Source organism: Arthrobacter glycogeni, assembly GCF_054510815.1.
On the sequence record NZ_JBTNDV010000013.1, the window covers coordinates 55,916 to 113,586 of the forward strand.

At 65.0% G+C, this 57,671-nt stretch carries 50 protein-coding genes, 1 tRNA gene and 1 pseudogene (2 of these 52 running past the window's edge); 32 read left to right on the forward strand and 20 right to left on the reverse strand.

Annotation, left to right across the window (positions count from 1 at the left end; genetic code table 11):
• Positions 1–817, reverse strand: the 5' portion of a protein-coding gene (locus ACX80G_RS13855) for an ABC transporter permease (RefSeq protein ID WP_459308279.1). The gene continues 188 nt to the left of window position 1, outside the view; only the first 817 of its 1,005 coding nucleotides appear in the window; its start codon is at positions 815–817; the stop codon falls past the left edge of the window.
• An 86-nt stretch (positions 818–903) separates the two neighbouring features.
• On the reverse strand, positions 904–2,541 hold the full coding sequence (locus ACX80G_RS13860) for an ABC transporter substrate-binding protein (protein ID WP_459308281.1): 1,638 nt from the start codon (positions 2,539–2,541) through the stop codon (positions 904–906).
• 282 nt (positions 2,542–2,823) lie between these two features.
• On the opposite strand from ACX80G_RS13860, the gene ACX80G_RS13865 reads away from it, so the two are divergent.
• Entirely contained in the window at positions 2,824–3,837 is a 1,014-nt protein-coding gene (locus tag ACX80G_RS13865) for a DUF2332 domain-containing protein (protein WP_459308282.1), read from the forward strand.
• Positions 3,838–3,841: 4 nt separating this feature from the next.
• On the opposite strand, the gene ACX80G_RS13870 is transcribed toward ACX80G_RS13865, so the two are convergent.
• Positions 3,842–5,026, reverse strand: a complete 1,185-nt coding sequence (locus ACX80G_RS13870) for a MarP family serine protease (protein WP_459308284.1) — start codon at positions 5,024–5,026, stop codon at positions 3,842–3,844.
• 246 nt (positions 5,027–5,272) lie between these two features.
• Between ACX80G_RS13870 and ACX80G_RS13875 the strand changes: the two genes are divergently transcribed.
• Entirely contained in the window at positions 5,273–5,950 is a 678-nt protein-coding gene (locus tag ACX80G_RS13875; RefSeq protein WP_019483148.1) for a Crp/Fnr family transcriptional regulator, read from the forward strand.
• Positions 5,951–6,055: 105 nt separating this feature from the next.
• Here ACX80G_RS13875 and ACX80G_RS13880 read toward each other — a convergent pair whose 3' ends face one another.
• Genes ACX80G_RS13880 through sp36 form a run of 3 tightly spaced genes read right to left on the reverse strand, consistent with a single transcriptional unit; the run spans position 6,056 to position 7,622 of the window.
• A complete protein-coding gene (locus ACX80G_RS13880) occupies positions 6,056–6,976 on the reverse strand; it encodes an NUDIX hydrolase (protein ID WP_459308285.1) in 921 nt (306 codons plus the stop codon).
• Between the two features lie 5 nt (positions 6,977–6,981).
• Positions 6,982–7,464, reverse strand: coding sequence for a RidA family protein (locus tag ACX80G_RS13885; RefSeq protein ID WP_459308287.1), 483 nt, complete (start codon positions 7,462–7,464; stop codon positions 6,982–6,984).
• Positions 7,461–7,622 carry a Sp36 family protein gene (gene sp36 / locus ACX80G_RS13890; RefSeq protein WP_019483144.1) on the reverse strand — a complete coding sequence of 54 codons (162 nt, stop codon included), beginning with the start codon at positions 7,620–7,622 and terminating at the stop codon, positions 7,461–7,463. Before sp36 ends, ACX80G_RS13885 begins: the two co-directional genes overlap by 4 nt.
• 36 nt (positions 7,623–7,658) lie before the next feature.
• Here sp36 and ACX80G_RS13895 point away from each other — a divergent pair, with 36 nt between their 5' ends.
• The 5 genes from ACX80G_RS13895 to ACX80G_RS13915 all read left to right on the forward strand — a co-directional run bounded on the left by ACX80G_RS13895 (position 7,659) and on the right by ACX80G_RS13915 (position 14,831).
• Positions 7,659–9,956, forward strand: a complete 2,298-nt coding sequence (locus ACX80G_RS13895; RefSeq protein WP_459308289.1) for a transglycosylase domain-containing protein — start codon at positions 7,659–7,661, stop codon at positions 9,954–9,956.
• A 2-nt stretch (positions 9,957–9,958) separates the two neighbouring features.
• On the forward strand, positions 9,959–10,909 hold the full coding sequence (locus ACX80G_RS13900; RefSeq protein WP_459308290.1) for a metallophosphoesterase: 951 nt from the start codon (positions 9,959–9,961) through the stop codon (positions 10,907–10,909).
• A 106-nt stretch (positions 10,910–11,015) separates the two neighbouring features.
• Positions 11,016–12,842, forward strand: a complete 1,827-nt coding sequence (locus ACX80G_RS13905; protein WP_459308292.1) for an ABC transporter ATP-binding protein — start codon at positions 11,016–11,018, stop codon at positions 12,840–12,842.
• A complete protein-coding gene (locus ACX80G_RS13910; RefSeq protein ID WP_459308294.1) occupies positions 12,839–14,689 on the forward strand; it encodes an ABC transporter ATP-binding protein in 1,851 nt (616 codons plus the stop codon). The genes ACX80G_RS13905 and ACX80G_RS13910 overlap by 4 nt, the downstream gene beginning before the upstream one ends.
• A 65-nt stretch (positions 14,690–14,754) precedes the next feature.
• Positions 14,755–14,831: transfer RNA gene (locus ACX80G_RS13915), tRNA-Pro, on the forward strand.
• Positions 14,832–15,291: 460 nt separating this feature from the next.
• On the opposite strand, the gene ACX80G_RS13920 is transcribed toward ACX80G_RS13915, so the two are convergent.
• Together ACX80G_RS13920 and purD are read right to left on the reverse strand one after the other, a co-directional pair.
• Positions 15,292–16,173, reverse strand: coding sequence for a phosphoribosylaminoimidazolesuccinocarboxamide synthase (locus ACX80G_RS13920; protein ID WP_459308295.1), 882 nt, complete (start codon positions 16,171–16,173; stop codon positions 15,292–15,294).
• A gap of 2 nt (positions 16,174–16,175) precedes the next feature.
• Entirely contained in the window at positions 16,176–17,507 is a 1,332-nt protein-coding gene (purD, locus tag ACX80G_RS13925; protein WP_459308296.1) for a phosphoribosylamine--glycine ligase, read from the reverse strand.
• Positions 17,508–17,610: 103 nt separating this feature from the next.
• Here purD and ACX80G_RS13930 point away from each other — a divergent pair, with 103 nt between their 5' ends.
• The 7 genes from ACX80G_RS13930 (at position 17,611) to purM (ending at position 25,288) form a co-directional block, all read left to right on the forward strand.
• Positions 17,611–19,230: a molybdopterin-dependent oxidoreductase gene (locus tag ACX80G_RS13930; RefSeq protein WP_459308298.1), complete on the forward strand. Its 1,620-nt coding sequence runs from the start codon at positions 17,611–17,613 to the stop codon at positions 19,228–19,230.
• Between the two features lie 97 nt (positions 19,231–19,327).
• On the forward strand, positions 19,328–20,332 hold the full coding sequence (locus ACX80G_RS13935) for an asparaginase (RefSeq protein WP_459308300.1): 1,005 nt from the start codon (positions 19,328–19,330) through the stop codon (positions 20,330–20,332).
• A 5-nt stretch (positions 20,333–20,337) separates the two neighbouring features.
• Positions 20,338–20,715, forward strand: coding sequence for a sterol carrier family protein (locus tag ACX80G_RS13940; RefSeq protein WP_459308302.1), 378 nt, complete (start codon positions 20,338–20,340; stop codon positions 20,713–20,715).
• A complete protein-coding gene (locus ACX80G_RS13945) occupies positions 20,712–22,151 on the forward strand; it encodes a DUF2079 domain-containing protein (protein ID WP_459308303.1) in 1,440 nt (479 codons plus the stop codon). The genes ACX80G_RS13940 and ACX80G_RS13945 overlap by 4 nt, the downstream gene beginning before the upstream one ends.
• A 19-nt stretch (positions 22,152–22,170) precedes the next feature.
• On the forward strand, positions 22,171–22,566 hold the full coding sequence (locus ACX80G_RS13950; protein WP_459308305.1) for a hypothetical protein: 396 nt from the start codon (positions 22,171–22,173) through the stop codon (positions 22,564–22,566).
• Positions 22,567–22,607: 41 nt separating this feature from the next.
• On the forward strand, positions 22,608–24,167 hold the full coding sequence (gene purF, locus ACX80G_RS13955) for an amidophosphoribosyltransferase (RefSeq protein WP_459308307.1): 1,560 nt from the start codon (positions 22,608–22,610) through the stop codon (positions 24,165–24,167).
• Positions 24,164–25,288 carry a phosphoribosylformylglycinamidine cyclo-ligase gene (purM, locus tag ACX80G_RS13960; RefSeq protein ID WP_459308309.1) on the forward strand — a complete coding sequence of 375 codons (1,125 nt, stop codon included), beginning with the start codon at positions 24,164–24,166 and terminating at the stop codon, positions 25,286–25,288. Before purF ends, purM begins: the two co-directional genes overlap by 4 nt.
• Positions 25,289–25,395: 107 nt before the next feature.
• On the opposite strand, the gene ACX80G_RS13965 is transcribed toward purM, so the two are convergent.
• A complete protein-coding gene (locus ACX80G_RS13965; protein WP_459308311.1) occupies positions 25,396–25,635 on the reverse strand; it encodes a DUF3073 domain-containing protein in 240 nt (79 codons plus the stop codon).
• Between the two features lie 287 nt (positions 25,636–25,922).
• Here ACX80G_RS13965 and ACX80G_RS13970 point away from each other — a divergent pair, with 287 nt between their 5' ends.
• Positions 25,923–27,011: a hypothetical protein gene (locus ACX80G_RS13970; RefSeq protein WP_459308313.1), complete on the forward strand. Its 1,089-nt coding sequence runs from the start codon at positions 25,923–25,925 to the stop codon at positions 27,009–27,011.
• On the opposite strand, the gene clpB is transcribed toward ACX80G_RS13970, so the two are convergent.
• From clpB to ACX80G_RS13990, 4 genes are all read right to left on the reverse strand, one after another.
• Complete coding sequence (gene clpB / locus ACX80G_RS13975; RefSeq protein WP_459308314.1) at positions 27,008–29,605, reverse strand: ATP-dependent chaperone ClpB; 2,598 nt, start codon at positions 29,603–29,605, stop codon at positions 27,008–27,010. The two genes, ACX80G_RS13970 and clpB, sit on opposite strands and share 4 nt — an antisense overlap.
• A gap of 149 nt (positions 29,606–29,754) precedes the next feature.
• A complete protein-coding gene (locus tag ACX80G_RS13980) occupies positions 29,755–30,753 on the reverse strand; it encodes an aldo/keto reductase (RefSeq protein ID WP_459308316.1) in 999 nt (332 codons plus the stop codon).
• Between the two features lie 57 nt (positions 30,754–30,810).
• Complete coding sequence (locus ACX80G_RS13985; RefSeq protein WP_459308318.1) at positions 30,811–31,728, reverse strand: GGDEF domain-containing response regulator; 918 nt, start codon at positions 31,726–31,728, stop codon at positions 30,811–30,813.
• Positions 31,725–35,135, reverse strand: coding sequence for a hybrid sensor histidine kinase/response regulator (locus tag ACX80G_RS13990; protein ID WP_459308320.1), 3,411 nt, complete (start codon positions 35,133–35,135; stop codon positions 31,725–31,727). Before ACX80G_RS13990 ends, ACX80G_RS13985 begins: the two co-directional genes overlap by 4 nt.
• A 154-nt stretch (positions 35,136–35,289) precedes the next feature.
• On the opposite strand from ACX80G_RS13990, the gene ACX80G_RS13995 reads away from it, so the two are divergent.
• From ACX80G_RS13995 to lepB, 7 genes are all read left to right on the forward strand, one after another.
• Positions 35,290–37,236 (forward strand): penicillin-binding transpeptidase domain-containing protein, encoded by a 1,947-nt coding sequence (locus ACX80G_RS13995; RefSeq protein ID WP_459308321.1) that lies wholly within the window; start codon positions 35,290–35,292, stop codon positions 37,234–37,236.
• A gap of 42 nt (positions 37,237–37,278) precedes the next feature.
• Complete coding sequence (locus ACX80G_RS14000; protein ID WP_459308323.1) at positions 37,279–37,827, forward strand: hypothetical protein; 549 nt, start codon at positions 37,279–37,281, stop codon at positions 37,825–37,827.
• Between the two features lie 97 nt (positions 37,828–37,924).
• Complete coding sequence (locus ACX80G_RS14005) at positions 37,925–38,893, forward strand: AfsR/SARP family transcriptional regulator (RefSeq protein ID WP_459308325.1); 969 nt, start codon at positions 37,925–37,927, stop codon at positions 38,891–38,893.
• Between the two features lie 190 nt (positions 38,894–39,083).
• Entirely contained in the window at positions 39,084–39,773 is a 690-nt protein-coding gene (locus tag ACX80G_RS14010) for a response regulator transcription factor (RefSeq protein WP_459308327.1), read from the forward strand.
• Positions 39,766–41,106, forward strand: a complete 1,341-nt coding sequence (locus ACX80G_RS14015; protein ID WP_459308328.1) for a sensor histidine kinase — start codon at positions 39,766–39,768, stop codon at positions 41,104–41,106. The genes ACX80G_RS14010 and ACX80G_RS14015 overlap by 8 nt, the downstream gene beginning before the upstream one ends.
• A gap of 246 nt (positions 41,107–41,352) precedes the next feature.
• On the forward strand, positions 41,353–42,783 hold the full coding sequence (locus tag ACX80G_RS14020; RefSeq protein WP_459308329.1) for a multicopper oxidase family protein: 1,431 nt from the start codon (positions 41,353–41,355) through the stop codon (positions 42,781–42,783).
• Positions 42,771–43,259 carry a signal peptidase I gene (lepB, locus tag ACX80G_RS14025; RefSeq protein WP_459308331.1) on the forward strand — a complete coding sequence of 163 codons (489 nt, stop codon included), beginning with the start codon at positions 42,771–42,773 and terminating at the stop codon, positions 43,257–43,259. The genes ACX80G_RS14020 and lepB overlap by 13 nt, the downstream gene beginning before the upstream one ends.
• Here the strand turns inward: lepB and ACX80G_RS14030 are convergent.
• Positions 43,256–43,657, reverse strand: a complete 402-nt coding sequence (locus tag ACX80G_RS14030) for a YccF domain-containing protein (RefSeq protein ID WP_459308333.1) — start codon at positions 43,655–43,657, stop codon at positions 43,256–43,258. The two genes, lepB and ACX80G_RS14030, sit on opposite strands and share 4 nt — an antisense overlap.
• 120 nt (positions 43,658–43,777) lie before the next feature.
• On the opposite strand from ACX80G_RS14030, the gene ACX80G_RS14035 reads away from it, so the two are divergent.
• Positions 43,778–45,202 (forward strand): amino acid permease, encoded by a 1,425-nt coding sequence (locus ACX80G_RS14035; protein ID WP_459308335.1) that lies wholly within the window; start codon positions 43,778–43,780, stop codon positions 45,200–45,202.
• A 168-nt stretch (positions 45,203–45,370) separates the two neighbouring features.
• Here the strand turns inward: ACX80G_RS14035 and ACX80G_RS14040 are convergent, their stop codons facing one another.
• On the reverse strand, positions 45,371–47,053 hold the full coding sequence (locus ACX80G_RS14040) for a DEAD/DEAH box helicase (protein ID WP_459308336.1): 1,683 nt from the start codon (positions 47,051–47,053) through the stop codon (positions 45,371–45,373).
• A 304-nt stretch (positions 47,054–47,357) separates the two neighbouring features.
• Here ACX80G_RS14040 and ACX80G_RS14045 point away from each other — a divergent pair, with 304 nt between their 5' ends.
• The 9 genes and pseudogenes from ACX80G_RS14045 (at position 47,358) to ACX80G_RS14085 (ending at position 54,696) form a co-directional block, all read left to right on the forward strand.
• On the forward strand, positions 47,358–48,605 hold the full coding sequence (locus ACX80G_RS14045) for a M20 metallopeptidase family protein (RefSeq protein ID WP_459308337.1): 1,248 nt from the start codon (positions 47,358–47,360) through the stop codon (positions 48,603–48,605).
• A 218-nt stretch (positions 48,606–48,823) separates the two neighbouring features.
• Positions 48,824–49,600 (forward strand): type 1 glutamine amidotransferase domain-containing protein, encoded by a 777-nt coding sequence (locus ACX80G_RS14050; protein WP_459308339.1) that lies wholly within the window; start codon positions 48,824–48,826, stop codon positions 49,598–49,600.
• A gap of 144 nt (positions 49,601–49,744) precedes the next feature.
• Complete coding sequence (trmB, locus tag ACX80G_RS14055; protein ID WP_459308341.1) at positions 49,745–50,629, forward strand: tRNA (guanosine(46)-N7)-methyltransferase TrmB; 885 nt, start codon at positions 49,745–49,747, stop codon at positions 50,627–50,629.
• A gap of 171 nt (positions 50,630–50,800) precedes the next feature.
• Entirely contained in the window at positions 50,801–51,952 is a 1,152-nt protein-coding gene (locus ACX80G_RS14060; RefSeq protein WP_459308364.1) for an MFS transporter, read from the forward strand.
• Positions 51,953–52,027: 75 nt separating this feature from the next.
• A complete protein-coding gene (locus tag ACX80G_RS14065; protein WP_459308342.1) occupies positions 52,028–52,678 on the forward strand; it encodes a hypothetical protein in 651 nt (216 codons plus the stop codon).
• Positions 52,671–52,967 (forward strand): transcriptional regulator, encoded by a 297-nt coding sequence (locus ACX80G_RS14070; protein WP_459308343.1) that lies wholly within the window; start codon positions 52,671–52,673, stop codon positions 52,965–52,967. Before ACX80G_RS14065 ends, ACX80G_RS14070 begins: the two co-directional genes overlap by 8 nt.
• A 151-nt stretch (positions 52,968–53,118) precedes the next feature.
• Positions 53,119–53,511, forward strand: a pseudogene (locus ACX80G_RS14075) (ATP-binding cassette domain-containing protein); the annotation flags it as partial.
• Between the two features lie 229 nt (positions 53,512–53,740).
• Entirely contained in the window at positions 53,741–53,929 is a 189-nt protein-coding gene (locus ACX80G_RS14080) for a hypothetical protein (protein WP_459308345.1), read from the forward strand.
• Positions 53,926–54,696: an ABC transporter permease gene (locus ACX80G_RS14085; protein WP_459308346.1), complete on the forward strand. Its 771-nt coding sequence runs from the start codon at positions 53,926–53,928 to the stop codon at positions 54,694–54,696. Before ACX80G_RS14080 ends, ACX80G_RS14085 begins: the two co-directional genes overlap by 4 nt.
• Positions 54,697–54,760: 64 nt before the next feature.
• Here the strand turns inward: ACX80G_RS14085 and ACX80G_RS14090 are convergent, their stop codons facing one another.
• The 5 genes from ACX80G_RS14090 to ACX80G_RS14110 form a co-directional block, all read right to left on the reverse strand.
• Positions 54,761–55,441: an SDR family NAD(P)-dependent oxidoreductase gene (locus ACX80G_RS14090; protein WP_459308348.1), complete on the reverse strand. Its 681-nt coding sequence runs from the start codon at positions 55,439–55,441 to the stop codon at positions 54,761–54,763.
• Between the two features lie 60 nt (positions 55,442–55,501).
• Entirely contained in the window at positions 55,502–56,185 is a 684-nt protein-coding gene (locus ACX80G_RS14095) for a PspA/IM30 family protein (RefSeq protein WP_459308349.1), read from the reverse strand.
• 20 nt (positions 56,186–56,205) lie between these two features.
• On the reverse strand, positions 56,206–56,805 hold the full coding sequence (locus ACX80G_RS14100; protein WP_459308351.1) for a hypothetical protein: 600 nt from the start codon (positions 56,803–56,805) through the stop codon (positions 56,206–56,208).
• Between the two features lie 62 nt (positions 56,806–56,867).
• Complete coding sequence (locus tag ACX80G_RS14105; protein ID WP_459308353.1) at positions 56,868–57,281, reverse strand: heat shock protein transcriptional repressor HspR; 414 nt, start codon at positions 57,279–57,281, stop codon at positions 56,868–56,870.
• 29 nt (positions 57,282–57,310) lie between these two features.
• On the reverse strand, positions 57,311–57,671 hold the 3' portion of the coding sequence (locus ACX80G_RS14110) for a DnaJ C-terminal domain-containing protein (RefSeq protein ID WP_459308354.1). It continues 641 nt past the right edge of the window; 361 of the gene's 1,002 nt are visible here — the last part of the coding sequence; the start codon falls outside the window, past its right edge; it ends in the stop codon at positions 57,311–57,313.

Genomic DNA, 57,671 nt, shown 5'->3' on the forward strand with positions numbered 1-57,671 from the left:
CGGAAATCAGCAGGCCCAGTTGCAGGCCGATGGTGGTCACCACAGGAAGCATGGCATTGCGGAGAATGAAACGGTTCCTGATGGTCTTTTCGAGCAGGCCTTTCGCACGGGCGGTGCGGACATAGTCGGCGTTCTGCACCTCAAGGACCGATGCACGGGTGATCCGCACGATGATGGCCAGCGGAATGGTGCCCAACGCAATGCCCGGCAGGATCAGATGCTGGAAAGCATCCCAGGCGGCATCCCACTCGCCCGTGAGCATTCCGTCCAGGACATAGAAGTCGGTGACGTGCGTGGCATTCATTCGAGGATTCTGTCGGCCGTCTGGGGGCAGGATGGGCCACTGGATGGCGAAGATGTATTTCAGGATGAAGGCCAGGAAGAACACGGGAATGGTGATCCCGAGCAGACTGAGCACCACTGAGCTGTGGTCGACGAAACGCCCGTAGTGGCGGGCTGCGAGGTAGCCCAAGGGGATCCCAATCCCGATCGCGAAAATCAGGGCAACGACGGTCAGCTCGATCGTTGCAGGGAACCGGGTGGCGAACTCCTCCAGCACCGGGCGACCGGTGATGATGGAGATGCCGAAGTCGCCCTGCAGGAGCTTGCCCATGTAGGTGAAGTACTGGGTGATGATCGGCTCATTGAAGCCATACAGCTCATTCACCCTTTCCACCGCTTCCGGTGTGGCACGCTCGCCCAGCAGCGCTGTTGCCGGCCCACCGGGAAGATTACGCACCCACAGGAACAACAGGATCGACAAGCCGATCAGGGTGGGTACCAGCAGCGCGAGGCGCTTACCTATGACGCGTAACACGAGGTCCTTTCAGAAACGGGTCAAACACTGTCCAACGGCAGGAGAGCCGGGCCCGAGAGGACCCGGCTCTCCTGCCGTTGAAAATGTTACTCGCTGAGTTCGATCATGGAGAAGACCTCGTCGTTGACGGGGCTCGCCGGGTAGGACGTGACCCGCGGCGCGAAGGCCAGGGACGGCGCCGGGTGAGCCAACGGGATCGCCGGGTTGAACTCGGCGATCTGTTCGTTGATCTTCTCGTACGCTGCCGTCTGCTCTTCACGATCGGTCATGCCGCGGGCATCGCTCAGGGCGGTGAACAGCTCGGGGTTGTCGAAACCGAACTCAAGCTTCTCCTGGCCGAAGAACACGCCGATGAAGTTGTCAGTGTCGTTGTAGTCGCCGGTCCAGCCCAGCAGGTGGATCCCGTGGTCGGCGGTTCCCTGAATCTTGTCGAGGTAATCGGGGGTCCACACATCGGGGGCCGGTGTTGCAGTGATGCCAACCGCGCTCAGCTGATCGGTCAGGTTGGTGAAGACCTGCTCAGGAGTGGGCATGTAAGGCCGTGAAACACCCGTCGGGTAGTTGAACTGGACCTCGAAGCCGTCGGGGTAGCCCGCTTCTGCAAGCAGTTCCTTGGCGCGTTCGGGATCGTAGTCGTAGGTGGTGACCTCGTCGTTGTACCCGTCAACCACGTCAGGGATGAACTGGGTGGCGAGCTGCGTTCCTTCAGGAAGCGTCTGGTCGATCAAGGCCTGCTTGTCGATGGCATGGTGGATGGCCTGCCGAACGAGGGGATCGCTAAGCTCTTCGACCTCGTGGTTCAGACCCAGATACAGGATGGTGAACGGGTCACGAGGGACGATCATGAAGCCTTCGTCCTCGAGCGTCGGGGTGTCTGCTGGAGAGACCAGGTCGAACCCGTCAACCGTCCCGGCCTGCAGGGCTTGGGTGCGCGCCTGTGGGTCGCTGATCATGCGGAAGATGATGGTCTCCACCTGACCTTGCTCTCCCCAGTAGTCCTCGTAGGTGGACAGCTGGAGCTGCTCGCCGACGTCCCAGGAGTCAAACTTGAACGGTCCGGTTCCGACGGGGTTCCCCTCGGCGTACGCGCTCAGGGCGGGCGCTTCGGCGGAGCCGCCGATGTCATCGGCAGCGAACTCTTCGAGCGCCGTCGGGCTCTGCATGGCGAAGGCTGGCAGCGACAGGGCAGGAATGAACCCGGCGAAGGGCTGCGCGAGGGTCACAGTTGCTTCAAGGTCACCGTTCACCTCGCACGACTCGTAGACGGCAGCGTCCGGCGAGTCGGCGAAGCCGCGGAACAGGTTGTTGTAGTAGTAGGACACTGAGGGCGCCTGTGCCACTCCAGTCCAGTTGTACCAGCGCTCGAAGTTGAAGCAGACCGCTTCGGCGTTGAACTCGGTGCCGTCGTGGAACGTAACACCCTCCTTCAGCGCGAAGGTGGTCGACAGGCCGTCCTCGGAGGTTTCCCAGGACTCGGCGAGGAGCGGAGCGGGATCAGCGGTGCCTGCCTCCACACCGACCAATCCTTCAAACATCTGGCGACTGACCCGGAAGGTCTCGCCGTCACTGGCAAATGCAGGGTCGAGGGATGCCGGGTCCGAGGAGGCAGCAAAAACGAAGGTCGAATCGACTGTCGCTTCACCGCCGTCGGCAGTGCCTTCGTCCCGCTGGCTTTCGACGCAGCCGGAAAGCAACAGCGCACCGATTGCCAATCCAGCCGTCATCACAGCGGCCCGCTTCTTTGCGGGGCGTGAGCTGCGCGACCGTGTGGCGCTTACTTGCATGTTGAGCTCCTCATGTACGAGTGGTGAGGCAGTGCACGTGACGTGATGCCCTGACGGCGACGCAGAGCGTAGCAATCTGTGGAATGAGCCTAACCCGGAGTATGGGCTGTAATGGGATTTACATCACAGAGGAGATTACGATTTGATCACGCGTCCATCGCTCGCACGCCCCCGGCCGGGAGAGATTCGGAGCGGTTGACCCGGCGAATCGGAAGGAACAGCATGCCCGAAAAGCTCGACACCGCAGCCTGGTACCGGCGGTTCGCTCTCATCGAGACCCGCGGATATTCGGCCACCTACGACGCGTGGTGCACCGGGATCAGCGAGGATTCAGAACTACTCGCTCTGCTGAACGATCTGCCCGCCGCGAAACGTCAACCCAACCTGCTGCTGGGCGCTGCACGGTTCGAGGGCGTCCAACCGGGGCCATACCCGGACTTTCGAGCGTTCGTCCTGGAACATTGGCCGCAGGTGCGCGGGACGATGCTCGCCCGGAGCACCCAGACCAACGAGGCGGGCCGGTGCGCGGTGCTTCTGCCGCTACTTGCTCGGATCGCCGCGGGCTCCGGCGACGAAAACATGCCGCTGGCTTTGGTCGAGGTGGGCGCCTCCGCCGGTTTGTGCCTGTACCCGGACCGGTACGGGTACTCGTACGACGGGGGCCCGGTCCTGTCCGCGGCCGACGTTCCGGACGCGCTGGTCATGGAGTGTGCCACGCGTGGCGGCCCCCCGCTACCCGACCGGGTACCCCGCGTGGGTTTTCGGGCGGGCCTTGACCTGAATCCGCTCGATGTGGCAAACGACGACGACGTCGCCTGGCTGGAGGCGCTCGTCTGGCCGGAGCACACCCGCCGGCTGGACCGGCTGCGTGCCGCCGTGACCGTGGCCCGCCGCGAACCGCCGCTGCTGGTCGAGGGGGATCTGACCGTCGATCTTGAGAAGTTGGTGCATCGGGCGCCTACCGACGCCACCGTCGTGGTCTTTCACAGCGCTGTCCTCGCCTACGTGGACGAGGCGGGGCGGAGTGCTTTTCGGGACACCATGCGGCGGCTCACAGCGGACCGGGACCGGCCCCTGCACTGGCTGTCCAACGAAGGGTATGGGGTGCTGCCCGGCGTCGAGGGGGCGCTGCAGAAAGATGACGCCGAGGTGGACCGCCTGTTTGTTCTGGCCCACAACGGGCAGGCGGTGGCCCGGACGGGCGGCCACGGGCAGGCCCTCGACTGGCTAAGCTGATCCGTTAGCGGCGGTTGCACTGTCCCGCCGACACGGTGTCGGCGAAGGCGCCCGCTTGTTCGGCGATCGGCCGCAGCTCGGCCAGGGTGAGGGCATAGCCGACCGGTGCGTCCTGAGTGGATTTAGCGAAGATGACTCCTGCCACCCTGCCCTGCAGGTCCAGTAACGGTCCGCCAGAGTTTCCCTGCTGGACATTCGCCGCGAGGCTGTAGACGTTCACCGGCGACGGGTCGGCCCCGTAGATGTTCGAGACCAGGACGTCGCTGCGATTCTGGATGCTTGCTGGCTGGATCTGGAAGGGTCCACCCGCCGGGTAGCCGGCGAACGCCGCGGTGTCCCCACGGGCCAGGTCCTCACCGAGTGGCAGGGCGGCGCGGTCCAAGCCGTCAACGGCGAGAACAGCAATGTCCCGTACAGCGTCGAAGTGCACAATCCGGCCGGGCAGGGCTCCCCCATCGGGTATCTCCACCACCGGTTCGTTGACTCCCGCGACCACATGCGCGTTGGTCACCACCCGGCCCGGAGCGATGATGAAGCCGGAGCCGGTCTGGTTCTGGCCACATTGGAAAGCCGTGCCAGCGATCCGCAGCACCGATGCGGAGGCTGCGGCCAGCTCCGGGGTGTCGACGGCCGCGTCGGGGACCGGCATCGGGGCCGCCGGGGCGACGCTTTCGAGAATGGTGGGGATTCCGTCGTCGACGGCGATGGTTCGCAGCTGTGCCATCCACGTGCGCACCTGCGACGGCGTGAGGTTGTCAATCCCCCTGATCACCTGGGACGAGGCGATGGATTGGGAGAGGAAGGGCATACCGAGGGTGCCAATACTGAAGGCCAGCATGGACATCACCAGTGCGGCGACCACCAGATTGACGGCACCTCCCAGCAGCCGGTCCACCATCCGGATCGGTCGGAAGTCGAGGGCGCGGCGGATTCCTCCTCCGAGCCGCGAGCCGAGGGCCTGGCCGACCACCACCAGCACCAGTGCGGTGAGGATGATCGCGGGAAGCCGCCAGGCGTCGTCGGGCACCCATTCGCTGACCAGTGGGATGGCGAAGAAGGCCGCTACGGCTCCGGCGACGAAGCCTGCGATTCCGCCGAGCGTCACCAGGAACCCGTTGCGGAGGCCGGCAACGAGATATCCGACCAGTGCCAGCACCAGCAGAATGTCCAAGATGGTGAAGTCCGGCACGTGCGCTCTCCCTGATCGTCAGGAGGCACTTCGCCTCCCTTACCTGTGTGAGTGTATCCGGCGGTACTGACAATCTGCTGAGCGCTCAGGGCACTCCGTTGCGCCGTGTTCAGTGCCATACCAGGGAGTTTGGGTCTGATCGATGGGCAATTCGGCTATTCCGACGGCGAACATGCGTGTAGCAGGTGTCACAACTTCGTTATGTACGGCAAGATGGGACGAGCCGACAATTTATCAGGAGAATTCATGGACATCGAGGTACTGCGCCGAGCGCCGCTCTTCGCTTCACTGGGCGACGACGTTTTCGCCGCACTCACCGACGAGCTGACCGAAGTGGACCTCTCCCGCGGGGCCTCAGTCTTCCGCGAGGGCGATCAGGGCGACCAGCTGTATTTCATCGTGTCAGGGAAGATCAAGCTGGGCCGCACCGCCCAGGACGGTCGCGAGAACCTACTGGCGATCCTCGGCCCAGGTGAGCTGTTCGGCGAGATGGCCCTCTTCGATCCCAGCCCGCGCACCGCGACGGCCACCGCTGTTTCCGAGACGCGTCTTGCCGGCTTGAAGAATGAGAACCTTCGGACACTGCTGGAAACGCGTCCCGAGGTCTCCGCGCAGCTGCTGCAGGCCCTGGCCCGCCGGCTGCGCCGTACCAACGAATCACTGGCCGACTTGGTGTTCTCGGACGTTCCGGGCCGTGTGGCGAAGGCCCTGTTGGATCTGGCTGACCGGTTCGGTCGTCCGGCCACTGATGGCATCCTGGTGGCCCACGAGCTGACGCAGGAGGAGCTCGCCCAGTTGGTCGGCGCCTCCCGCGAAACCGTCAACAAGGCGCTAGCTGAGTTCGTGCAGCGGGGGTGGCTGCGCCTTGAGGCGCGCGCCGTCGTCATCCTGGACATCCAGCGTCTGCGTCAGCGCAGCCGCTAAACCTTTTGCGCACCCGTGGCGGGTAGTTGCCATGGTGTTGTCGAAGCTGCACTAATGTTTCAGTTCGATCCCCGCCGCGGCAGGCATGGCTGAATGTGGAGGGGGTCAGCGGCCGCGCTGGCCGGACCCGCCCTCGGTGGCTACGGAGCAGGCGACCTCAAGCATCGGGTCGGCTTCCTCGGAGGGTGTAACGAGGTGCGGGTAATAGACTTTCATGGGTCGCTTGTGCGTCAGATAGGCGACGCAGCCCTTGGACGACCCGATCTTCTCCAACATCAGTTCGACGGCGGGAACCGCGATCTCGTCCAGCGTGCGACCCACGGAATTGGGCTGGCCCACTTCGTCGCCCAGCGCTGTGGTCTCGGCACGCGCCACCTCCCGGGCAGCGCACCGCCATTCACCCCAGATTCCCTTACTTCCAAGCACTGATGCTTCCTGGCTGGTCGGCTGCGCGGCAGCGAAATAGTGGGTGTCAAACCGTCGGTGGGCGTAATCCGGGCTGAGCCAGTGAGCCAGCGGCTTCAACAGGTCTGTGCGGATCCCCAGTCCCCGGCGCGTCAGGATCTCCGAAAAGGATCGTTCCTGAGTGGCGATGTCCTCACGGGCCTTCATCCATTCAGGATTCCGGCTGCCGTCGACGAGGGATGCGGCGTCCGGCCCTGCCAGCAGCACCCCTGTTTCTTCGAACAACTCGCGGATGGCTCCGACCACATGGCGCCGCGCCGCGAACACGTCGTCAATGCCCATCGCCTTGGCCCATTGGGCGGGCGCGGGACCGAACCAGGCGACGTCGTCGTCGTCGGACTCCTCAATGCTGCCGCCCGGAAACGCGACGATCCCCAGCGGGGATTCGCCACGCCGGTACGACAGATAGGTTTCGGTGCCGGCGGGGGCGTCACGGATCAACACAACCGACGACGCCGAGCGCGGCTTGACCGGCGTACGCTCGCCGTGTTCGACCCAGCTTCGCGCTGCGTCAAGCTGATCTTCGGGAACTGGGAAAAGTCGGTTACTAATATGGCCCACAGGAATCAGACAAACTCCGCGATAATTTCGACTTCCACCGGCGCATCCCGGGGAAGAACTGCGACGCCGACGGCGGACCGTGCGTGCGCACCGGCGTCGCCGAGTACTTGCCCCAGGAGGTCGGACGCTCCGTTGATGACCTGGGGCTGGCCGGTGAAGCTCGGGTCGGACGCGACGAAGCCTACGACCTTGACAACCCGGCTAATCCGGTCGAGATCCCCAATCTGGGATTTGATAGCCGCCAGGGCGTTGACCGCGCAGATCGCCGCATACTCTTTGGCGGCCTCCGGTGTCACCTCAGCGCCGACCTTGCCCAAAGCTGGGAGTTCACCGTTAATAAGGGGGAGTTGCCCGGCAGTGAAAACGTAGCTACCACTAACCACCGCGGGTACGTACGAAGCCAGGGGCTGCGCAACATCCGGAAGGGTGATTCCAAGCTCCAGCAGCCGCTGTTCCACAGCTGATGTTGGGTTGTCGGTGCTGGTCACGACTGGTTCTTCTCTCGTTTCAAGTAGGCGACGAGGCCCTTGCCGTCCGGTCCGGGAACTACCTGCACCAGCTCCCAGCCGTCCTCGCCCCACTGATCCAGAATCTGCTTCGTGGCGTGGATGATGAGCGGAATTGTGGAGTACTCCCATTTGGTCATGGTTCACAGACTAGCGCGTGCTTGTAAACTGGAGTAATGGCTGCTCGTAAATCACCGATCTTTGACACAGCAACCACCCTGGGGAAGATGATTGCGTTTCTCGGAATCAGTGCTTTGAGCGGGGTGCTTGCTGCGGGTCTTTTGGTCCCCATCGCTGCGGCGGCGGGTACCGGAGCTTCCGCATCGATCCAGTTCTTCGAGGAACTGCCGGCGGAACTGGAGCGCGGGGCACTGGCCCAGCCGTCGAGGATCCTCGCCTCTGATGGGTCGCTCATCGCGACTCTTTACGAAGAGAACCGTCAGCCGGTCACCCTCGACCAGATATCCCCCAACATGGTAAACGCGCTCCTCGCGATTGAGGACGCCCGGTTCTACGAGCACGGCGGCGTTGACCTGCAGGGCATCATGAGCGCGATAGTGAGCAACGTCAGCAGCGACGTCACCCGCGGCGCCTCGACCATCACCCAGCAGTACGTCAACAACGTTCTCATCGATGCCAGCCTGCAGAACGGCGACGAATCTGTCACCTTCAGCGGCGGAAAAACCATCGGCGACAAGCTCCGCGAAGCCAAACTGGCCATCGCCGTGGAGAAAGAGTTGAGCAAGGACGAGATCCTTGAGGGCTACCTCAACATAGTGCCGTTTACCGGCACTACCTTCGGAGTGCAGGCAGCGTCGAGATATTTCTTCAACGTTGAAGCCGCGGATTTGAACATCCAACAGGCTGCTCTCCTCGCAGGAGTGGTAAATGGACCCACCTATTACAGCCCCGAGCTCAACCCGGAGCGCTCGCTGGAACGTCGCAACCTGGTGCTCAACGCCATGTTGTCCAATGACCACATCACCCAGGAAGAGTACGACGCCGCCGTCGTCACCGATTTGGGCCTGGCTATCACTCCTACGCTGAGCGGTTGTGTTGGCGCCGAGCAGGCACCGTACTTCTGTGACTACGTCACCCACCTGGTCCTGAACGATCCGGCGTACGGTGAAACCCTTGAGGCGCGTCAGGACACCCTCTACCGCGCAGGCCTCACCATTACGACGACGCTGGACCCGGCAGCGCAGACAGCCGCACAGACGGCCATCTCCGAAACCGCCGCCCGCGATACGACCGACCCCTCGGTTGGCCACTCGATGGTCAGCATCGAGCCGGGCACCGGAGACATCCTGGTGATGGCTCAGAACACCAGGTATATGCCGGGTACCGAGCCAGGCGATTCAGTGCTGAATTTCAACGTTGACGTTTATCAGGGTGGAGACCCCGCTATGCCCCTCGGCGGGGTCGGCGGGTTCCAGCCTGGATCGACGTTCAAACCATTCGCTGTGGGAGGTTGGCTTGAGGATGGTAGGGCTTTGAATACAGTGGTGAATGGCAGCAAAAAAGAGTACCCAGTAGGAGACCGGTGGGAGGCCAGCTGCCTCCAGAATGGTTACTGGGAGAATCCCGGACCTGAGCCCTACGAGCCGCAGAACTACGGGGACATCAACTACGGCAACTACTCGGTTCTTGAGGGGCTGGCGCAGTCCTATAACACCGTCACTATGGAGACGGCCGACCAGATCGACCTTTGCATGCCGTTCCAGATCGCATCCGATCTCGGTGTCCATGACGGCAAGAGCGCGGAGGGTGAGTACACGCCGCTTCAGGTATTACCCTCGGCGTTGATTGGTGGCGGCAGCGAGGTGTCCCCAATGTCCATGGCGACGGCTTACGCCGCCTTGGGAGCCGAGGGTCTGACCTGTGAGCCGCGGGCTCTTACCGAAGTGGTTGCTGTCGACGGCACCAGCTTCCCCGTCCCGGAACAGAAATGTGTGCAGGCGATTCCCAAGGAATTGGCACGAGGAATCAACTACGCCACCGAAGCCGTGATGGACCGTGGATCGGGTCAGCTCCTCGAATTCGGCGACGTACCGATGGCGGGAAAAACGGGAACCAATGATGATCGGTCACAAACCTGGTTCATGGGCTACAACTCAGGTATGGCCACGGCGAGTTGGCTCGGAAACTGGAAAGCCAACAGCGTTTCGCTCTCTGACTTGCGCATTGGCGGGCAGATTTATGAGGAGATTGACGGCGCGTTCGTCGCGGCGCCATCCTGGGAACGCTTCATGCAGCAGATCCCTGGCCTCTACCCGGCCGAGCCGTTCGCCGACCCTCCGCAGCGCATGCTCAACGCGCAACGCCCCAGCACCACGACACGGCCCGGCAACGGTGACCGGGCCACACGTCCGGGAACCGGCAACCAGGGTGATCCTGGAAACAGCGGCCCGCCAGCCGATGCACCACCGGGAAACAATCCCGATAATCCAGACAATAACGAAGACGAAGGCTGATCTTGGGTTCATCGAAGCTGCTCGACGCCACGACAATCGCGTTGGGTGGTACCGCAGCGGTAGCCGTCGCCGGACTCGGCTACGCCTCCCTCGTGGAACGCAACCTGTTCCGGCTGCGCGAGGAGACCCTGGCGATCCTCCCGCCGGGCAGCCGTCCGCTGAGAGTTCTGCACCTCTCCGACATTCACATGGCGCCTCGGCAGACCGCCAAGACGCAGTGGTTGAAGGGCCTGGCCCGGCTCAAACCTGACCTCGTAATCAACACGGGCGACAACCTGAGCCACCGCAAAGGTGTTGAACCGCTGCTCGAGGCCCTCGGCCCGTTGCTGCAGGTTCCCGGCGTGTTTGTGCCCGGATCCAACGACTACTACGCCCCGGTGCTGAACAACCCGCTGCGGTATTTCGCCGGCCCGTCGAAGCCTCGGTCCGGGCATGAACCGAAAGCCCTGCCATGGGCGGAGATGTTCAGGGGCTTCGGGAACGCGGGGTGGATTGACCTCGCCAACCGTTCCCAGTCGGTAGCCGTGGGAAATCTGCGGCTCGACTTCACCGGCGTGGATGACCCCCATATCAACCGCGACTCCTACGCCGGCTACCCCGCCGGCAGCAGCACCTCCCCCGACGCGCGGCACCTGAAGATCGCCGTCGCACATGCCCCCTACCAGCGGGTGCTGGATTACTTCACCGCTGGCGGCGCACATCTCATCCTTGCCGGCCACACCCATGGCGGTCAGGTCTGCATCCCGGGCTACGGGGCCTTGGTCAGCAACTGCGACCTTCCCACCTGGCGGGCCCGCGGTGTCACCAACTGGAACCATGAGGGCCGCAGTATCCCGCTGAACGTGTCGGCAGGAATCGGCACATCGCGGTTCGCGCCGGTCCGTTTCGCCTGCCGCCCCGAGGCAGTGTTGCTCACCCTCACCGTGAGGGAAGTTCCGCCGGCTCAGTCGTAGCGTGCGGCCACCCGGGACAAGGGTACAGCTCTGACATAGGATAGTTGCTACGGGACACGAAAAGCCCGTTCCCGGTAGATCCGCCTCTCAGTGTCAAGACGGAAGCATGCAGACTCAAACCACCCTGTGGGAATCGCTCGGCCGACTGTACCCGCACCTTAAGCCCATCCTGCCGCGGCTGATGCTGGGTCTCACCTGCGCGCTGGGCGCCAGCCTGATGGCGCTGGCCATCCCGCAGGTATTCCGGGTGCTGATCAACGATGCCCTCGCCGTTGGAGGTGCGACGTCGACCGTCTGGATCGCCGCCGGGGTAGTCCTCCTGCTGGGCATTCTTGAAGCGACCTTCGTTGCGTTGCGCCGTCAGTTCGTCATCGCACCGGCGACGACTGTCGAAACCAGGATGCGGACCTCCTTCTACCGTCACCTGCAGGACCTGACGGTCGCCTTCCACGACCGCTGGGGCAGCGGCCAGCTCCTCTCCCGTGCCATGTCTGACCTGAACCTGATGCGCCGGTGGATGGCGTTCGGGTTGATCATGCTGGTGGTGACGTCGCTGACCGTAGTGATCGGCGTCGTCGTCATGTTCCTGACCTCCTGGGTGCTGGCCCTGATCTTCCTTGCCGCGGCGCTGCCGATCATGATCTATGGCTTCAGGTTCCGCACCTCCTATAGCAAGGTGTCCCGGAAGAGCCAGGACCAGGCCGGCGATCTCGCCACCACCGTCGAGGAGTCGGTGCACGGCATCAGGGTCCTCAAGGCCTTCGGTCGCAGCCGCGAGGCCCTGGAGGGCTTCAACCTGCAGGCCGAGGAGCTCCGGCAGACGGAAATCTACAAGGCCCGCTCGCTGGCCAACTTCTCCCTGATCGTCACCCTGCTGCCTGAACTGGCGTTGGGTGCTTCACTGGTGGTCGGCGTGTTGTTTGCCGCCAACGGTGACCTGTCCATTGGCGCTCTGGTGGCTTTCTTCGCCACCGCGGCAGTGGTCGCCACCCCGGTCGAGTTCATCGGTCCGCTGCTGGCCATGACCTTCACCGCCAAGACCGCCATCGACCGGCACTACGAGGTCATGGAGTCCGTCAACACCATCACCGATCCCGAGGAGCCGGTCCGCCTGACCGACCCCCGCGGCGAGGTCACCTTCACCGATGTGCATTTCCGCTACCCCGACGCCGAGGACGGCACCGCCGATGTGCTAAACGGCATCAATCTCACCCTGCGGGCGGGTGAGACGATGGCGCTGGTCGGCGTCACCGGGAGCGGCAAGAGCACCCTCCTGGAGCTGGTCCCGCGCCTCTATGAGGTGACCGGCGGCTCCATCAGGATCGACGGCACGGATCTGCGCAGTATCGCCATCGACGACCTGCGCACCCACGTCTCGGTCGCCTTCGAGGACACCACCCTGTTCTCCAGCTCGGTCCGTGAGAACGTCCTGATGGGCGCCGAGCCGCGGGATGACCACCACGCCGAGAACATTCTGGAGGAGGCGCTCGACGTCGCCCAGGCGCACTTCGCGTATTCCCTGCCCGAAGGCGTCGACACCCTGATCGGTGAGGAGGGCCTGAGTCTGTCCGGCGGCCAACGCCAGCGGATCGCCCTGGCCCGGTCCATCGCCGCCAAACCACGGGTACTGGTCCTCGACGACCCGCTCTCGGCGCTCGACGTGCGCACCGAGGAGCTCGTCGAGAAAGGCCTGCGGCAGGTCCTCGATCACACCACCACGCTGATCGTCGCCCACCGGCCCTCGACCGTCGCACTCGCCGACCGGGTGGCGCTGCTCGAGGACGGCCGAATCACCGACGTCGGCACCCACACCGAGCTACTGGCCCGCAACACCCACTACCGGTACGTGATCGCGAGCCTCAACGACGAGCCAACCGATCTTGACACCGAACTTGAGGACCTGAAGAACGACGACGAGGGGGCACTCGCGTGAGCACATCACCACAGCCAAACAACGGGAAGGCACCCGCCGGGGGGACGTCGTCGGGCGTCGCCAACGAGGACGACGTCCTCCTCTCCAAGGCCCAGAACAAGTCGGTGCGGTCCCGCTCTTTCCGGCTCCTGGGGTCTCTCATCCAGCCCAACCGGCGGCAGTTCAGCTGGACTATCTCCCTGGTGGTTGGCTCCCAGGCCGCCCGCGTGGCTGGCCCTGCCGTCATCGCGTTCGGCATCGACAACGCCCTTCCGTCACTGCTCGACGGCGACCCGACCTACCTTTGGCTCGCCGGCCTCACCTACCTGATCGCCGCCGTGCTGACGGCCACCCTGACCGCGGGCTACGTCCGGGCGACGGCACTGCTCAGTCAGGCGATGCTCCTGGATCTGCGGCTCCGCGTCTTCCGGCACACCCAGCGGCTGAGCCTCGAGTTCCACGAAAAGTACACGTCGGGGCGCATCATTTCCCGGCAGACCTCCGACCTGGAGGCGCTGCGCGAACTCCTGGACTCCGGGGTCAGTTCCCTCGCGTCCGGCGTCATGTACATGCTGTTCACCGCTATCACCATCTTCATCCTCGACTGGCGGACCGGTCTGCTGATCCTCGTCGCCGCGGTGCCGATGTTCCTGCTGGCCCGCTGGTACCAGAAGCACTCACAGATCGCGTTCCGCTCCTCACGGGTGGTGTCGGCGCGGTTGATCGTCCACTTCATCGAGACCATGACCGGGATCCGCGCGGTCAAGGCCTTCCGCCGCGAGGAAGTCAACGCCGCCAAATACGACGAGCTGGCCGAGGACTACCGCCAGGTCACCGTCCGGTCGATCAACCTCAACGGCATCTTCCAGCCGGGCCTGGTGCTGATCGGCAACGTGACCGTTGCCGTGGTGCTGCTGGTGGGCGGGTTCCGGGTGCTGGATGGCTCGCTGGCCGTCGGCGCCCTGCTCGCCCTTCTGCTGTACAGCAAGCGGTTCTTCCAACCGGTGGACCAGATGGCCATGTTCTACAACTCGTTCCAGTCGGCGTCGGCGGCGCTGGAGAAGGTGTCCGGTCTCCTCGAGGAGGTGCCAACCGTCCGCCCTCCCCGGAACCCGGTGCCGCTGAAGGATCCCCGCGGGGAGATCAGGTTCGACGGCGTGGAGTTCCGTTACGGCGACGGCCCGGTCATCCTGCCCACCATGGACCTGCACATCCCAGCCGGCCAGACCATTGCGCTGGTGGGTCAGACCGGCGCCGGCAAGTCGACCTTGGCGAAGATCATCGCCCGGTTCTACGACGTCTCGGCCGGCGGCATCACGCTCGACGGTATCGATATCCGGGAGGTCGAGCCCCGCGACCTGCGGCGCGCCGTCGTGATGGTGACACAGGAGGCGTTCCTGTTCAGCGGCAGCGTGGCGGACAACATTGCGCTCGGGAAGCCGGAAGCCACCCGGGAGGAGATCGAGGCGGCGGCCCGCTCGGTGGGTGCTGACGCGTTCATCAGGTCCCTGCCCGACGGTTACGACACCGACGTGAACAAGCGTGGCGGCCGGGTCTCCTCGGGGCAGCGCCAGCTGATCAGCTTTGCCCGCGCATTTCTGGCCAACCCCGCGGTGCTGATCCTGGACGAGGCCACCTCGTCGCTGGACATCCCCAGCGAACGGCTGGTGCAGGAGGGGCTGCAGAAGCTGCTCGGCAACCGCACCGCCCTGATCATCGCCCACCGCCTATCCACCGTGTCGATCGCCGACCGGGTGCTCGTGGTTCACGACGGCGAGGTGGTGGAGGACGGTACCCCGGCGGAGTTGATCGGCGGCGACGGCCGGTTCGCGACCCTGCACGCGGCCTGGCAGGAGACGCTGGTTTAGCTTTACATCCCCGGGTGCTCAGGTAGTCTGTTGCTGGAGCGGCCAATTTTGACGGTCGCCAGCTTCGGGGTGTGGCGCAGCTTGGTAGCGCGCGTCGTTCGGGACGACGAGGTCGCAGGTTCAATTCCTGTCACCCCGACCATTGTGAAAACGCCTCATGGCTCAGAAAGGCCAACCACGGGGATTTTTCATGCCCACGGCTTCCCACCCCCGCGCACGATCACTGGGAAGGCGAGTCAATCCCACTGATGGAGGCCCATCAGCGGGAGCCGCGGTGTCCGCCCGACACAAATGCCCACTCAAGCCCGCAGGTAGCTGAGCTTCAGCGGCTATGCCCACCCACAAGGCCCGCCTGGTGAGCAGGAGTGCACAAATACGGGTTCCCCGGCACCGCTTCCCATCCATCAGAGGCGGTTAGCGGGAAGGTCTAGACAATCCCAGCGGTCAAGGTCCAGCAGTGGGATCGCGTGAAGCCGATCCCGCTCACCTGCCCACGATGGGCAGTCAGAGAGTGGGCATAGACCCACATGCCCACTGGCACGGCGCCCTCAGTGAGCAGGAGTACACGAAATCAGGTGATGGGTGAGCGAAACGGGGTGGAACTAGGCGAAAGTGAGGCCGGTCAGCCGCTCGTAGGCCTCGATGTACCGGCCGCGGGTCTTCGAGATGATCTCGGCGGGGAGTTCCGGCGGCGCGGAGGCCTTGTCCCAGCCGGAGGCATCCGAGGTGAGCCAATCCCTGACGAACTGCTTGTCGAAGGACGGCTGCGCCTGGCCCGGCGCATACAAAGCTGCATCCCAGAACCGTGAGGAGTCGGGGGTCAGCACCTCGTCCCCGAGGGTGATCTGCCCGTCGGCGGACAGCCCGAACTCCACCTTCGTGTCAGCGAGGACGATCCCCCGGGACCGGGCAATTTCCTCGGCCCGGCCATAGATTGCCAGGGTCAGACGCCGCAACTCCTCCGCCACGCGTGCGCCAACGGTGGCGACGACGTCGTCGTAGGCAATGTTCTCGTCGTGCTCGCCCACCGCTGCCTTGGCCGACGGCGTGAACAGGGCCGACTCCAGCCGGGATCCATCCTCCAGCCCGGCCGGCAACGGAAGCGAACACACGGTGCCCGCCGACCGGTATTCCAGCAGCCCGGACCCGGTCAGGTAGCCGCGAGCGATGCATTCCACCGGGAACATCTCCAGTTTGCTGCAGATCATCCCCCGGCCAGCCACCTCGTGGGGCACCTCGGTGGACAGCACATGGTTGGGCACCTCGGTGAGCTGCTCAAACCACCACAGACTCAGCTGGGTCAGGACGCGGCCCTTGTCCGGAATCTCCGACGACAGCACGAAGTCGTAGGCGCTGATCCGGTCGCTTGCGACCACCAGCACCCGGTCCTCCGGCCCGGTCAGCGGCGAGTACAGGTCCCGCACCTTTCCCGAATAGCTGTGCTTCCAGCCGGGAACGTCAATGTACGACGGCGTAAAGGTCACGCTCAGGCCCCCGCAGGGCTCGCTGCCGAAGCAGCGGTCGCGGGCGTCAACGGTGAGGCAACAATCGGTGCCGCAACGGTGCCCCGCGCCGCCTTGAGCGCAATGTCGGTGCGGTACTGCCCACCCTTGAGTTCGAGCTGCGCCATCCCGCGGTACGCCTTCTCGCGGGCGGCGGCGAGGTCATCCCCGAGCCCGACGACGGCGAGTACCCGCCCACCGGCCGACACCACCTTGCCGTGCTTCAGCGCGGTTCCGGCGTGCAACACGTGCACGCCGTCGACCGCTTCGGCCTTCTTCAGGCCACGCACGCGGTCGCCGGTACGGGGCACGTCCGGGTAGTTTGCCGAGGCGAGGACCACCGCCACCGCTGACTGCGGTGACCAGTTGAGGCTTTCGATCCGGTCCAGCCCGCCCTTGGCGGCGGCCAACAGCACCCCGCCGAGGGGTGTTCGCAGCCGGGCCAGCACCGCCTGCGTCTCGGGATCCCCGAACCGGGCGTTGAACTCGATCACCCGCAGGCCACGGGCGGTCAGCGCCAGCCCAACGTAAAGAACCCCGACGAACGGGGTGCCGCGGTGGGCCATCTCGTCGATGGTCGGCTGCGCGACCCGGTCAATCACCTCGTCAACCAGCCCGGTGGGGGCCCAATCGAGGGGTGAATAAGCACCCATACCGCCGGTGTTTGGTCCCTGGTCGCCGTCGTGAATGCGCTTGAAGTCCTGAGCAGGTGCGAGGGGCAGCACGTTGCGGCCATCGGAGAGGACGAAGAGTGACACCTCGGGCCCGTCGAGGAACTCTTCAATCACCACCGTGCCGCCGGCGTCGAAGCAGGCTTGCGCATGCTCGAGGGCCTCGGCGCGGTCGAAGGTGACCACCACGCCTTTACCGGCGGCCAATCCGTCATCCTTGACGACGAAGGGGGCACCGAAAATGTCCAGCGCCTCTGCCGCCTGCTCAGGGGTGGAAGCCACCCGGGCCATCCCGGTCGGGACGTTGGCTGCGGCCATGATCTGCTTGGCGAAAGCCTTCGACGCTTCCAGCTGGGCGGCCTCCTGCGATGGACCGAAAACGGGGATCCCCGCTTCCTGTAGCGCGTCGGCCACCCCCGCGGCGAGCGGCGCTTCAGGACCAATCACCACCAGGTCCGAGGCCAGAGACTGGGCCAGCGTGGTGACGGCGGCCGGATCGGCGGCGTCAACGGCATGGGTTGGCACGATGCCCGAGATACCGGCGTTGCCGGGGGCTGCGTGCACCTCGTGCACGAACGGATCGGCCAGCAACGCTCGGACAAGGGCGTGTTCGCGGCCGCCGGGGCCTATCACTAGAACCTTCACAGTAGATCAGCGTACTGGCTCGGCCGAGTCCTCGCGACGGTGTGACGGGCGAATCACCCCTATGACAACCCATACTCTCGACACGTCACTCCGAATTAAAGGCATGAAAGCTTTACGACGCCCCGGGCGCAAGGAATCCTTATTGGCAGCACTGGCCGGAATAGTCTCCGCTGGCCTGGTGCTGGGCGTTGCCGAGCTGCTCGGCGCCTTCCTCACCGCCCGCGCCGCGCCGCTGATCGCACTCGGCTCCACCTTCATTGATTTCACCCCACCGTGGCTGAAGGACTTCGCCATCGCCACCTTCGGCACCAATGACAAGGTGGCGCTCTTCGTCGGGATGGGCGTCACGATTGTTGTCCTTGCTGCCATCCTCGGCGTGGTCGCCTACCGCAAATGGGTGTTCGGGGTGGCGGGCGTACTGCTGATGGGTGCAGTCATCGTCGCTGCCGTGATCTCCCGGGCCGGGGCTACCCTGCTGGACGCCGTGCCGACAGTGATCGGAACCGCCGTGGGGCTGCTTGCCCTGCGCTATCTGGTCCGTGCGCTGCATGCAGCCCACGACGACGGCGCCCACCGTTCAGACGCCAGCAGCACCATCAACGGCATCAGCGCCAGCAGCACCACCGCCCGCACGGCTGGCGCGGCAACAACCAACGGCACCAGCCGACGCACCTTCTTCGCCGCCGCAGGCATCACCGCCATCGTCGCCGGAGCCGCGGCTGCCGGCGGCCGGGCCATCGCCGGAGCCCGCAACACGGTCAACATGGCGCGTGAGGCCCTCACCTTCCCCACCCCGGCCAGTGCCGCACCGGCTATCCCCGCCGGGGTGGAATCCGGCGTCGACGGCGTGGTCCCCTGGCTGACCCCCAACCCCGACTTCTACCGGATCGACACTGCCCTGAGCGTGCCGCAGATCGATCTGGAGACTTGGGAGCTGCGGGTGCACGGCATGGTGGAGGAAGAGATCACCATGACCTTTCAGGACCTGCTCGATGCGGACCTGATCGAACGCCACGTCACCCTGACCTGCGTCTCCAACCCCGTCGGCGGAAACCTGGCCGGCAACGCGAAGTGGCTCGGCTACCCGATCCGCGAGCTGCTGGCGCGGGCCAGGCCGACCGGCGACGCGGACATGGTGCTTTCCACCAGCACCGACGGTTTCAGCGCCTCCACTCCCCTGCCGATCCTGCAGGATGACCGCGATGCGATGCTTGCGATCGCCATGAACGGCGAACCCCTTCCCTTGGAACATGGCTATCCCGTCCGCATGGTGGTTCCCGGCCTGTACGGCTATGTGTCGGCCACCAAATGGGTTGTCGATCTTGAGGTCACCCGGTTCGCCGACAAGACCGCTTACTGGACCGACCGCGGGTGGTCCGAAAAGGGTCCGATCAAGACCATGGCCCGCGTCGAGGTGCCCCGCTCCTTTGCCCAGCTCCCCGCCGGTACCTCCACCATCGGCGGGTCAGCGTGGGCGCAGCACCGCGGCATCACCAAGGTTGAAGTCCAGATTGACGACGGCGACTGGGAAGAAGCGACGCTCGCCACCGAAGCGTCGGTGGACACCTGGCGCCAGTGGTCCCACGAGATCAACCTCGAATCGGGCTCACACACCGTCCGCGCCCGTGCCTACGACCCCGACGGCGTCCAGACCGAAGAACGCGCCGACACCGTACCCAACGGCGCCTCGGGCTGGCAGTCGGTGCAGTTCACCGTCGCCTAGGCCCGCATAGCCTCCAATCTTGTGCCCACCGGATGTCCGTTCACTCCGGTGGGCACAAGCTCCACCCCGTACCCCTCCGATGGGCGATACTAGTTTCATGCCTCAGACCTTCTCCTCTTCCGACGCCGTAGACCTGGCTGTCCTGGAACGTAACGGCTTCATCGAATCACGGCACCTGGGCTCAGCGGTGATCCTGGCCGCCGATGGCACAGTCGTCACCGAGCTCGGCGACATCAACGCCCCCGTCTTCCCGCGCTCCACCCTCAAACCTTTCCAGGCCCTCGCGACCATGCAGTCGGGGGTCCCGCTGCGCGGGCCGCAGGTGGCGCTGGCAACCGCCAGCCATGTGGGCTCCCACGAGCACATGGACGTGGTCCGCACCATGCTCAGCGCCGCCGGGGTCTCCGAGGAGCACCTCCAGTGCCCGGCCGACTGGCCCCAGGACGAGGAAGCCCGCAACTGGCTGATCCGCACCGAAAAGGGCAAGCAGCGCATCGCGTTCAACTGCTCCGGCAAACACGCCGCCTTCCTGTGGGCCTGCACCGAGAACAACTGGGATCACTCCACCTACCTTGACCCCTCCCATCCGTTGCAACAACGCATTGCAGCCGTCATCGAGGAGTACACCGAAGAGCAGGTGTCCCACTGGGGGGTCGACGGCTGCGGGGCTCCCCTCGCCGCGGTGTCGCTCAAGGGCCTGGCCCGCGGCATCGGCAAGTTCTCCCGTGCCCCGTCCGACAAGCACGCCGACGCCCGCGCGGCGACGATTGCCACCGCCATGCTCGACTATCCCTGGGCCGTCCACGGACGCGGCCGGGAAAATTCGGTGGTGATGGAAGATCTGGGCATCATCTCCAAGAACGGGGCCGAAGGGGTGCTGGTCATGGGTACCGACACCGGCGTCTCCCTGGCCCTGAAGATCCTTGACGGCAACATCCGCGCCACCACCCTGGTGGGCCTGACCCTCCTGGCTGCGGCAGGCGCCGTCGACGTCGACAAGGTGGGTGCCGTCCTCGAAAAAGTGGTGCCGCCGGTGCTCGGCGGCAACGAACCGGTTGGCAAGCTCCGGCTCGCCGGACCGGTCACGGCCCTCCTGGACTAGCCGCGATGGCACGACGACGGATCCCCGCCTCAGCCGGCGAGTCAGCCCTCGACGCGGTGCGGTCCGGATCTGCCGCCCGGCCCGAGACGGCCACTGCCGTGCGCTACGCCCTGGAGGAACTCGCTGAACGCGCTCCGGGCAACAGCGTAGAGGTGCGGGTGCCGCCATTCGGGGTAGCCCAATGCATCGCCGGGCCCCGCCACACCCGTGGCACGCCGCCGAACGTGGTGGAGACCGACGCCGCTACCTGGCTGGCCCTCGTGACCGGAACCCTGGCCTGGGCCGACGCCGTGAACGCCGGAAGGGTCGCTGCCTCAGGCCAGCGGGCCGACCTGAGTGACTTGTTGCCACTGTTCGCCGCTCAGGATCGTTCGCCGTCATGACCGCCGAGCACACACGCCCGCGAACCTCTTTCATCACTGAGGGCTTGCGGTCGACGACGTCGGCCATCCGCAGGCAGCCGTCGGCTGCGCTGATCACCGCCCTCCTCGTCACCGTCCTGTACACCGTGTACTCGGTGGCGCAGTGGAACCGGCTGGACACCCCCTCCTGGGACCTTGGCATCTTCACCCAGCTGGCCAAGGCGTACGCCGGGTTCGACGCGCCGATTGTCCCCATCAAAGGCGACGGCTTCAACCTGCTCGGCGACCACTTTCATCCGCTCCTGGTGCTCCTCGGCCCCGCCTATGCCTTCTTCCCTTCCGGCCTAACCCTGCTGGTGGTCCAGAATCTCCTGATCGGGGTCTCGGTCCTGGTCATCGCCCGGCTGGGGATCCGCCGTTTCGGGACGGTCATTGGCACCTGCCTCGGCGCGGCGTACGGGCTGTCGTGGGGTCTGCAGACGGCAGTGGCCGCGCAATTCCACGAGATTGCCTTCGCGGTTCTGCTGCTGGCGCTCGCTCTTGAGGCAATGATTAGCGGCCGGCTGCGCACCGCCGTCGTCTGGGCCGGGCTGCTGGTGTTCGTGAAGGAGGACCTGGGCCTGACTGTCGCGGCGATCGGACTGGTCATCGCCTGGCGGTACAAGAACCGGATCGGATGGTGGCTCGCCGCCTGGGGAATCGGCTGGCTGCTGCTTTCCGTGGCGGTGATCCTGCCCCTGCTCAACAGCGGTGGACAGTACGACTACTCCGACCGGATCGACGTCCGCGGGATGCTCGCAGACCCTCTCGGTGCCCTGGTCACCATCTTCTCCGCGGGCGCCAAATACGAGACGGTGTGGCTGCTGTTGCTGGCTGGCGGCTTCCTGTTCCTCAGGTCGCCGCTGGCCCTGGTCATGGTGCCCACCGTGGCGTGGCGTTTCGTGTCGGGAAACGACGTCTATTGGGGGCCCGAATGGCATTACAGCGCCGTTCTGATGCCCGTGCTGTTCGCCGCGCTGATCGACGCCATTGACACGTCCCGCCGGTCACGACGGCGGTGGTTGCGCGTGGCCGGCGCCGCCGTCGTCCCGGCCGTCGCTGTCGTCGCCCTCCTCCTGCTACCGACCCAACCCCTGGGCGACCTGGCGGACCCGGACACCTTCCGCCAGTCCGGGCGGTGGGAAACAGCAGACCGGTTGATGGCCCTGTTCCCGGCGGGCGCGAGCGTGGAGAGCGGTGTGGTGCTGATGCCGTATCTGGTTCCCGACACCGAGGTGTTCTGGTTGGGCAACGACAATCCGCCGCCGGATTACCTGATCGTCGACAACCAGGACTGGAGCTGGGGCCCCACCCAGCCCGAGGACGCAGTGGCACATGCCGAAGAGACCTATCCCGGATCGTCCTATGAACTGATCTTTCGGGAGGACGGCTATCAGGTGGTCAGGCGGGTCGGCTAATCGCCGGTAGCCTTAAAGCATGAGTTCAGAGCAGCAGCCACCCCGTGACGAGGACGCTGAGGCAGCATCGCCCGACGCCGAAGCCCCGGTCGGCGAGACGCCCGGCCCCACCGCCGGCCAGGAGCGAGGCCCAGCCCGCCGTGAAGTGACGGTGCGCCGCGCACCGCGGTTCGCGCCGTTCATGGGGCTCGGCGTGTTGGTCGGTGTCATTGTCGCGGCGATCGTCGCGTATGCCGGCCCCGGCGATGCCACCCTGACCCGGGAATCCATCTTCGGATTCTTCATCATGGTGTTCGCAATCCCCGGCCTGCTTTTGGGCGCTCTTCTGGTCCTGGTCCTGGACCGGATCAGCGTCCGCCGCACCCAACGCGCCGTCGCCGAGCGCACATACGACGACGAGCTTCACCCCGACTGACCGATGGAAGCGCCAACGCCAACGCGTGAGAGAATGATGCAATGGTTCGCGGTGACGGAAATCTTTCCCATGACCTTCTTCCAGGTGAGAAGGGCCCTCAGGATGCCTGCGGTGTTTTCGGTGTCTGGGCTCCTGGCGAGGAGGTGGCTAAGCTCGCGTACTACGGTCTGTATGCGCTCCAGCACCGTGGCCAGGAATCTGCCGGCATCGCCACCAGCAACGGTGAGCGGATCAACGTTTATAAGGACATGGGCCTGGTCTCCCAGGTCTTCGACGAAACCACCCTCAACACCCTCGAAGGCCACATCGCTGTCGGCCACTGCCGGTACTCGACCACAGGGTCCTCGAATTGGGCCAACGCGCAACCTACCCTCGGCGCCACCGCCGTCGGCACTGTAGCTCTCGCCCACAACGGCAACCTCACCAACTCGGCGGACCTCTACCAGATGATCCTCGACCGCCAGGGGAAGCCGCGCAGCGGCGAAATGGCCCAGGGCAACACTTCGGATACCGCACTGGTGACTACCCTCCTCGCGGGCGACGACGGCCGGTCCCTCGAAGAAACCGCCCTTGAACTGCTCCCCAAAATCAACGGCGCCTTCTGCTTCGTGTTCATGGATGAAGGCACCCTCTACGCGGCGCGGGACCCCCACGGTGTCCGCCCCCTGGTCCTCGGCCGCCTCGAACGTGGCTGGGTGGTCGCCTCCGAGCAGGCAGCCCTGGCCACCGTGGGTGCCAGTTTCATCAGGGAGATCGGGCCCGGCGAGTTCATCGCGATCGACGAGGACGGCGTCCGCACCCGGAAATTCGCCCAGCCCACTAGGGCTGGCTGCGTCTTCGAGTACGTCTATTTGGCCCGGCCGGACGCAGCCATTGCCGGCCGCTCGGTCTACGAAGCCCGGGTGGAAATGGGCCGCCAGCTGGCACGCGAGAACTCGGCCGAGGCCGACGTCGTCATCCCCGTCCCGGAGTCCGGCACCCCCGCCGCCGTGGGTTTTGCCGAGCAGTCGGGCATTCCATTTGCTCACGGATTTGTGAAGAACTCCTACGTGGGCCGCACCTTCATCCAGCCCAGCCAGACCCTCCGGCAGCTCGGCATCCGCCTGAAACTCAACGCGCTGGAATCGGTCATCCGGGGGAAGCGGATCATCGTCGTCGACGATTCGATTGTGCGCGGCAACACCCAGCGGGCGGTAGTGCGGATGCTCCGCGAGGCGGGCGCCGCCTCAGTGCACGTAAAGATCTCTTCCCCGCCGGTGCGCTGGCCCTGCTTCTACGGGATCGACTTCGCCTCCCGCGCCGAGCTCATCGCCAACGGCGCCGCAGTGGAGCAGATCAGCAACTCCATCGGCGCTGACAGCCTCGCCTATATCTCCGAAGATGGCATGATCGCCGCCACCGAGCAGCCGCGCGAACGGTTGTGCACCGCCTGCTTCACCGGCGATTATCCCATCGCGCTGCCCGCTGAGGAGCGCCGCGGCAAAAACCTGTTGGAACGGCTCGATCCGGCCGACGACCCGGGATCCAACGGGTGCGATCCAGGACCCGACAGCGAGTTCGAAGCAGTGCTGACCGCCGAAGACAAGAAAGAACGGGTATGACCACCAACTCCCCCATCACCTATGCCAGCGCTGGAGTGGACGTGGAAGCCGGCGACCGCGCCGTCGAACTGATGAAGGACGCCGTCCGGGCCACCCACGGCCCGCAGGTCATCGGTGGAGTCGGCGGGTTCGCTGGCCTCTATGACGTCTCCCGCCTGCTGACCTACCGCAAGCCCCTGCTGGCGACGTCGACCGACGGTGTCGGCACCAAGGTAGCCATCGCTCAGGCCATGGACATCCACGACACCATCGGGTTTGACCTGGTGGGCATGGTGGTCGACGACATCGTGGTGGTCGGCGCCGAGCCCCTGTTCATGACCGACTACATTGCCTGCGGCAAGGTGGTGCCCGAGCGCATCGCCGACATTGTCCGGGGCATCGCCGCGGCCTGTTCGGTCGCCGGGACCGCCCTGGTGGGTGGCGAGACAGCCGAACACCCCGGCCTGCTGGGGGAACACGAGTACGACGTCGCCGGCGCCGCCACCGGCGTGGTGGAGGCCGATGCGCTGCTCGGCCCGGACCGGGTGAGGGAAGGCGACGTGATCCTTGGGATGGCGTCTTCGGGCCTGCACTCCAACGGCTACTCGCTGGTGCGCCGCATCATCAACCGGGCCGGCTGGGCGCTGGACCGCCAGGTCAGTGAGCTGGGGCGCACGCTCGGCGAGGAGCTCCTTGAGCCCACCCGTGTCTACGCTGCGGACTGCCTCGACCTGGCTCGTTTCCTGCCGGTCGGCAACAACTCAAGCGTTCACGGCTTCAGCCATGTTACCGGCGGGGGGCTCGCAGCCAACCTGGCCCGGGTGCTGCCGCACGGGCTGGAAGCAACAGTCGACCGGTCCACCTGGGAGCTGCCTGCCATCTTCAAGCTCGTGGCCGAGCTCGGCGCGGTGCCGCTGCCGGACCTGGAACGCACCCTGAACCTGGGCGTCGGGATGGTGGCGATCGTCTCGGCCCCGGCCGCGGATGCCGCTATCGCGCGGTTGACCGAACGGGGCGTCCCCGCCTGGGTGATGGGTCAGGTGGCAGCAGCCTCCGATGAATCCACTGAGGGGCCCGACTACGTGCAGGGTGCCAAGGGCGTCGACGGTGGATCGGTGCGCCTGGTCGGCCAGTACGCCTAGGCTTTCGGCCCTTATGGGGGCACAGAAAAGTGGGGTACCTGCAGGATAGTCGTTGCGTAACAACTATCCTGCAGGTACCCCACTTTTGTGGTGCTGCGTGCTATGAGCTAACCAGTGCGGCGCGATCCGTCGTCGTCCTGGTCATCATTGTCCACATCATCATATTTGTCCGCATACGCCGAATAGTCCGGTTCGACCGGCTCTATCGGACCTGCCGAACGTTTGGAGGCTCGCTCTCCTGGGCCTGTGAGCTCTCGCTGCAGTGCCGTGTAGTCAGTTGCGGGACTGAAATACTTGATGTCCCGGGCCTGCTTGGTAGCTTTTGCCTTTTGACGGCCGCGCCCCATGGCGTGACCCCCTTTTGCGTCGATCCGGAGGTGGTCGCTGGGGCCCTATCGGCCCAAGGCTGCAGCGAGGCCCCGGAGTATTTGGTCAGTTTGTCGTACCTATAGATTACATGCTTTCCCGGCTCCCGCGTGCGCTGCCCGGGCCACCCGCAAAACGTGCAGCTTCGGCAGTGCTGCAGGTTTGGGCGGGCCCTACGTGGCGCGGGCGAATCTTGGCTAAAGTCGTACCGGACGCGCCTGCACTTTCGGGCAGACGCACGCGAACGTAGAAGGCAGGGCGGAACACCATGCGCGATCAGGAGCACACCCCGCGGGGCTCCGCATCCGATCCCGGGAAGGGTAACGCTGAAGCCCGGCACCCCGAGCCGGTCGAAGCCGACGAGACACAACTCGTGGGCCCGGGTGCCGTGCAGCCCGGTGATGCCGAAGCCGCAGCGGATCCAAACCCGCCCCTCGCCGGGGATCCCCGCGTCGAGTCCGACCGGGCGCAGCCCAGCTTCGCCGCTGACAGCGACTCCCCCCAGTGGACGGCAGCGGCGACTGACGGACAGCGGTGGGACGGGCTTTTTCACGACGCCGACCCCGCATCAGACGTCGACGCCTTCAGCCCCGTCAGCGCCGCGAGCCCCACCGATTCCCCGGCAGAAGTCCCCACCACCGATCCGGCTGGCCTGCCAGGCGGCCGGACGCCGCCGCCGGCTGTCGCCCCCGCCGTTCCACCAAGCCCGGCTGCCCCGCAGGACAGCTACCTGGAGCCGCCCACAGGGCAGCCGGGCGAACCGGCCGGCGGGCCCTATGGGCTCCCCCCGGCGGGAACCCAACCCGCCCGACGCCGCGACGGACGAAAGGCGGCGGGCAAAGGCCAACGAACCAGGGGCCTTCTGATCGGCGGGGCGCTCCTCGGATTGCTGGCCCTGGGACTGCTGGTCTGGGCTCTGATAGCCCTCATCAGCGGCCTGACATCCTCGCCGGACACGGAACCGATCAGCAACGGCGCACCGGGCGCCGACGGCATTATTGCCGAGGATGTCCTGCCCATTGATCTCGACGCGGGCCAGTGCCTGCGGGACTTCGTCGACATCAACACCGGATCAACAGTGGTGACCTGCTCAACCCCGCACAACGCGCAGTTGCTCGCCACCGAGTTCTACGCTGACGGTGATCAGTTTCCCGGCGAGGACGCGCTGGCCCTCCGCGCACAGCAGGTGTGCGACGGCGTCGACCTCGATGAGACTGCCGTCTCCCGCTACGAGAACCTCGAACTCTTTCGCGTCACACCGCAGCAAAACGCCTGGTCCGACGGCGACCGCCGGTTGGACTGCCTGGTGACCAGCAGCGAGGGTAACATCATCAGCGACACCCTCATCACCGACTAGCGGCTCTCGAGCACTTCCGCGGTCACGCTGAGACCGTCTGCTTCACCGGTGCGGTCCACCAGCACCGTGTCGCCGTCGTTGATGGTTCCTGCCAGGATGCCCCGGGCCAACCGGTCGCCGATTTCGCGCTGCACTAGCCGCCGGAGGGGTCGGGCACCGTAGGCTGGGTCGAACCCGGTCAGGGCAAGCCATTCGCGTGCAGCATCGGTCACCGTCAGGTTCAGGCGACGCTCGTGCAGCCGGGATGCCAGGGACTGTACCTGCAGATCCACGATGCGGGAGAGCTCGTCAAGGCTCAGCGCATCGAACAAGACAACATCGTCAAGCCGGTTCAGGAACTCCGGCTTGAAGCTCGAGTTCACCACGGCCATCACCGCATCACGTTTCGCTGCGTCGGACAGCGACGGGTCAACCAGGAACTGGGATCCCAGGTTGGAGGTCAGCACCAGGATCACGTTACGAAAGTCGACGGTACGGCCTTGCCCATCTGTGAGGCGGCCGTCGTCGAGCACCTGCAACAGGATGTTGAAGACCTCGGGGTGGGCTTTTTCCACCTCGTCGAGCAACAGCACGCTATAGGGGCGGCGGCGCACCGCCTCGGTGAGCTGCCCACCCTCCTCGTAGCCGACGTACCCGGGCGGGGCTCCCACCAGCCGGGAAACCGAGTGCTTCTCGGAATATTCGGACATGTCGATCCGCACCATCGCGTGCTCGTCGTCGAACAGGAAGTCGGCGAGGGCCTTCGCCAGTTCCGTCTTCCCCACCCCGGTGGGCCCGAGGAATAGAAACGAGCCGGTGGGGCGGTCAGGGTCGGCGATGCCGGCGCGGGCGCGGCGGACCGCGTCCGAGACCGTGGCCACCGCAGTGGACTGCCCGATCAGGCGGGATCCGATCACCTGTTCCATGTGCAGGAGCTTCTGGCTTTCGCCCTGCAGCATGCGTCCGGCCGGGATGCCGGTCCACGCTGAGATCACCTCGGCAATATCTGTGGTCGTAACGTCCTCGGCGACCATCGGCAAGGGCGTGCCCTCGGGTTCCGCGGCCTGCGCCGCGTCGAGTTCGCGTTGCAGGGTGGGGATTTCCCCGTAGAGCAGCCGCGAGGCGTGCTCCAGGTCACCGTCCCGCTGGGCCCGCTCGGCCTGCGAGCGCAGGTCCTCGAGTGCTGCCTTGAGATCACCGACCCGGTTCAGCCCCGCCTTCTCGGCGTCCCACCGGGCGTTGAGTGCTGCAAGCTTTTCCTTTTGGTCCGCCAGATCGGCGCGGAGGGCGTGCAGCCGGTCCTGGGAAGCGTCGTCGCTCTCCCCCGCCAGCGCCAGCTCCTCCATGGTGAGCCGATCAACCGAGCGGCGCAGTTGATCGATTTCCTCGGGCGCCGAGTCGATCTCCATGCGCAGCCTGGAGGCGGCTTCGTCCACGAGGTCGATCGCCTTGTCCGGGAGCCGCCGGCCGGAGATGTACCGGTTGGAGAGGGTGGCCGCCGCCACGAGGGCGGAATCAGCGATGGTGACCTTATGGTGAGCCTCGTAGCGTTCCTTCAGGCCGCGGAGGATGCCAATGGTGTCTTCCACACTGGGCTCGCCGACGTAGACCTGCTGGAACCGCCGTTCCAGGGCCGCATCCTTCTCGACGTTCTTGCGGTACTCATCAAGGGTGGTGGCGCCGATCAGCCGCAGTTCGCCGCGGGCCAGCATGGGTTTGAGCATGTTGCCGGCGTCCATGGAGCCTTCGGAGGCGCCAGCTCCAACCACTGTGTGCAGCTCGTCGATGAAGGTGATCACCTGCCCGTTTGCAGCCTTGATTTCCTCAAGGACCGCCTTGAGCCGTTCCTCAAACTCGCCCCGGTATTTTGCGCCGGCGATCATCGAGCCGAGGTCCAGGCTGATCAGGGTTTTGTCGCGCAGCGACTCGGGCACGTCGCCGGCCACGATCCGCTGGGCGAGTCCTTCGACCACTGCGGTCTTTCCGACGCCCGGCTCGCCGATCAACACGGGGTTATTCTTGGTGCGGCGCGACAAGACCTGGATGACGCGGCGGATTTCGCTGTCCCGTCCGATCACCGGATCGAGCTTCCCCGACCGGGCGATCTCAGTCAGGTCGACGCCGAACTTCGCCAACGCCTGGAACGTGGTCTCCGGGTCGGGGCTGGTCACCCGCCGGTCGCCCCGGATCCCCGGTAGGGCTGCCGCGAGCGCATCCCGTGAGGCCCCGGCGGTGCGCAGGAGGGTGCCCGTCGCGCCGGCGCCCGCAGCCAGGCCCAGGAGCAGGTGTTCAGTCGAAATGAAACTGTCTCCCAGCGTCTCGGCCTCCTGCTGGGCGGCCTTGATGGCCTGCAGGGTATCGCGGGAGAACTGCGCCTGCGCGGTGGAGGTGCCCGACGACGACGGCAGGGCCTTGATCGCCGCGCTCGCCCAGGTGCTGACCGCATCGGGGTCTGCACCCGATGACTTGAGGAGGGCCACCGCCACGCCGTCACGCTGATCCATTAAGGCTTTCACCAGGTGCGCCGGGTCAACCTGGGGGTTGCCTGCGGTCGAGGCGTTCATCGCGGCAGCGGACAACGCTTCCTGGCTCTTGGTGGTGAACTTGGCGTCCATGACTCAACCTTTCGAACAGCAATGACCCGTCAAGTTGAGTCTACCTCGCTCAACTTGTCCGAAGCAGGGAACGATGCCTGGTTCGCTGACAGCATACGGTTCCGCTCCGGCCCCTAGTAGAGCACCACTTTTTGCCGATCGGTAGAGGACTAAGCCTCTCTTCCCTGCGAGACCCAGTTCAGATCGGCGCTCCGCTCCCCCACGACAAGTGCGGCGGCGCCGTCGAGCATGTCGAGCTGCGCGTCGGAGAGGACAACAGTCGTGGCAGCCGCGTTCTCGTCGATGCGGCTCTGCCTGCGCGTGCCCGGGATGGGAACCACGGGGAGCCCGAACCGTAGTCCCTGCGCCGCCAGCCAGGCGAGCGCCACCTGCGCTGCGGTGACGCCGGCGTCGGCCGCAACAGCCTGAACCGCTTCGACGACTGCCGCGTTCGCGGTGAGAGCGTCAGCCCCAAAGCGTGGCACCCGGTGGCGGAAGTCGCCGTCGCCCAGCGTTGACGCCTGGACGGTGCCGGTGAGGAAGCCGCGCCCCAGCGGGGAGTAGGGGACAAACCCAATGCCCAGCCGGGCGGCCATCGGCACCACCAATGACTCAACGTCGCGGCTCCAGATGGACCACTCACTCTGGACTGCGGCAATCGGGTGCACCGCGTGTGCCGCCTGGAGTTCAGCGGCGGTAACCTCGGACAGGCCAAGCTGTCGCACTTTCCCGGCGGTCACCAGTTCGGCCATGGCCCCTACCGTCTCCTCGATAGGGACACGGGCGTCACGCCGGTGCAGATAATACAGGTCAATGACTTCCGTTCCGAGCCGGCCAAGGCTCGCTTCGGCCGCTTCACGCACATAGCCAGCGTCGCCGCGGATCCCCGAATACCCCTCCCCGGGGCTGCCCTGGATCCCAAATTTGGTGGCGAGCTGCACCTCATCGCGCCGGTGCCTGAGCAATTGGGACATCAGCTGCTCGTTGCTGCCCGCGCCGTAGACGTCGGCCGTATCCATGAACGTCACGCCGATGTCCACCGCATGGTTGAGGGTGGCTAACGCCTCGACCTGGTTCATGCCCCCGTACACATCGGTCAATGCCATGCCCCCAAACCCCTGGGAGCTGACAGTGAAACCGCTGGCAAGGTCAATTCTGGGAATCGTCATAGAAGGCATCGTAAGCCTTCCCCTGGTGGTGGGCGCAAGGCTGACGCAGGCTCTGGCCTACCGGGCCCGGCTGGAACAGGCCACCTGGTTCCGGCCTGCCGCCTTCGCTGCATAGAGGGCGTCGTCAGCTTCCTTGAGTAGTTGGCCGCTGCCCACCGCATGGTCGGGCGTGAACGATGAGACTCCCGCGCTGATCGTCAGCACCTTCTCCGGGTTGCCGGGATGTTCAATGCCCAGGGACTGGATACCGGCACGGATCCGATCCACCGCTACCCGCGCGTCGTTCTCGCTCTGGTCCGGCAGGATCAGGAGGAACTCCTCGCCGCCGTAACGGTAGATGCCGTCGGTGTCCCTGGACAGCAGGGTCAGCGTCTGCGCAACCGCCCTGAGCGCGCCGTCTCCGGCAGGGTGCCCCAGCAGGTCGTTAAAGCTCTTGAAGTAGTCCACGTCGCAGAGCGCCAGGGAATACCGCGTGCCATAGCGCAGGCTCCGATTGTGGAGCAGCTCAAGGTCCTCGGTCAGCTTCAACCGATTATCCAGGTCGGTCAGCGGATCGGTCCGTGCCTGCCTCGCCAGTTCCTGGCGGTACCGCCCGAGTTGGGCGTGCAGCGATGTCACCCGGCGGGCCACCATCAGCCGGGTGCGCAGGGTGAACGGGTCCAGCGGTTTGGTGACATAGTCATCGGCGCCAGCATCCATACCGGCCAGGACGTCGTCCTGGGAGCCAAACGACGTCAACAGCACCAGATAGGTGTAGGTATCCGTCTCGCCACTGCGGATAGCCTTGCAGAGTTGCAACCCGTCCAGTCCGGGCATCATCCAATCGGTGACCACCACCTCCGGCTGATACTCCTGGAACAGGTCCCAGGCGGCGTCGCCGTTGGTCGCGGACAGGCATTCGTAGCCTGACTGTTCCACCACTGCCTTAGCGACCATCAGCGAGCCGGGATCGTCGTCGACCACCAAGACTTTCACGGGGCCCCTTTCACGGATTCGTTGAGTGCGGCTGAAACGAGTTCGAGCTCTATTTCCAGCTCGGCCAGCGTCTCCGGGTGGATGACCGAGTCGTTGAGCGATGCGTCTTCCAGTTCGCCGCAGATCGCCGCGACACCGTCCGCACCGATATTCGAGGCGGCTCCCCGGAGCTTATGGGCGGCGTCCCGCAGACCGGTCCCACGTTCCATGGCGCCCCTGAGTTCGGCGAGGTCAGCCGGAACGGCGCCCAGGAACGCGGCTGCCGCGGCGGGCAGCACTCCCCACCCGTCGTCGGCACCCAACCCGCGGAGCATCGCCAGCCGGGCCGGGTCAACCACCTGGCGGGCCTCGCGGGCGGGCGCGTCGTCGTCGACCACCGACCTTGACACCACCGACCTTGTCACCCCGGACGCGGGCACCCCGGGGGTGTGCACCCAGCGCAGCAGAGTGGTTTGCAGGAGGGCCAGGTCCACCGGTTTGGATAGGTAGTCGTCCATGCCCGCGGCGCGGCACCGTTCCCGGTCTTCGCTGAGCGCCCCGGCCGTCATCGCGATGATGGGCAGGTGCGCGGCGTCGCGGCTGCGGATGGCCCGGGTGGCCTCGAAGCCATCCATGACCGGCATATGGCAGTCCATGAGGACCGCCGCGTACGTTTCGTGGGAGGTGGCTTTGACAGCTTCGGTGCCGTCGCCGACCAGATCCACCCGGTACCCGAGCTTCAGGAGCATCGATTCGGCGACCAACTGGTTCACCGCGTTGTCCTCGACCACGAGGATTCTCGGGCTGGGCCCGTGCTCCGAGTCCGGTTCCTGGAGCTGGACGGTTCGTGAATGGATCGCTTCGGGCGTCGGATCGACGTCAGTATCACTCATCAAGTGCATCAAACGGTCGTAGAGTGCCGAACTCCGCACCGGTTTGGTCAGCCATTCAGATACCCCCGCGGAGGCAAGCCGGTCACGGTCGATGCGCCCGATCGAGGTCAGCAGAATCAGCCGGGTCGACGACAGCTCGGGATTGCTGGAAATAGCCTCGGCCAATTCAATCCCGTTCACCACCGGCATGCACATGTCCAGCACCGCGATGTCGAAGGGTTCGCCGGCGTGAGCCGCGGCGGTGAGGCGTCCCAGAGCAGCGGGGCCATCCTCGACGGCTTCGGTCTGCATCCGCCAGGATCCTAGCTGTGACTGCAGCACCAGGCGGTTGGTCGCGTTGTCGTCGACTACCAGAACCCGCAGTGCGTTGAGCAGGCCCGGTTCCGGCGGACTGGCTGTCTGGCCCCCGTCGAGCGGCAGGTCAAACCAGAAGGTACTCCCGGTCCCCGGGGTGCTGGCAACCGCAATGGTCCCACCCATCGCCTCGGTGAGCCGACGGGAAATGGCCAGGCCCAACCCGGTGCCGCCATACCTGCGGGTGGTCGACGCGTCCGCCTGGGCAAATGACTCAAATAGTCGTTCGTGGTCAGTCGCGGCGATCCCGATGCCCGTGTCCTGCACCTCGAACCGAATCATTGACTGACCCTCGGTGAGCGCGCCGGCGTCTTCGACACGGTATACCCGAACGGCGATTTCACCGGCGGCAGTGAATTTCACGGCGTTCGAAAGAAGGTTGAGCAGTACTTGCCGGATGCGCCCGGCGTCGCCGATCAGCTGAGCCGGAACCTCGGGCGTACAGTAGGCAATCACTTCCACGTCCTTCCGGCGCGCTCCCTCCGCCAGGAGGGCTGCTACCTCATCGATGAGAGTCCGCGGGTCAAAGGACTCCATTTCCAGGTTGATCCGGCCAGCCTCCAGCTTCGAGAAGTCGAGAATGTCGTTGATCAGCAGCAGCAAGGACTCGCCCGCTCCTTTGACGCCTTGCGCGTACTGGCGCTGGGTGGAATCCAACGGGGTATCGAGCAGTAGCCCAGTCAGTCCAATCACACCGTTCATTGGGGTGCGGATTTCGTGGCTCATCGTCGCGAGAAACTCCGACTTCAGCCGGGTCGCTTCGAGGGCTGCCTCCCGGGCACGGCGCAACTCGGCCTCCGCCGCGCGTCGTTCGCTGATGTCCTGGGCGATGGTGGCGAGCCCGCGCACCGATCCGTCAGACCAGATAGGCGAGATGGTCATGGCGACCTGCACCACTGATCCGTCGCTGCGTGTCCGCGCGGTATCGAAGCTGTGGCTTTCTCCGCTGTCGTGCACCTGGGTGTGCGCGGCGTCGTTGGCTTCCCGCGCCGCCTCAGGCACCAAAAACCCCTTGTCCTTGCCCAGGGTCTCCGCCGCTGGATAGCCGAAGATCCGCTCCGCTCCGGGGTTCCAGCTGACGATCTTCCCGTCGGGGGTGGAACCGATGATCGCGTCCGACGACGAGGTGACGATCGCACCGAGCCCCTCGAGTTCCGCTGTGCGCGCCGCCACCTGGTCCGCCAGCCCCCTGGTGAGGGTGACATTCTCAATCACGATCAGGACCTGGCGGACCACCAATAGCGCCAGGGTGATAATCCCGATCCACAGCTGGACCGGATAGGTGCCGTCCACCACGATGACTGCCGCGACAATGATCGCCACGAGTACCGGCGCGTAGGGCAACAATTCCAGCCCGACGGCGTAGCGGTGCCGGTCGACGCCGGCGCTCGGGTTGCGCGGGACGAGTGGTGCAAGGGCGATGAGCGCGAAGGCCAGCATCCAGCCGATCACCAGCGGCGATCCGGTGGCGCCGTCGACACCCTCGAACACCAACCGGACATAAACGCTGTCGGTGATGGCCAAAACAAGGAGGCCGCCGCCCATGCAGAACCAGCGCAGCCGGTCCCCTACCGGCCGTCGGATGCCCAGCACGAGGACCAGGGAAATGATCGTCACGTCGACCACCGGGTACGCCGTTCCCGTGAGCCTGCCGAGGACACTCTCGTCGGAGGCCCGGTACGACGGCCCCAGGACCGTCGACCAGCTGATGAAGAGCATACTGCCGGCAATGACCCCGCCGTCGAGCAGCGTGTGCAGGCGGGAAACGAGGGTCGCGGGCGGGCGGGGGAAGAGAAAGAGTGCCGCAGTCGCGGGGAGGGCGTAGCCGATGAAGCCGATATCGGCGACCGAGGGGAAGGGATAGAGATGGTCCCGGGTCATCCCAAAATAGGTCCAGGCCACCTGGCCACCGAACCAAACCAGCGCAGCCACCGACATCAGCCACCACGCCCTGGCGGATTCCTTGTCCCGCCGGGAGCTCAGGGCGCAGCTGGCCGCTGCGGCCAGGCTGAAGGCGAGGAGGCCAACATTCCCGATGTCCTGGGCCAGGGGTTCCCCCCTGTTCGCCGTGAGGTAGCTGCCAATCGCTACGGCTGCGGCAAGGAATATCCCCACCAACCACCAGTGTCCGCTACTCATGCGCATGGTCGGAGCCTGCTGCCCAACGACGGGTGTGCTCACGCGGAATCCTCTCAGAGCGGGCTCGGTAGCGACCCGCCGAGCGCTGACCCTTGGGGTGGCCTCTCACCGCGCCGTCGTGTCTGTTCGCTTTCGTGTCTCTATGACTTCTTGCCAGCGTAACGGCTCACCGTGGAGGGTAGGCAATAATGGCTCAATGGGGAACCTTCAACGACCAACAACAGTGGCCGCTATTGCGGCTCTCGCTCTCACACTCACCGCCTGCACCGACACCGGGCCGACCGCCGACGACGCCGCCGCGGCGTTCGCTGAGGGCCTCAGCTCGCTCGACGTCACCGGATCCGCGTTCTCGACCGGATCCGTGTCCGCTGTCAATGAGGAACTTGCCGCGATCACCGCTGCGCTCGCGCCGCGGTCACCCGCCGTATCAGTCGCCGCCGTCGAGTCAGCCTCCGAGGACCAGGCCACCGTCCTGCTGAACCATGTATGGGATGTGGACGCAAGCGACGACGACTGGACCTACAGCACCACCGTTGAGCTCACCCGGACCGATGACGTCTGGCAGGTCGCCTGGGATCCAGGCATCGCGGTCGCCGGCCTGGCTGCGGGGGACGTCCTGGCCGTGTCGGCAGTCCCGGCCACCCGCGGCGACATCCTCGGCGCGGGCGGCGAGGTGCTGATGACGGATCGTCCGGTACTCCGCGTTGGCATCGACAAAACCCGGCTCGACGACGACCAGCTGGCGAGCTCCGCCACCGACCTTGCCGATCTGGTGGGCGTCGACCCGGCAGGCTTCGCCGCCCGGGTGGCGGAAGCCGGACCGGAAGCGTTCGTCGAGGGAATAGTGCTCCGTGACGATGGGTCACGGACCGTCACCGATGAGGCGCTCGACGCCGTCCCCGGCGCCCTGGCCATTCCAGACGAGATTGCCCTGGCCCCCACCCGGACGTTCGCCCGGGAACTGCTCGGAGCTGTGGGGCAGGCCAGCGCGGAAATGGTCGACCAATCCGGCGGGGAACTCGAATCCGGTGACATTACTGGATTGTCCGGGCTGCAGCTCCAGCATAACGAGCAGCTGGAAGGCACCCCCGGGCTGGTTATCTCCGCAGCACCGCCGGAATCTGCCGACGGCGTCGAACTGGAGCCCGCGCCGGAGCCCGAGCCAACGGTCCTCTTCGAAAAGGATCCGGCGGCGGGCGAACCGCTGACAGTAACCCTTGACCCGACACTGCAGTCCCTCGCCGAGGAGGTTCTCCAGGACGAGCCGTCTGCGGCGGCGCTGGTGGCGCTGCACCCCTCCTCCGGAAAGATCCTCGCCGTGGCCAACGGCCCCGGCAGCGGCGGACTACAGACTGCCCTGCTGGGCCAGTATGCGCCAGGTTCAACGTTCAAGATCGCCACCTCCCTGGCCCTGCTGCGCGAGGGGTTCACCCCTGACTCCCCCACCCAGTGCACCGAGGAATTGGTGGTCGATGGCAGGACCTTCAACAACGCCAGCACCTTCCCTGCAGCGTTCTTCGGGGAGATCCCGCTGCTGCAGACCTTCGCCCAGTCCTGCAACACCGGGTTTATCGCGACCCGCGACGCTGTCTCCCAGGAAGAACTTGCCGCGGCGGCCGCTGACCTTGGCGTGGGCGTCGAATCGCCGATCGGCATCCCTGCCTTCTTCGGATCGGTGCCGGACGTCGCCGACGGCACAGCACATGCAGCGTCGATGATCGGCCAGGGCGAGGTTCTGGTCTCCCCACTCGCGCTGGCCGTCATGACCGCCAGCGTCGGGGCCGGCGAACGGGTTACTCCTACCCTGCTCGCCTCCGAGCCGACGGCGGAGGCGAGTGCATCGCCGTCGCCCGCTGGCACCCCAAGCACCCTCACCAGCGACGAAGCTGGGACGCTGCGCACGCTGATGGCCGCGGTCGTCGCTGAGGGCGGAGCTACAGTCCTCGCCGATGTACCGGGTGAACCGGTACTCGCCAAAACGGGTACCGCCGAGTTCGGCGATGAGGTGCCGCCGCGCACCCACGCCTGGATTGTTGCGTTGCAGGGGGATCTCGCAGTAGCGGTTTTTGTGGAGGAAGGCGATTTGGGCTCGACCTCCGGCGGACCGCTGATGGATGCCTTCCTGCGCGGCGCCGCCCGGTAGCTGGTCAGGGTTTTCCCATGGTCAATCGGTGATGATCGTGGCATGGCCATCGACAATGTACCCCCCGGATCGGTTGCGTCTCCCACCCGCCCGAAATCGGGACGGCGTCGCTTTGCTCTCATCCCTGCCGTTTTGCTACTCATCGTCGGCAGTCTCGTCTACATCGCACTGTCCCAGGAGAAAACTCCCAGCGTTCCACTCGGTGCCTCGGCCGCCGTTACCGGTGGGTTGAGCCGCGTCAACGGGATCATCCCCCTCGAATCAGACGACTGGAAACCTCAAGGCAGCCCCACTTGGCTTGGCAATCCTCCTGGGGATGGTTCACACCGGGTCAGGGTGCTGCTGGAGCTGACGGCTCTTGAACCCAATGGGGTGGCCTTCGACGCCGACGACTACTTTGTTGCGGGGGTGGGAACCGACCGTCATGACGTGGTGTGGGCTCCGATCGAATCGGCGTTCCTGGCTCAAGGGGACAACCTCACCGCTACCCTCATATTCGAGCTGCCAGACCAGGCGATCCTCCTGACACTTGAGAACGACGACGGCGTACGCCTCTCGCTCGGCACCGCCCACCACTCCGGCGGGCAGTAAGCACCCCCAACTTTGGGGGTGCTTACCACCCAGATGGGGCTTCCTCGGTGGTGAGTGAGAAGCGGAAAATTTGAAGCATCCAACCTAGGGGCACATCATGGATGCTACAAATCAACCACCGGCCAACCGTCCTGGCCCACCACCCGATCACCTATCAATCCAGATCATCGGCAAGCTGCGGGTCCGCCGGGGAAATGTCGTCCTCGAAGCGCACCACTTTGGCGGGCCCAAACCACGCCAGATCCTCGAAATCCTGCTCCTAAAACTCGGAACACCGGTGTCGAAAGACTGTCTGATTGAAAAGCTCTGGGGCGACCACCCGCCAGCCGAGGCCATTGCGACCCTGGAGAGCTACGTCAGCGTGCTGCGGCGCCACCTGCAACCGGGCGCAGGCAAGACGGGGGTCCTGCGCACCTCGAACGGCGGCTACGTCATGGATCCATCGCTGGTGGATCTCGATCTGGACCGTTTCAATTCCCTCCTGCGTGGGGTTCGGGCGTCTTCGCCCCAAACCGCCTATCCCCTGCTCCAGCAGGCCCTTGAACTGTCGGCTGTCCCGCTGCTTGCCGATGAGCTTCGATCCGACTGGGCGCAGGAAGAGCGCGCCCAGCATTCCGCCCGGGTCACGTCCGCCCTGATACAGGCCGCCGAGATCGCGTGCGCTTTGCAGAACCCGGGTGACGGAGTCCGCTGGGCGGAGCGTGCCCTGGATGCTGACCCTCTGAACGAGGGCGCGTGGACGGCACTGGTTTCCGCGCTGGAGCAGGCTGGGCGTCACACTGAGGGCCTCCAGGCGTACGAGCGGTGTCGGCGCACCCTGGACCTCGAGCTCGGCTGTACCCCTGGGCCGAAACTGCGGGATGCCCAGGTCCGGTTGCTGCGTGCCACGGCAGCCGGCAAGTCTGAGCTGGCCGATGTACTTTCGGCTCTCCTGATCCTGCATGGCCGGGTAGAGGGGCCTACCGAGCTTAGTCCAGTCCCGGCTGAGCCCGCGATCGGGAAGACCGTCCGCCTTGCGGGTGAGGTGCTGTCCTCATTCCTGCAAAGGGCCCTGGCAACTGCCTGACACGTCGACCGAAAGTGGCATGATCACCAGCTGGTTTGCCACAACCCACGGGGCTCCCTATGGGCTCCTCAGGATTCGCCGAGTATTTGGTCAAGATTTCCGCACCATTTACTGGTTTCGCCGCCCGTGAGGATGCATACTCAAACTACACACACAGCTGTTGGGGCGTGACACCGTAGGGGTGATTGTCATGACAGTTCTTGCAGCCGATGCCGTTCCCGTCGAGCTGAGCCAAATCCGCGTCCTGATCGTCGACGACCACGCAACTTTCGCCGAGTTGCTGGCCCAAGCCCTCGCACGGGAACCCGATCTGGCCAGTGTCGGATTCGCGACCAGCATTGGTACGGCGATCAGGCAATTCATGTTGCTGCGCCCCGACGTCGTCGTGATGGACTATCACCTGCCCGACGGCGATGGCATCACTGCGGCCGAGCAGATCCTTGCCCTGGCCCCGAACACCCGTGTGATTATGCTCACTGGCGATCCTGACCCGCGGGCGCTGACCCGGGCTGCGGGCAGCGGTATCTGTGCTTTCCTGCCCAAGGACGGTTCCCTGGCCACCCTTCTGGAAACCCTGCGGCACGCACGGAACGGCGGAATGATGGTGCACCCGCTCCTCGTCACCCAGCTCGGTGCGCGGCGGAAGACACAGGGGCTGGGATCCCGGTTCGCCGCTCTCACGCAGCGCGAACTGGAGGTGCTCAAGTTGATGGCGGCGGGACACGACGTCCGCGCCAACGCGAGAGCACTCGGGATCACCGAAAACACCTGCCGTGGTTACGTCAAGTCCATCCTCGGTAAGCTAGGAGCGCACTCACAACTCGAGGCAGTTGCGGTGGCCGCCAACCTCGGGCTCCTGATTGATCATCGGCATGGATAGCGCCTGGCATCAGAGGCCACCAGCCGCCAAAGAGACAGTTGCCGAGCGTTCCAAGGTTCGGAGCGCCGTGGGGCAGTTCCTCCTCACCGGACTGCTTGTCATGGTGCTGATTGCCACGCCCGTGGCCTTCTGGATCCGCGCGGAGGCTGAGAGCCACGCCCTCGACAATGCGCAGCTCATCACACAACGCCTCGCTGACTATGCCGTCAGCCCGCTGATTACAGCGCAACTGATCGCAGGCGACCCTGCGGCCATCGAGGAGCTCGACACCCGTCTGAAACCCTGGCTGGAACGGGGCAACGTCCGACGGATCAAGGTGTGGGACAGGGACGGCCGAATCGTGTATTCGGACGTACCATCCCTGATCGGCCAGCGGTTTGACCTCCCAGGTCCCGGCCCCGGCCTGCTCGCCGGAGCCGACGGAACCGCGAGTCTGGAGAATCAGCAGGAACTGGAAAACGAGTATGAGGCGGACTCGGGGGAGTTGGTGGAGGTATACGTCACATCGGCGGCGGCCACCGGTGAGCAACTGGTCTTCGAGGCGTACTACGACGACGAGGGCGTGCGCGAAGAGCAGGCTCTCGTGCTTTTGGCGATCGCTCCGATTTTCCTCCTTGCCTTCGGCGTCCTTCAAATGGCGCAGCTGATACCAGCTGTCCGGCTCGCCCGCCGGATCCAGGCGCACGAGGTGTCCCGACGCAAACTGCTGCAGTACGCCATTGAAGCGTCCGATCTGGAACGCCGGCGAATTGCCCGGGACCTGCATGATGAGGTCATCCAGGACCTGGCCGGCCTGTCGTACGCCATGGAGTCCGAAGAGAAACGCGGTGTTGTCTCTCAACGCCTGTTGTTCGGCCGCGTCCGGTCAATCCTTCAGGAAAACGTCAGGACCCTGCGGGCCATGACCAGTGAGCTTTACCCGCCTGACCTGGACAAACTCGGCCTTCCTGCCGCTTTGACCCGGTTGGCGGAATCCCTCCGCGAACAGGGCATCGACGTGGCGCTGCAGGTTCCGGAGAACTGCGAGATGGACCGCGACCACGCGGTCATGTTGTATCGGGTGGCTCGGGAAGTACTCACCAATACTGTCAAGCATGCGCAGGCGAACACGGTCCACCTATCGTTGCTGAAGAAGGACACCAGCACCGTCATGACCATCAGGGATGACGGACGCGGGTTCAATCCGGAGGATGGTTCGCCCGACGGCCATCTTGGGTTGCGGCTCATGCATGACACCATCAGAGAGGCTGGCGGATCCCTTCAGGTGCTGTCCGGTGGGGGCCGCGGCACCTCGGTCATCGCGACGCTCAGCCGCGTGCCCTCCGCCGCGTAACCTCACCACGAACACAGGGTTTCTGTAAGGACGTTTTGGCATTCTGGAGCATACCGTTCGAAGGAGGCCATCATGTCTATCTCACGTCGACAAGTGCTACTCGGAGGTGGATTGGGGGCGCTAGGCGCGGGTACCCTGCTCGTTCCGACACGTTCGGTCGACGCCAAATCCATTAGCCGCCTGGCTCCACGGGACTTGCCCCTCCCGTTTCGAGCGCAATTCGCGCAGGCCCCCATCCTTCAACCGGTGTCGACAAGCATTGACCCCCTGGACGGCGCACCGGTCAATCATTACACGCTCACGGAAATGGCCGCTACCGCAGCAATCCTTCCGCGACTAAAGACCCAGATCCTCGGCTACAACGGCATCTTCCCGGGTCCCACGATCAGTCTGGACCAGGGGACAAAGGCGGTCCTGACGGTCCGCAACCAGTTGCCGCCCATCCACCCCTTCGACGGCCATCCCCTGACGACCTCGACTCACCTGCACGGCTCTGCCTCGCTGCCCCAATTCGACGGATACGCCAGCGACATTACCCGTCCCGGGTTCCGCAAGGACTATCACTACCCCAATTTTCAGCCGGCGCGCACCCTGTGGTATCACGACCACGGTGTCCACTTCACCGCCCTCAACGTCTACTTCGGGCTGGTCGCGCAGTATCACCTCCACGACCCGGTCGAGCGGGCGCTGCTCCCTCAGGGGAAGTTCGATGTGGCTCTGAGCATCTCCGACGCGATTTTCGCGGCGAACGGCAACCTCAACTACGCAGACAACACTCACTCGGGGCTGTGGGGCGACGTTATCTTGGTCAACGGCCGCCCGTGGCCCGTTATGAAGGTGCAGAAACGCGTCTACCGGTTCCGGATCCTCAATTGCTGCATCTCCCGATCGCTAAGGCCCACCCTGAGTACCGGCGACCCGGTGACCGTTGTTGGCGGCGACGGCGGGCTGTTGCCGATGTCCCAGGCAGTGGCCTCCTGGCGGCATGCCTCCGCGGAAAGATACGAGATCCTCATCGATTTCCGGAAGTACGCTACCGGCCAACGGATCGAGCTGCGGAACCTCTCGAACAAGAACAACGTGGATTACGACTTCACCAACAAGATCATGGCATTTGACATCACCGACGAGCCTGTCGACAAGGACGACCCCACCTGGAACACCATCCCGGTACAACTCACCACCAGCAACCCGGTGATGGACCTCAACCCAGCCGAAGCCAGTAAAGTGCGCAAATTCAGGGTCAAGCGTGACGACCTCTCAAACATGTGGACTATCAACGGAGAAACCTGGCAGGACGTCATCACCAGCGGATACAAACGGGTCATCGCTGATCCCGGGCTGAACGCCGTGGAGATCTGGGAGTTTGAAAACAGTTCCGGTGGATGGTTCCATCCCATCCATATCCACCTGATAGATTTCAAGATTCTCAGCCGCAACGGTCGGGTACCGTTCCCCTACGAAAAGGGGCCAAAGGACGTGGTCTATCTCGGCGAAGGAGAGACCGTTCGACTGTTGATGAAGTTCGGGCCGCACCAGGGTCGCTACATGATGCACTGCCACAACCTCCCGCATGAGGATCACGACATGATGGTTCAGTTTCGGGTCGGGTTGGACGAAAACTCCTTCGATCCCAACGATCCGATTACAGCGGCACCGGCAACATGGGACGGCTAGGACCCCGCGGGGCCCTCGGCGCGGCATTGCTAGGAGTTGCCCTGCTCGCCGGGCTCCGGCTGTGGGTTCTGGAACCGTTCACCGTGACGTCGGACAGCATGGAGCCGACGGTGCAGCAGGGAAGTACCGTGCTGCTCTACAAACATCAGCCAGCCGGGGAGGCTGGATCCCTGGTGGTGTTTCCCCACCCAACGGACGGGGCGTTGACCCTCAAGCGCGTCGTCGGCGTCGAGGGGCAGACGGTAGCAATCCGGGATGCGGTGCTTTTCATTGACGAGGTTCGCGCCGACGAAGCGTTCGTTGACTACGAAAGCATCGATGGCACCTACTTTGGCCCCGTCACGGTCCCTGAGGATCATGTCTTTGTGCTCGGTGACAATCGGAGTACTTCCATTGATTCGCGGGACTTCGGGCCAGTCGCCGTCGAACGGTTGACTACTCCCATAATTTGGCCGGCAGCCGGCGGTGGGCGCTAACGCAGTTGCGGGACCCGGCTGCCATGCGTCTCGATAATTTGTTTGCCAAGTGGTGTCAGGGAGATCGGGATCATTTTGAGGTTGGCGATGCCCAGGGGAATGCCGATGATGCTCAGGAACATGGGAATCGCCGTCAGGACATGCCCGATAGCCAGCCAGATACCTGCGACAACAATCCAGATCACATTGCCGAGCGTCGAGAGCGTGGACGCCCTGCCGCCCCGGTCCACTATCGACCGTCCGAAGGGCCAGATAGCGTAGGCGGCGATCCTGAAGGAGGCAATCCCAAACGGGATGGTGACGATCAGCAGGCAGCAGATCACGCCAGCGAGGACGTAGCCTAGCGCGAGCCAAACGCCGCCGAAAATCAGCCAAATTACGTTCAGAAGTGCGTTCATGGGTCTATTCTTCCTTCAAAGGTCTCATCTGGTCTATGGGGGACATCCCTGAAAATAGTGCACACATCCACTCGCTACCCTGACGGAGGAACCATGTCACAGCAAAATCCACACTCAATTATGAGGCGGAAGTCGATCGCCCAGATGGACGACGAGGCGGCAAAGAGTGGCCTGTTCAAAAGTCTGGGCCTGTGGCAGTTGACGGCAATCGGCGTCGGCGGCATTATCGGCGTGGGCATCTTCACCCTTGCAGGCTTGGTGGCGAGCGGCCAGGAAGGCGGCGAAGGGGCTGGCCCGGCCGTGCTGATCTCGTTTCTCATCGCGGGACTGGCCAGCGCTGCAGCGGCATTATCGTACGCCGAGTTCGCCGGGATGATCCCCCGCGCGGGTTCCGCATACACCTATGGCTACGTCGCACTGGGCGAATTCATCGGCTGGTTCATCGGCTGGGACCTGCTGCTGGAGTACATTGCCATCGTCGCTGTGGTGGCCATCGGCATCTCGGGATACTTCACCGAGTTCATGAGGGGCATCGGCATCGAGGTACCGATCTGGATGCAGGGCACCCCCGATACCCTGGAAGGCGGACTGGTCAACCTTCCGGCGATCGTGGTGTGCCTGTTCATCACGTTCATCCTCAGCAGGGGAACCAAGACCTTCGGGCGCTTCGAACTGGTTGCCGTAGCGGTGAAGATCCTGCTGATCCTGTTCATCATCGGCCTGGGGTTCTTCTTCGTCGACGGACAGAACTACGCGCCGTTCATCCCAAATGGCTTCGGCGCGGTGTTCGCCGGCGCCGCCACAGTCTTCTTCGCGGTCTTCGGCTACGACGCCATGAGCACCGCCGCAGAGGAAGCCACCGACGGCAAGAAACACATGCCCAAGGCGATCATCCTGTCTCTGGCCATCGCCATGGTCCTCTACGTTCTCGCGACACTGGTCCTGACCGGGATGCAGAACTGGGAGGACCTCGACACCAGCGCTGCTTTCGCCGTCGCCTTCCAATCGGTGGGGCTGCCGGTGATCGCGACGATCATCTCGGCCTTCGCTGTACTGTCCATCCTGACAGTGATGCTCACCTTCCTGCTCGGCGTCACCCGGGTGTGGTTTTCGATGAGCCGGGACGGCCTGCTGCCGAAGTGGTTCTCAGGGACCGATAGCAACGGCACCCCGCAACGTGTCACCTGGATTGCCGGAGTTGCCTCGGCCTTCCTTGCGGGGGTCTTCCCGATCGGAATCATCGCGGACCTCACGAACATCGGGATCCTTGCCGCGTTCGTGGTGGTCTGCATCGCCGTGATCGTGCTGCGGTACAAGCGGCCCGACCAGCCCCGCACCTTCCGGCTGCCGCTGATGCCCGCGATCCCCATCTTCGGCGTCATCGCCTCGGCGTTCCTCATGTTCCAGCTGGACTGGCAGACCTGGGCCCGCTTCGGTGTCTGGTTGCTCATCGGCCTGGTCGTCTACTTCGGCTACAGCCGGCGTAACTCGGTCATGAACCCGAACAGCCCCCGCTATGTGGAAGTGGTCCACGACGGGATCTGACCAGCTGGCCCCCGTTCCGTTCCGGTGGTCAATCTGGACATCCGGGTCCGATATTCCCACCCCGGAAGTCTAGATTGATCCGGTGCGTCCGGATATCTCACCGTCGACCGGTGGCGTTAAACGAAAGTGCCCCTCCCCGGACGGGGAAGGGCACCTAGCGGGGGTTAGCTAGTTCGTCCGGCGATCATTCGACGCCGGCGCGGTGGCGCGGCGCGGCCCGCTGGGCCGGCGTCCTGCACCAGTCGACGGAGTGTGGTTGCGCTGGTTGCCCGGCTCCTGCTTGGCAGCAGCACCTGACCTGTGCGATGACTGCCCGTGGGAGGCGACGTCGGTCGCCCTGGCACCGCTAGCCGGACGGCGGCTGCGGTTGCCGCCGCCCCCGGTTCCCGAGCTGGCTGGACGGTCGTCGTCGCGACGGCGTGCGCCGCCGCTTGCGCCATTCGAACCGGCGGTCTGGCCGCCGAAGCGGGCTCCGCGCGGCTGATCCTGACGGCGTTCTGACCGGTTGCCGCTCGGCTCGGCAGCGACGCGTCCGCGTCCTCCACGTCCGCCACGGCCACCCGTCGAAGGGGCCGCGGTACCGCGGCGCTTGCGTTGGGCGTTGGCTCCGGTAGAGGTGCCGCCGCCGCGCTGTGCCTCACGTGCTGCGACCAGCGACGCCCGGGTGCGGGGGTCAACCTTCTCGGCGATATCACCGATAAGCTTGCCGACCAGCGGCGACGTGGCCTTAACGTTCTCGAAAGCGACGTCAACGCCGGCAGCGCGCATCAGCTTCTGGACCTCGGACTTCTGCTCCGGCAGGGTGATCGTGACTACGGTGCCTGACGAACCGGCACGCGCCGTGCGGCCCGAGCGGTGCAGGTACGCCTTGTGTTCGGTGGGTGGGTCCACGTGGACCACCAGTTCGACGTCGTCAACGTGCACGCCGCGGGCGGCGACGTCGGTGGCAACGAGCACCCGCACATCGCCGGAGGAAAATTCGGCGAGGTTACGATCACGGGCGTTCTGGGACAGGTTGCCGTGCAGATCAACGGCAGGGATGCCGGCGTCGGTCAGGGTCTTGGCCAGTTTGCGTGCGTGGTGCTTGGTGCGCATGAAGAGTAGACGGCGTCCGCTGCCGGAAGCGAGCTGAACGATGAGCTGCTTCTTCTGCGTCTGGTCGCCGACCAGGAGCACGTGGTGCTCCATGGTGGTGACCGACGCCTGAGGATCGTCAACGGAGTGGGTCAGCGGGTTGGTGAGGTACCGCTGCACGAGCTTGTCCACGCCGTTATCCAGGGTCGCGGAGAACAGCAGGCGCTGGCCTTCCTTGGGCGTCGTGTCCAGGAGTTTCTTCACGACGGGAAGGAAGCCGAGGTCGGCCATGTGGTCGGCCTCGTCCAGCACGGTAATCTCGACGGCGTCAAGGGTGATGATCTTTTGACGCATCAAATCCTCAAGGCGGCCCGGGCAGGCGATGACGATGTCCACACCAGCGCGCAGGGCTTTTTCCTGGCGGGCCTGGGACACTCCACCGTAAATGACTGTGGTGTTCAACCCGAGCACTGTTGCCAACGGCTCGATGGTGGCGTTGATCTGGGTGGCGAGCTCACGGGTCGGTGCAAGGACCAGCGCCAGGGGGCGTCCCGGCTTGCGCCGGTAGGCGGCTTCCTGTTCGGCCAGGCGCGCCACCATCGGAAGGGCGAACGCAAGGGTTTTTCCGGAGCCGGTGCGGCCGCGGCCCAGGACGTCGCGGCCAGCCAACGTGTCCGGAAGGGTCTTGACCTGAATGGGAAACGGTTCGGTGATCCCCTGGGCGGTAAGGGTTTGGACCAGTGCCTTGGGCACACCGAGTGCAGCAAAAGTAGTCATGTATGTACACGAACTTTCTTCTCATCTTCCCCACGAATCGGTTGACCAGTGGGGGTCGCCGAAGAAAAGTCAAACAGTGTCAACCGCGCTCCAATGTTGTGAGCTCGAATGCGGGACAAAAGAAAGCGTTCATCGACGCAAGCTGCGGTAATAACCGGCTGCGTTGGAGTCTTTCCAGGCAAGCCGACACGCAGGCAAGTCCCCTTAGTGTATCAACGAATGCTCCCCGAGACTTGCGTCGGCGGCGGTTTGGCCGTGAACTGGGGGTAAAAGTGACTGACACCACAGCTACCGGGAGGCCGCCATGACCAACTCCACCGAGACAGTGCTCACCGACGCGCAAGGGCTTCATGACGACCTGGTGCGGTTGCGCCACCGCGTTCACCAGGAACCGGAGATTGGCCTGCAGCTGCCTCGAACCCAGGAACGAGTGCTCGAGGCGCTCGACGGATTGCCCTATGAGGTCACCCTGGGCCGGGACACTACTTCGGTGACCGCAGTGCTCCGCGGTCAGGGATCCCACGCGTCAGCCCAGAAACCGGTGGTCCTGTTGCGTGGGGACATGGATGCGCTGCCCGTCCAGGAACAGACCGGAGTGGTGTACTCGTCAACCATCGATGGAGCGATGCACGCGTGCGGACACGACCTGCACACTGCCATGCTGGCCGGGGCCGCCACACTCCTTGCAGGCCGGCGGGACCAGCTGGCGGGCGACGTCGTTCTCATGTTTCAGCCCGGCGAGGAGGGGTTTGACGGCGCCGGGGTGATGATCCGCGAGGGAGTGCTGGAGGCGGCCGGACGCAGGCCCGACGCCGCGTATGGGCTCCATGTGATGTCGGCACTCGCGCCCAATGGGCTATTGTCGACGCGCCCCGGGACCCTGATGTCCGCCTCGGACGGGTTGCATGTGACGGTGCATGGAGCGGGCGGGCACGGTTCGGCTCCGCATCTGGCGAAGGATCCGGTGACCGCAGCCGCCGAGATGGTGACTGCGCTGCAGGTGATGGTCACCCGGCAATTCAACATGTTCGATCCGGTGGTGGTGACCGTCGGCGTGCTCAGGGCGGGCACCAAACGCAACATCATCCCCGAATCGGCGGTGTTCGAAGCCACGGTGCGGACGTTCTCGGAGGCGAACCGGGAAAAAATGCAAGTGGTGGTGCCGCGGCTACTAGAGGGTATTGCTGCCGCCCACGGTCTTGAGGTGACTGTTGACTACTCGACCGAGTATCCGTTGACCGTGACCGACGACGCCGAGACGGAGCGGGCCGAGACGGTCATCGCCGACCTGTTTGGCTCCCACCGGTACAGCAGGATGGCGCAGCCGCTGAGCGGATCGGAGGACTTTTCCCGGGTCCTGGCCGCGGTGCCGGGCAGTTTCGTGTTCCTTTCGGCAGTCGCCCCGGGAGCGGACCCGCTGCAGAGCGCGTTCAACCACTCCCCGTATGCCACCTTCGACGACAACGTTCTGGGCGACGGTGCGGCCCTCTACGCTCAGCTTGCTCTGTCGCGGATTGCCGGGCTGGCCGCCGTCGTGAGCCAAGTCGGGTAGCACCAATTCCTGCACGGGCGACCGCCGCGGCGTCGAACACCCACGCTGCCCCCTTCCGCTGCAGAAACCGGCGACCGCGCCCGATATGACTAGCGCGACTATCGGTTTCTGCAGCGCTAGCCAGTTTCTGCAGCGCTAGCCGGCGCGCGCCATTTCCTGTGGGGTGCGCTGTGGGTGCTCCTCGCCTAGGGTGGAATCAACGACTAGAGGAGCACTCAATGAAAAAAGTTCTGCTTGTACTGACCAGCGTTTCCGAACTCGGCGACTCCGGCGAGAAAACCGGCTACAACGTGGCTGAAGCTGCCCACCCGTGGAAGGTCTTCAAAGACTCCGGCCACTTCGTTGACTTCGCATCCATCAAGGGTGGCCAGCCTCCCCGTGACGAAGTCGACACCTCCGACCCCATTCAGGTGGCCTTCACCGAAGACGAAACGACCAAGGCTGGGCTTTACAACACGGCCCGGGTAGACGTGGTTGACCCGTCGCAGTACGACGCCGTGTACCTGGTGGGTGGGCACGGCACCATGTGGGACTTCCCGGACAGTGAAGGCTTGCAGAATCTGGTAGCCAGCGTTTACAACGCCGGCGGTGTGGTCGGGGCTGTCTGCCACGGTCCGGCCGGCCTACTGAACGTTGAGCTGGAGAATGGTCTGCGACTCGTTGAAGGTAAGCGCGTTGCAGCGTTCACCAACGATGAGGAAGTTGCTGCCGATAAGGACAAGATCGTTCCGTTCTTCCTGGCGGACCGTCTGGAAGAACAGGGTGCCACCCATGTGTCGGCGGGGGTCTTCGAAGAGAAGGTGGTCGTTGACGAGCGACTGGTCACAGGCCAGAACCCGGCTTCCGCCGGCGGTGTCGCGAAGGAAATGGAGAAGCTCCTCGCTGAGGTCATTCACCAGGAAAAGGCCGAGGAGCAGGACGAAGCCACAGCACTACGCGCAGAGAAGGACGCCGAGAAGGCAGCAGCCGCAGCAGCAGCCGAGTCCGACCACTAACCGACTGCACTCCGGGGGCCGCACCGCCACCGGCACCACCGTGGGCGGCGCGCCCGCGGTAGCGGGGTGGAAAACTCGCGTTCGCGGGTCCATGTCAGCCCACTGCTACGGGCGCGTTTCGTTGGCTTGGATACGCTTAGACCAATGAGTACTCACCCAGCAGCCCCCACTCCCCCAGCCGAACCGCACCTGTCCCAGCCGGTTTCCTTCGTGCGGAGGGGCTCCCGTCTGCAGGGCCGACGGCGGCAGGCGTGGGCGGAACTGGATGGGTTTGTGGTTGAGGTGCCGCGCAACACGATGGCCGACACCTCGGTGGATCCCGAGTACCAGTTCGACGCCGCCGCCGAGTTTAATCGGGATGCCCCTCTCGTCGTCGAGGTGGGGTCAGGCCTGGGCGAGGCGATTACCCACGCCGCCGAACTACAGCCGGATTTCAACTTTCTGGCGCTCGAAGTCTATAAACCGGGCCTCGCCCAGACCCTGCTGCGGATCGAGCAAAAGGGTCTCACCAACGTCCGGATCGCGCAGGCGAACGCTGCCGAAGCACTCGCCACCATGCTGCCGCCGGGATCCGTCAGTGAACTCTGGGTGTTCTTCCCCGACCCCTGGCACAAGACCCGTCACCGGAAGCGTCGCCTGGTAAAAGCCGACTTTGCCGAGACCGCTGCCCGGGCCCTGGCGCCGGGTGGCCTTTGGCGGCTGGCGACCGACTGGTCGGACTATGCCGTGCAGATGCGGGACGTCCTGGACGGCTCGGAGCAGTTCGTTAACGTGCACGACAACGAGCGCACCGGCGCGGACAGTCCTCTCACCCAGGTGTGGGAGAGCGGGGTGGAACTGGTGGTCGGTGGAGCCCCCGTACGGGAGGGCAAGGACCCTGTCAGCACCGGAAACACCGGCATCAACGAGGGCGTCGACGCCCGCGGTGGGTGGGCCCCCCGCTTTGACGGCAGGATTCTCACCAGTTTCGAAAACAAGGCCCACGAAGCCGGCCGGATGATCTTCGATCTGACCTATCGCCGGAACTAGGCGGACAGGTTTGCACACCTTCTCCGAGCGCGCCCGCCTGAGTGACGGCGCGTCGGTGGCGACACTCAGGCGGGCGCTTCGGAACCTGAGCAGACCTGCACGGGGAGACCTCCGGTGAACCCACCGGGAACGTGGGATGGTCACCCCAAGGGCAGCCGGGCGTACAACCGGATGCTTTGGGCCTTGTTCTTCGCTGGGGTGGCGACCTTCTCCCAGCTCTATGCCGTGCAGAGCGTCCTGACGAGCATCACCGACGACTTCGCGATCTCCGCGGCGGACGCAGCGCTGACGGTGTCGGCTGCGACGATCGGGCTGGCCCTGGCGGTGATCCCCTGGTCCTGGGTGGCTGACCGGGCTGGCCGAAAGCGCGTCATGACCTGGGCGATCAGCGCCGCCGTCGTTTTCGGCCTGCTGGTGCCACTGGCTCCTACCTTCGAGCTGATGCTGGTGCTGCGCTTCCTGGAAGGTGCGGCGCTGGGCGGAATCCCCGCCATCGCCCTGGTCTACCTTAACGAGGAGGTGCAGCGGCTGCACGCCGCCGTCGCTGCCGGGACCTATGTCGCGGGGACAACCATCGGGGGGCTGTCTGGTCGGCTGGTCGCGGGGCCGGTGGCGGACCTGTTCGATTGGCGGGCCGGCGTCCTGGTGGCGAGCCTGATGGCAGCGCTCGCGGCAGTGGCGTTTGTCTGGCTCGCGCCCGCACCGCGCGGATTTGTTCCGGCGGTCCGGGACGTTGACCCCAGGCTGTCGGAGCGAATTGTCCACAACCTCCGGTCGGCTCGCCAACTCGGTTTGTATGCGCAGGGCTTCCTGCTGATGGGTGGATTCGTCGCGGTCTACAACTATCTAGGTTTCCGCCTTGAACTGCCGCCGTTCGGCCTCCCGGGAGCGGTGATCAGCCTCCTGTTCCTCGCCTACCTTGCAGGGACAGTCACTTCCAGGGTGGCAGGAACCCTCACCGGCCGCTTTGGCCGGCTGCGGGTCATGCTGGCGGGGATTCCGGTCATCGTGGTGGGCCTGCTGATGACCCTGTCCGATTCCCTCCCCCTGATCGTTGTGGGCTTGGTGACCTTTACCGGCGGATTCTTCACGGTCCATTCGGTGGCCGCCGGCTGGACGCCGAGGCTCGCCGACGTGGGTCGCGCCCAGGCGTCTAGCCTGTACAACTTTTTTTACTACGCCGGGTCCAGTCTGATCGGCTGGGTTGGAGGCTTCTTCTTTGTCGGGGCCGGCTGGACCGGGGTGGTCTTCTTTGCGTCAGGGCTTGCACTCACCGCGGGGATGATCGCGATAGCCACCCTCCGCAGCGTGCCAGACGATTAGTCTGGCACGTATCTCCTACAGCCCCTTGTGCGCAAACTGGTTTGCATAACGACACATAGGAAATGGGGAACCACAATGACTACACCTGCGACCGACGGCGAGCAGCCTCTCGATCTGCACAACGCCCTACGCGTGGTGCACAGTGCTCAAGCCACTGCGCGCCGTGAACTCCGGGGCAATGAGGCCCTACTGTATCTGGTGTGGGGGCTTGCATGGCTGCTCGGTTTCGGCACCCTGCATGGTGCGCGGTTCGGGTGGCTTCCCCTCGCCTATGGACCGGCACTCGGCGTCCTCGGGGCAGCGGTTCTGATCGCCGTCGTGATCACTATTGTCATTGCTGGCCGCTACAGCCGTGGTATTCGGGGACACTCTTCGTTTGTTGGCGGGATGTATGGGGTCGCCTGGGCGCTGGGATTCCTCGTCATGGGGACGCTGAGCGGGATCATCGCCAACGTCGTCGATGACTTCTGGGTGCGCGGGATGCTCATCAATAGCATCGCCATTCTGATCGTGGGCCTCCTCTACATCACCGGCGGAACCACCTTCAACGACAAAACGCAGTCCATCATGGGCATCTGGTTCCTGGTGATTAACATGGTGGCGCTGTTGAGTGGGTCAACCCACTACCTCACGGTGTTCTTCATTTTGGGGTCCGGTGGGTTCTTTGTTGCCGCCCTGGTGGAAACCTTACGCCGCCGTCAGCAACGGCAGGAGACCCATGCCTGATCTTGACCCGATCATTCACGCCGAGGCACGGTTGAGGGCCATCACCACCCTCAACGAGGTGGGGGAACGGGATCGCATCGCGTTCACCAAGCTCCGCAAAATCCTGGATATGACCGCCGGGAATCTTTCCACCCACCTGCGCAAGCTTGAGAACGCCGGGTATGTGGAGGTCACCAAGACCATCGAGGGCCGCACGCCCGCCACCTTCGTGGCGATCACCCCGAAGGGCAAGGCCGCCTTCGCAGACTATCGAAAGGCTCTGCGGGATCTCCTCGCGGGGCTGTCCTGACCGTCGACCGGAGCTGCCATGACTGCCCCCACCACACCCCCCCGCCGCGCCTATCCTTGCTTCAGCGTCGGACGTCGTCAAACGATTCGGCGGAATCACGGCACTGGACGGCGTCAGCCTCGACATCCGCTCCGGCGAAGCCGTAGGGCTACTGGGGCCCAACGGAGCCGGCAAGTCCACCCTGATCAGCCTGCTCTGCGGCCTCCGCCGGGTCGATTCCGGCGAGGTGCGCCTGTTCGGAGGTAACCCGCGGGACTCGGCATCCCGGTTAAGCCTCGGATCGACACCGCAAGCCACGTCAGTGCCCCAGACCCTGAGGGTCAGCGAGACCGTTGACTTTGTCGCCGCCCACTATCCGGATCCGGTACCCACCGCCGAACTCCTGGACAACTTCGGCCTGTCCACGATGGCCGCCAACCAGTGCGGTGGTTTGTCCGGTGGACAGCAGCGGCGCCTGCTGGTTGCGCTTGCCCTGGTGGGGCGCCCCGCGCTGGTGATCCTCGACGAGCCAACCACCGGGCTGGACGTCGAGGCCCGGGAAAGTCTGTGGCGGCTCCTGCGCGATTACCAGCGGTCCGGCGGGACACTGCTGATCACCAGCCACTACCTCGAGGAAATCCAGGCACTTGCCGGGCGAGTGGTCGTGATCGACAAAGGGGCGGTAGTCGCCGATGGCACTGTGGACGACATCCGCAGTCACGTCGCGCTCAGCAAAGTCTCCTTCCGTACCGGGTTGCCGGCGTCGTCGTTCAAACGCTTGGCGGACCGTGGGCGTGGCGACGCACGACGACGGCCGCGTCACCATCACCACCACGGATGGGGACGCCACGGTGAGGGCGCTCGTGCTGGAAAACCTCGATGTCCGGTCCCTCGAAGTGCATACAGCCAGCCTTGAGGAAGCCTTCAGGGCGCTGACCGGGAACCAGCAGGGCGCCCGTACTATCAGTCAGGAGCAGTCATGACAGAGATGTCATGCCCACGGGCCGGAGCACCCTCGCAGATAACCCTGATCCGGGCTCACACCAAAGCCCAGATCCTGGAGCAACTCCGGATTCCGGTGGCGGTGATTTCGTCGACCATCTTTCCTGCCCTGGCACTACTTTTCTTCGTCATTCCGCAGGCAACCACCATCGAGGATCCCATCGCGTCCCTGACCGCAGTGGCGCAGCTGGCGCTGTTCGGCGTGATGAGCGCGTTCCTCTTCAACTATGGAATCGGCGTCGCTGAAGAACGGGCGAACCCGTGGAGCAGCTATCTTCGGACACTTCCGGCCGGACCGCTCCCAGCGACCATAGCCCGGGCACTGACCGCCATGCTGTTTGCCTTCATCGCCCTGATCCCGGTCCTGATTCTGGGCGCCACGCTCACCGCGGCACCCGACGCGTTTACGGGCGGCCCGCTGTCCTGGTGGCGGGTTCCGGTCTCGATCGGGGTGTGGCTGCTCTGCGGATTACCATTTCTGGCCCTCGGCCTGTTCATCGGGTATCTCTGCACATCGAAGGTAGCGATTGCCGTCACGCAGGTGGTCTTCTTCCCGCTCGCCTTCGCCGGGGGAATGTTGCTGCCGCCGTTCCTCTTCCCGGGTTGGCTCAACACTTTCTCGTTGTTCCTGCCGCCCCGGGCCGCACGGGACATCTCGGTTCAGGTGTTCACCGGTCACGTCATTGAACCGCTGTCACTCCTGACCATCACCGCGTGGACCGTGGTGCTCGGCGCGTTGGCACTATAGGCCAACCGGCGGGATCAGGGACGACGGTTCCGGTAGGGCCCGACTGTCGTCGTCCCAAGAATGGCTAGCTGAATGCCGATGCCGGCAGATCCTTCTCGCCGTCGACAATTGCTGTCAGGATCCGGGCCGCAACAGCTTCGGGATCCTTCCCCTGGGGCAGACGTGGGGCAGACCCCGCAATTGCCCGGCCGACCAGCCCGGTCTCCGTGTGCGGCGGCCGGACATCGAGTACCCGGATGCCCTGCCGCCGGGTTTCGAGGGCCAGAGCTTTCCCGAATGCGCTCAGGGCGGCCTTACTGGCGGAATAGGCGGCCATTCCAGCGGTGGGGCTCTCGGCCACGACCGCGCTGATCTGGGCGACCACCGCATCCCGTCGCAGCTGCGGCACTATCGCCCGGATCAGCCTGATGTAAGCCATGAGGTTCACCATAAGAAGCTCATCCAGCGTTTCGTCGTCGAGCTCCGCCACGTGACCAAATGCGACCACACCGGCTGCATAGACCAGGCCGTCAATTTCCCCGCACGCCTCAGCTATGTCGGCTGGCGCTCCGGGATGGGTGAGATCGGCCGCAATGGTTCCGGCTACGGAAGCCCCAAGCTCCTCGGCAAGGCTGCCAAGCTTTGCGGTGGATCGTCCAGAGAGGGTAACCTGCGCGCCAGCAGCAACTAACTGCCGCGCCATCGCAGCGCCGAGCACCCCCGTCGCTCCGACTACCAAGAAATGCCCGCCACTGATTGTTGTCATGTCGCCGAGTCTACCCACGGCGCAGCCGCGCGAGCGGTGTGGCCCTCCGTGACACGGGAACTAGTCGCTCGGGCGACGGTTCTTCAGCCGCTCCAGCTCCCGGTCGGCCGCCGAGCTGGCCTCCAGCTCCTCGAAGGCTTCCTCGACCCGGCTGGAGTTGGGGTCGGACCAGGACAGCTCGTCACGGGCCGCGGCCTGGGCCTGCACCCGGCGGGCTTCCAACTCGGCCCGCCGTGCCGCGGCTTCGGCGCCCGCAGCCGCCTGCCCGGATCCGGCGAGCGCATCCTGCATCCCGAGTTCGGCCTGCGCCGCGCCGTGGCGGGCCTTGAGCGTCTGGTAGCGGATGCCGTTATCCTCTACCCGGGTTTCGAGCCGTTGAAGGTTCGAGTCGAGCTGGCGCACCTGCGCATCAAGCCCGTCACGCTGGCGGGTGAACGTTTCGAGCCGCTTTGAGGCGGCCATGCTGCGTCGCAGGGCAGCGCGGGCGGCGTCGTCGTCGCCGGCATTGACAGCGTCGGACGCGGCTCGCTCAAGTTGATTGAGTTCGGCGCGTGCTTCTCCTGCGAGCAGTTCGAGGCGGTGACGGTTGGCGGTCAGGTCTGCGACGCTGCGGCGCGCCTTGTCCACCAGATCGAGTTGCTGGCGGTGCGCTTCGTCGACTGTCTGGATCGGGTCGGTGGGCTTCTCCTTCGCCGCCGTGCGGTTGGCGCGGACGATGCGGGAAATGCGGCGGCCAATTGACATGATGGTGGTCCCCTCAGCCTCTACTGGATCTGGTCGCGTGTGCCGTAGGACTTGCTCCACGCCTGCAGCACATTGATCTCGCGCGTCAGGTGGGTGCTGGCCCGCTGGATTTCGTTGGCGCCCGTGGGCTGGCCGGCCTGCATCAGGGACCGGCGGAGGTCAGCCGACAAGGTGCCGTACGACTGGACCTGCTCACCGATCCGGCCAGCCAGGTCACGTTTGAGCTGCCGGTCGGGTTCGCGTTCGGCCATTCGCAGCTGATCCTCGAGCACACGCGCGGCCCGGAAAAGGTCTTCAGCCACGATGGGAAGTTCACCAATTGGCCCCCCGCTCCCCGCTGCGGCATCCAAGGCCCGCCGGGTCGCCTGACCCGAGCGCCGCAGCTCTAGGCGGAGCCGCGCGATCCGCCGGACGCCGTCGTCGACCGCGTACGAACGAGCTGTCAGCACGCCATTCGAAAAGCTGCGCTGCACGACGCCGGTCCGGCGCAGCCGCCGGACAATCATCCAGGTGGCAAACGCCATGCCCAAGCCAATCACCACCAGCGTCGCCCCGCCGATCAGGAGCAGCAGCTGGATCATTTCGCCGAAATCACCGGCGTCGGAGGACTGTTGAGGCATACCCCCAGTCTGCACCGTAACCGCGCGGGTTTCCAGCGGGACGCCAGCTCGCGGCACCGGCATCACGGCCGCCACACCACCATCGCCTGACTTCGGGGGCGGGGACGCTTCCCGCGGGCGAGGGTGACGACGTCGCCCGCTAGCCCCGCAGCGAAGACCCTGCTGGAGTCGGGCTGACGACGGCGGGACGCCAACTCGTCGGAGAGCTCCTGCACCCGGTGCTGCAGCGCTGCCACCTGGTTCTCGAGCTGCAGGATTCGACGAATGCCTTCCAATGACACGCCCTCCTGCGAGAGCCGCTGTACCTCGCGAAGGGTGGTCACGTCCCGCTGCGAATAGCGCCGGGCACGGCCGGGCGCCCTGCTGGGCGTCACCAGACCTAGCCGGTCGTATTGGCGGAGGGTTTGCGGGTGCATGTCGGCCAGTTCCGCGGCGACGGAGATCACGTAAATAGGCAAGGTTGCATCAATGGGCATCGTGACCTCCTCTCGCAGCGGTTTTGGCTTTAGAGTTTCGCCTTGGCGGCGAGACCGGCACGCGGGTCGGCGTCCGATGTCGCGGCGGCGAACGCCTCGACAGCCGCTTCGGCGTCCTTGTTGAGGTTCTGGGGGACGACGACGTCGATGGTCACCAGCAGGTCACCCGACACCTTGGGTGTCGAAACGCCACGACCCTTGACGCGCAGGGTGCGCCCAGACGGCGTTCCGGCCGGAACTTTGACCTTGACTGTGTCTCCGGTGAGCGTCGGAACATCGATTTGCGCTCCAAGCGCTGCCTCCGGGAAGGACACCGGGACGTGAACGCGAATGTTGTCGCCATCGCGCTGGAAGTACGGGTGCGATTTGACGCTGACGCTGACCATCAGG

Excerpts from the sequence above, each read along its gene's own strand:
- ACX80G_RS13860 (WP_459308281.1), bottom strand. The coding sequence starts at position 2,541 with ATGACGGCTGGATTGGCAATCGGTGCGCTGTTGCTTTCCGGCTGCGTC.
- ACX80G_RS13865 (WP_459308282.1), top strand. The coding sequence starts at position 2,824 with ATGCCCGAAAAGCTCGACACCGCAGCCTGGTACCGGCGGTTCGCTCTC.
- ACX80G_RS13875 (WP_019483148.1), top strand. The coding sequence starts at position 5,273 with ATGGACATCGAGGTACTGCGCCGAGCGCCGCTCTTCGCTTCACTGGGC.
- sp36 (WP_019483144.1), bottom strand. The coding sequence starts at position 7,622 with ATGACCAAATGGGAGTACTCCACAATTCCGCTCATCATCCACGCCACG.
- ACX80G_RS13895 (WP_459308289.1), top strand. The coding sequence starts at position 7,659 with ATGGCTGCTCGTAAATCACCGATCTTTGACACAGCAACCACCCTGGGG.
- ACX80G_RS13905 (WP_459308292.1), top strand. The coding sequence starts at position 11,016 with ATGCAGACTCAAACCACCCTGTGGGAATCGCTCGGCCGACTGTACCCG.
- ACX80G_RS13930 (WP_459308298.1), top strand. The coding sequence starts at position 17,611 with ATGAAAGCTTTACGACGCCCCGGGCGCAAGGAATCCTTATTGGCAGCA.
- ACX80G_RS13935 (WP_459308300.1), top strand. The coding sequence starts at position 19,328 with ATGCCTCAGACCTTCTCCTCTTCCGACGCCGTAGACCTGGCTGTCCTG.
- ACX80G_RS13940 (WP_459308302.1), top strand. The coding sequence starts at position 20,338 with ATGGCACGACGACGGATCCCCGCCTCAGCCGGCGAGTCAGCCCTCGAC.
- ACX80G_RS13945 (WP_459308303.1), top strand. The coding sequence starts at position 20,712 with ATGACCGCCGAGCACACACGCCCGCGAACCTCTTTCATCACTGAGGGC.
- ACX80G_RS13950 (WP_459308305.1), top strand. The coding sequence starts at position 22,171 with ATGAGTTCAGAGCAGCAGCCACCCCGTGACGAGGACGCTGAGGCAGCA.
- purF (WP_459308307.1), top strand. The coding sequence starts at position 22,608 with ATGGTTCGCGGTGACGGAAATCTTTCCCATGACCTTCTTCCAGGTGAG.
- purM (WP_459308309.1), top strand. The coding sequence starts at position 24,164 with ATGACCACCAACTCCCCCATCACCTATGCCAGCGCTGGAGTGGACGTG.
- ACX80G_RS13965 (WP_459308311.1), bottom strand. The coding sequence starts at position 25,635 with ATGGGGCGCGGCCGTCAAAAGGCAAAAGCTACCAAGCAGGCCCGGGAC.
- ACX80G_RS13970 (WP_459308313.1), top strand. The coding sequence starts at position 25,923 with ATGCGCGATCAGGAGCACACCCCGCGGGGCTCCGCATCCGATCCCGGG.
- clpB (WP_459308314.1), bottom strand. The coding sequence starts at position 29,605 with ATGGACGCCAAGTTCACCACCAAGAGCCAGGAAGCGTTGTCCGCTGCC.
- ACX80G_RS13980 (WP_459308316.1), bottom strand. The coding sequence starts at position 30,753 with ATGACGATTCCCAGAATTGACCTTGCCAGCGGTTTCACTGTCAGCTCC.
- ACX80G_RS13995 (WP_459308321.1), top strand. The coding sequence starts at position 35,290 with ATGGGGAACCTTCAACGACCAACAACAGTGGCCGCTATTGCGGCTCTC.
- ACX80G_RS14000 (WP_459308323.1), top strand. The coding sequence starts at position 37,279 with ATGGCCATCGACAATGTACCCCCCGGATCGGTTGCGTCTCCCACCCGC.
- ACX80G_RS14005 (WP_459308325.1), top strand. The coding sequence starts at position 37,925 with ATGGATGCTACAAATCAACCACCGGCCAACCGTCCTGGCCCACCACCC.
- ACX80G_RS14010 (WP_459308327.1), top strand. The coding sequence starts at position 39,084 with ATGACAGTTCTTGCAGCCGATGCCGTTCCCGTCGAGCTGAGCCAAATC.
- ACX80G_RS14015 (WP_459308328.1), top strand. The coding sequence starts at position 39,766 with ATGGATAGCGCCTGGCATCAGAGGCCACCAGCCGCCAAAGAGACAGTT.
- lepB (WP_459308331.1), top strand. The coding sequence starts at position 42,771 with ATGGGACGGCTAGGACCCCGCGGGGCCCTCGGCGCGGCATTGCTAGGA.
- ACX80G_RS14030 (WP_459308333.1), bottom strand. The coding sequence starts at position 43,657 with ATGAACGCACTTCTGAACGTAATTTGGCTGATTTTCGGCGGCGTTTGG.
- ACX80G_RS14035 (WP_459308335.1), top strand. The coding sequence starts at position 43,778 with ATGAGGCGGAAGTCGATCGCCCAGATGGACGACGAGGCGGCAAAGAGT.
- ACX80G_RS14040 (WP_459308336.1), bottom strand. The coding sequence starts at position 47,053 with ATGACTACTTTTGCTGCACTCGGTGTGCCCAAGGCACTGGTCCAAACC.
- ACX80G_RS14045 (WP_459308337.1), top strand. The coding sequence starts at position 47,358 with ATGACCAACTCCACCGAGACAGTGCTCACCGACGCGCAAGGGCTTCAT.
- ACX80G_RS14050 (WP_459308339.1), top strand. The coding sequence starts at position 48,824 with ATGAAAAAAGTTCTGCTTGTACTGACCAGCGTTTCCGAACTCGGCGAC.
- trmB (WP_459308341.1), top strand. The coding sequence starts at position 49,745 with ATGAGTACTCACCCAGCAGCCCCCACTCCCCCAGCCGAACCGCACCTG.
- ACX80G_RS14060 (WP_459308364.1), top strand. The coding sequence starts at position 50,801 with ATGCTTTGGGCCTTGTTCTTCGCTGGGGTGGCGACCTTCTCCCAGCTC.
- ACX80G_RS14065 (WP_459308342.1), top strand. The coding sequence starts at position 52,028 with ATGACTACACCTGCGACCGACGGCGAGCAGCCTCTCGATCTGCACAAC.
- ACX80G_RS14070 (WP_459308343.1), top strand. The coding sequence starts at position 52,671 with ATGCCTGATCTTGACCCGATCATTCACGCCGAGGCACGGTTGAGGGCC.
- ACX80G_RS14085 (WP_459308346.1), top strand. The coding sequence starts at position 53,926 with ATGACAGAGATGTCATGCCCACGGGCCGGAGCACCCTCGCAGATAACC.
- ACX80G_RS14090 (WP_459308348.1), bottom strand. The coding sequence starts at position 55,441 with ATGACAACAATCAGTGGCGGGCATTTCTTGGTAGTCGGAGCGACGGGG.
- ACX80G_RS14095 (WP_459308349.1), bottom strand. The coding sequence starts at position 56,185 with ATGTCAATTGGCCGCCGCATTTCCCGCATCGTCCGCGCCAACCGCACG.
- ACX80G_RS14100 (WP_459308351.1), bottom strand. The coding sequence starts at position 56,805 with ATGCCTCAACAGTCCTCCGACGCCGGTGATTTCGGCGAAATGATCCAG.
- ACX80G_RS14105 (WP_459308353.1), bottom strand. The coding sequence starts at position 57,281 with ATGCCCATTGATGCAACCTTGCCTATTTACGTGATCTCCGTCGCCGCG.